This window comes from Actinomycetospora rhizophila, from assembly GCF_042657905.1.
Classification (GTDB): domain Bacteria; phylum Actinomycetota; class Actinomycetes; order Mycobacteriales; family Pseudonocardiaceae; genus Actinomycetospora; species Actinomycetospora rhizophila.
This window is the reverse complement of sequence record NZ_JBHSKG010000007.1, coordinates 218783-276325: the sequence shown is the minus strand read 5'-3', so window position 1 is coordinate 276325 and position 57543 is coordinate 218783. Positions and strand designations below refer to the sequence as shown.

The 57543-nt window shown below is 75.1% G+C and carries 48 protein-coding genes (2 of these 48 only partly in view); 29 read left to right on the top strand and 19 right to left on the bottom strand.

Going from position 1 to position 57543, the window contains the following annotated elements:
* The 8 genes from ACFPK1_RS15995 to ACFPK1_RS15960 all read left to right on the top strand — a co-directional run.
* Positions 1–352, top strand: the 3' portion of a protein-coding gene (locus tag ACFPK1_RS15995) for a hypothetical protein (RefSeq protein WP_378021920.1). 200 nt of this gene lie to the left of the window's left edge; the window shows 352 of its 552 coding nt (coding positions 201–552); the start codon falls outside the window, past its left edge; the stop codon is at positions 350–352.
* Positions 353–421: 69 nt separating this feature from the next.
* Positions 422–754, top strand: coding sequence for a putative quinol monooxygenase (locus ACFPK1_RS15990; protein WP_378021919.1), 333 nt, complete (start codon positions 422–424; stop codon positions 752–754).
* 35 nt (positions 755–789) lie between these two features.
* The gene (locus ACFPK1_RS15985) at positions 790–1899 is read left to right on the top strand and encodes a DUF3500 domain-containing protein (protein WP_378021918.1); all 1110 of its coding nucleotides are present in this window, start codon (positions 790–792) and stop codon (positions 1897–1899) included.
* Positions 1896–3290, top strand: a complete 1395-nt coding sequence (locus ACFPK1_RS15980; RefSeq protein WP_378021917.1) for a carboxylesterase family protein — start codon at positions 1896–1898, stop codon at positions 3288–3290. Before ACFPK1_RS15985 ends, ACFPK1_RS15980 begins: the two co-directional genes overlap by 4 nt.
* 26 nt (positions 3291–3316) lie before the next feature.
* Positions 3317–3598, top strand: coding sequence for an antitoxin (locus ACFPK1_RS15975; RefSeq protein ID WP_378021916.1), 282 nt, complete (start codon positions 3317–3319; stop codon positions 3596–3598).
* A 230-nt stretch (positions 3599–3828) separates the two neighbouring features.
* The gene (locus tag ACFPK1_RS15970) at positions 3829–4662 is read left to right on the top strand and encodes an SDR family NAD(P)-dependent oxidoreductase (protein ID WP_378021915.1); all 834 of its coding nucleotides are present in this window, start codon (positions 3829–3831) and stop codon (positions 4660–4662) included.
* 36 nt (positions 4663–4698) lie between these two features.
* On the top strand, positions 4699–5091 hold the full coding sequence (locus ACFPK1_RS15965) for a DUF3224 domain-containing protein (protein ID WP_378021914.1): 393 nt from the start codon (positions 4699–4701) through the stop codon (positions 5089–5091).
* Positions 5091–5573 carry an OsmC family protein gene (locus ACFPK1_RS15960; protein ID WP_378021913.1) on the top strand — a complete coding sequence of 161 codons (483 nt, stop codon included), beginning with the start codon at positions 5091–5093 and terminating at the stop codon, positions 5571–5573. Before ACFPK1_RS15965 ends, ACFPK1_RS15960 begins: the two co-directional genes overlap by 1 nt.
* Positions 5574–5618: 45 nt before the next feature.
* On the opposite strand, the gene ACFPK1_RS15955 is transcribed toward ACFPK1_RS15960, so the two are convergent.
* Complete coding sequence (locus ACFPK1_RS15955) at positions 5619–9149, bottom strand: indolepyruvate ferredoxin oxidoreductase family protein (RefSeq protein ID WP_378021912.1); 3531 nt, start codon at positions 9147–9149, stop codon at positions 5619–5621.
* 187 nt (positions 9150–9336) lie between these two features.
* Between ACFPK1_RS15955 and ACFPK1_RS15950 the strand changes: the two genes are divergently transcribed.
* From ACFPK1_RS15950 to ACFPK1_RS15940, 3 genes are read left to right on the top strand one after another with little or no spacing between them, the layout of a single operon-like run.
* Entirely contained in the window at positions 9337–9816 is a 480-nt protein-coding gene (locus tag ACFPK1_RS15950; protein WP_378021911.1) for an Lrp/AsnC family transcriptional regulator, read from the top strand.
* A 33-nt stretch (positions 9817–9849) separates the two neighbouring features.
* Positions 9850–10659 (top strand): arylamine N-acetyltransferase family protein, encoded by an 810-nt coding sequence (locus ACFPK1_RS15945; protein ID WP_378021910.1) that lies wholly within the window; start codon positions 9850–9852, stop codon positions 10657–10659.
* Complete coding sequence (locus tag ACFPK1_RS15940) at positions 10649–11449, top strand: thioesterase family protein (protein WP_378021909.1); 801 nt, start codon at positions 10649–10651, stop codon at positions 11447–11449. Before ACFPK1_RS15945 ends, ACFPK1_RS15940 begins: the two co-directional genes overlap by 11 nt.
* Here the strand turns inward: ACFPK1_RS15940 and ACFPK1_RS15935 are convergent.
* Positions 11446–12024 carry a TetR/AcrR family transcriptional regulator gene (locus tag ACFPK1_RS15935; protein WP_378021908.1) on the bottom strand — a complete coding sequence of 193 codons (579 nt, stop codon included), beginning with the start codon at positions 12022–12024 and terminating at the stop codon, positions 11446–11448. The genes ACFPK1_RS15940 and ACFPK1_RS15935 overlap by 4 nt on opposite strands.
* Before the next feature lie 116 nt (positions 12025–12140).
* Here ACFPK1_RS15935 and ACFPK1_RS15930 point away from each other — a divergent pair, with 116 nt between their 5' ends.
* Entirely contained in the window at positions 12141–12929 is a 789-nt protein-coding gene (locus tag ACFPK1_RS15930; protein WP_378021907.1) for an SDR family oxidoreductase, read from the top strand.
* Here ACFPK1_RS15930 and ACFPK1_RS15925 read toward each other — a convergent pair.
* Positions 12926–14023 (bottom strand): SPL family radical SAM protein, encoded by a 1098-nt coding sequence (locus tag ACFPK1_RS15925; RefSeq protein WP_378021906.1) that lies wholly within the window; start codon positions 14021–14023, stop codon positions 12926–12928. The genes ACFPK1_RS15930 and ACFPK1_RS15925 overlap by 4 nt on opposite strands.
* Positions 14024–14154: 131 nt before the next feature.
* On the opposite strand from ACFPK1_RS15925, the gene ACFPK1_RS15920 reads away from it, so the two are divergent.
* A complete protein-coding gene (locus tag ACFPK1_RS15920) occupies positions 14155–14367 on the top strand; it encodes a hypothetical protein (protein WP_378021905.1) in 213 nt (70 codons plus the stop codon).
* Here the strand turns inward: ACFPK1_RS15920 and ACFPK1_RS15915 are convergent.
* Positions 14355–14864, bottom strand: a complete 510-nt coding sequence (locus tag ACFPK1_RS15915) for a methyltransferase (RefSeq protein ID WP_378021904.1) — start codon at positions 14862–14864, stop codon at positions 14355–14357. The genes ACFPK1_RS15920 and ACFPK1_RS15915 overlap by 13 nt on opposite strands.
* A gap of 79 nt (positions 14865–14943) precedes the next feature.
* Here ACFPK1_RS15915 and ACFPK1_RS15910 point away from each other — a divergent pair, with 79 nt between their 5' ends.
* Both ACFPK1_RS15910 and ACFPK1_RS15905 read left to right on the top strand, forming a co-directional pair.
* Positions 14944–15915 carry a phosphotriesterase family protein gene (locus ACFPK1_RS15910; protein WP_378021903.1) on the top strand — a complete coding sequence of 324 codons (972 nt, stop codon included), beginning with the start codon at positions 14944–14946 and terminating at the stop codon, positions 15913–15915.
* A complete protein-coding gene (locus ACFPK1_RS15905; RefSeq protein WP_378021902.1) occupies positions 15912–17432 on the top strand; it encodes a class I adenylate-forming enzyme family protein in 1521 nt (506 codons plus the stop codon). The genes ACFPK1_RS15910 and ACFPK1_RS15905 overlap by 4 nt, the downstream gene beginning before the upstream one ends.
* A 53-nt stretch (positions 17433–17485) precedes the next feature.
* Here the strand turns inward: ACFPK1_RS15905 and ACFPK1_RS15900 are convergent, their stop codons facing one another.
* From ACFPK1_RS15900 to ACFPK1_RS15880, 5 genes are all read right to left on the bottom strand, one after another.
* Positions 17486–18973 carry a DICT sensory domain-containing protein gene (locus ACFPK1_RS15900; protein WP_378021901.1) on the bottom strand — a complete coding sequence of 496 codons (1488 nt, stop codon included), beginning with the start codon at positions 18971–18973 and terminating at the stop codon, positions 17486–17488.
* 268 nt (positions 18974–19241) lie between these two features.
* A complete protein-coding gene (locus tag ACFPK1_RS15895; protein WP_378021900.1) occupies positions 19242–19883 on the bottom strand; it encodes a LutC/YkgG family protein in 642 nt (213 codons plus the stop codon).
* Complete coding sequence (locus ACFPK1_RS15890; protein ID WP_378021899.1) at positions 19870–21339, bottom strand: LutB/LldF family L-lactate oxidation iron-sulfur protein; 1470 nt, start codon at positions 21337–21339, stop codon at positions 19870–19872. Before ACFPK1_RS15890 ends, ACFPK1_RS15895 begins: the two co-directional genes overlap by 14 nt.
* Positions 21336–22109 (bottom strand): (Fe-S)-binding protein, encoded by a 774-nt coding sequence (locus tag ACFPK1_RS15885; RefSeq protein WP_378021898.1) that lies wholly within the window; start codon positions 22107–22109, stop codon positions 21336–21338. Before ACFPK1_RS15885 ends, ACFPK1_RS15890 begins: the two co-directional genes overlap by 4 nt.
* A gap of 67 nt (positions 22110–22176) precedes the next feature.
* On the bottom strand, positions 22177–24339 hold the full coding sequence (locus ACFPK1_RS15880; protein ID WP_378021897.1) for a protein kinase domain-containing protein: 2163 nt from the start codon (positions 24337–24339) through the stop codon (positions 22177–22179).
* Positions 24340–24678: 339 nt separating this feature from the next.
* Between ACFPK1_RS15880 and ACFPK1_RS15875 the strand changes: the two genes are divergently transcribed.
* Positions 24679–27351 carry a helix-turn-helix transcriptional regulator gene (locus ACFPK1_RS15875; RefSeq protein ID WP_378021896.1) on the top strand — a complete coding sequence of 891 codons (2673 nt, stop codon included), beginning with the start codon at positions 24679–24681 and terminating at the stop codon, positions 27349–27351.
* A 10-nt stretch (positions 27352–27361) separates the two neighbouring features.
* Here ACFPK1_RS15875 and ACFPK1_RS15870 read toward each other — a convergent pair whose 3' ends face one another.
* The 6 genes from ACFPK1_RS15870 to ACFPK1_RS15845 form a co-directional block, all read right to left on the bottom strand.
* Entirely contained in the window at positions 27362–29164 is a 1803-nt protein-coding gene (locus tag ACFPK1_RS15870; protein WP_378021895.1) for an Hsp70 family protein, read from the bottom strand.
* An 89-nt stretch (positions 29165–29253) separates the two neighbouring features.
* Positions 29254–30150, bottom strand: a complete 897-nt coding sequence (locus ACFPK1_RS15865; protein WP_378021894.1) for a hypothetical protein — start codon at positions 30148–30150, stop codon at positions 29254–29256.
* Between the two features lie 93 nt (positions 30151–30243).
* Complete coding sequence (locus tag ACFPK1_RS15860; protein ID WP_378021893.1) at positions 30244–31812, bottom strand: dynamin family protein; 1569 nt, start codon at positions 31810–31812, stop codon at positions 30244–30246.
* Between the two features lie 98 nt (positions 31813–31910).
* A complete protein-coding gene (locus ACFPK1_RS15855) occupies positions 31911–33818 on the bottom strand; it encodes a dynamin family protein (RefSeq protein ID WP_378021892.1) in 1908 nt (635 codons plus the stop codon).
* A gap of 162 nt (positions 33819–33980) precedes the next feature.
* Complete coding sequence (locus ACFPK1_RS15850; RefSeq protein WP_378021891.1) at positions 33981–35441, bottom strand: hypothetical protein; 1461 nt, start codon at positions 35439–35441, stop codon at positions 33981–33983.
* A gap of 241 nt (positions 35442–35682) precedes the next feature.
* Positions 35683–36822, bottom strand: a complete 1140-nt coding sequence (locus tag ACFPK1_RS15845) for a lysylphosphatidylglycerol synthase transmembrane domain-containing protein (protein ID WP_378021890.1) — start codon at positions 36820–36822, stop codon at positions 35683–35685.
* 194 nt (positions 36823–37016) lie between these two features.
* On the opposite strand from ACFPK1_RS15845, the gene ACFPK1_RS15840 reads away from it, so the two are divergent.
* Genes ACFPK1_RS15840 through ACFPK1_RS15830 form a run of 3 tightly spaced genes read left to right on the top strand, consistent with a single transcriptional unit; the run spans position 37017 to position 40483 of the window.
* Positions 37017–38078: a hypothetical protein gene (locus ACFPK1_RS15840; protein ID WP_378021889.1), complete on the top strand. Its 1062-nt coding sequence runs from the start codon at positions 37017–37019 to the stop codon at positions 38076–38078.
* Positions 38079–38095: 17 nt separating this feature from the next.
* Positions 38096–38983 (top strand): hydroxymethylglutaryl-CoA lyase, encoded by an 888-nt coding sequence (locus ACFPK1_RS15835; RefSeq protein ID WP_378021888.1) that lies wholly within the window; start codon positions 38096–38098, stop codon positions 38981–38983.
* Between the two features lie 27 nt (positions 38984–39010).
* Entirely contained in the window at positions 39011–40483 is a 1473-nt protein-coding gene (locus ACFPK1_RS15830) for an aldehyde dehydrogenase (RefSeq protein WP_378021887.1), read from the top strand.
* A 46-nt stretch (positions 40484–40529) separates the two neighbouring features.
* On the opposite strand, the gene ACFPK1_RS15825 is transcribed toward ACFPK1_RS15830, so the two are convergent.
* Positions 40530–41015 (bottom strand): Lrp/AsnC family transcriptional regulator, encoded by a 486-nt coding sequence (locus ACFPK1_RS15825; protein WP_378021886.1) that lies wholly within the window; start codon positions 41013–41015, stop codon positions 40530–40532.
* A gap of 127 nt (positions 41016–41142) precedes the next feature.
* Here ACFPK1_RS15825 and ACFPK1_RS15820 point away from each other — a divergent pair, with 127 nt between their 5' ends.
* Both ACFPK1_RS15820 and ACFPK1_RS15815 read left to right on the top strand, forming a co-directional pair.
* Positions 41143–43479 (top strand): transketolase-like TK C-terminal-containing protein, encoded by a 2337-nt coding sequence (locus ACFPK1_RS15820; protein ID WP_378021885.1) that lies wholly within the window; start codon positions 41143–41145, stop codon positions 43477–43479.
* 150 nt (positions 43480–43629) lie between these two features.
* Positions 43630–45069 (top strand): lipase maturation factor family protein, encoded by a 1440-nt coding sequence (locus tag ACFPK1_RS15815; protein WP_378021884.1) that lies wholly within the window; start codon positions 43630–43632, stop codon positions 45067–45069.
* Here the strand turns inward: ACFPK1_RS15815 and ACFPK1_RS15810 are convergent.
* Positions 45024–46676, bottom strand: coding sequence for a phytoene desaturase family protein (locus ACFPK1_RS15810; RefSeq protein WP_378021883.1), 1653 nt, complete (start codon positions 46674–46676; stop codon positions 45024–45026). The genes ACFPK1_RS15815 and ACFPK1_RS15810 overlap by 46 nt on opposite strands.
* Positions 46677–46823: 147 nt before the next feature.
* Between ACFPK1_RS15810 and ACFPK1_RS15805 the strand changes: the two genes are divergently transcribed.
* Together ACFPK1_RS15805 and ACFPK1_RS15800 are read left to right on the top strand one after the other, a co-directional pair.
* Positions 46824–48110 carry an aminotransferase family protein gene (locus tag ACFPK1_RS15805; RefSeq protein WP_378021882.1) on the top strand — a complete coding sequence of 429 codons (1287 nt, stop codon included), beginning with the start codon at positions 46824–46826 and terminating at the stop codon, positions 48108–48110.
* Positions 48111–48121: 11 nt separating this feature from the next.
* The gene (locus tag ACFPK1_RS15800) at positions 48122–48886 is read left to right on the top strand and encodes a LamB/YcsF family protein (RefSeq protein ID WP_378021881.1); all 765 of its coding nucleotides are present in this window, start codon (positions 48122–48124) and stop codon (positions 48884–48886) included.
* Positions 48887–48892: 6 nt separating this feature from the next.
* Here ACFPK1_RS15800 and ACFPK1_RS15795 read toward each other — a convergent pair whose 3' ends face one another.
* Complete coding sequence (locus ACFPK1_RS15795) at positions 48893–49663, bottom strand: AfsR/SARP family transcriptional regulator (RefSeq protein WP_378021880.1); 771 nt, start codon at positions 49661–49663, stop codon at positions 48893–48895.
* A 155-nt stretch (positions 49664–49818) separates the two neighbouring features.
* Between ACFPK1_RS15795 and ACFPK1_RS15790 the strand changes: the two genes are divergently transcribed.
* From ACFPK1_RS15790 to ACFPK1_RS15765, 6 genes are all read left to right on the top strand, one after another.
* Positions 49819–50025 (top strand): hypothetical protein, encoded by a 207-nt coding sequence (locus ACFPK1_RS15790; protein ID WP_378021879.1) that lies wholly within the window; start codon positions 49819–49821, stop codon positions 50023–50025.
* Between the two features lie 71 nt (positions 50026–50096).
* Entirely contained in the window at positions 50097–52328 is a 2232-nt protein-coding gene (locus ACFPK1_RS15785) for a hypothetical protein (protein ID WP_378021878.1), read from the top strand.
* Entirely contained in the window at positions 52321–53574 is a 1254-nt protein-coding gene (locus ACFPK1_RS15780; RefSeq protein ID WP_378021877.1) for a hypothetical protein, read from the top strand. Before ACFPK1_RS15785 ends, ACFPK1_RS15780 begins: the two co-directional genes overlap by 8 nt.
* Positions 53575–53600: 26 nt before the next feature.
* Positions 53601–54122 carry a hypothetical protein gene (locus tag ACFPK1_RS15775; protein WP_378021876.1) on the top strand — a complete coding sequence of 174 codons (522 nt, stop codon included), beginning with the start codon at positions 53601–53603 and terminating at the stop codon, positions 54120–54122.
* A 12-nt stretch (positions 54123–54134) separates the two neighbouring features.
* Positions 54135–55460: a hypothetical protein gene (locus ACFPK1_RS15770; protein ID WP_378021875.1), complete on the top strand. Its 1326-nt coding sequence runs from the start codon at positions 54135–54137 to the stop codon at positions 55458–55460.
* Positions 55461–55479: 19 nt separating this feature from the next.
* Positions 55480–57225: a DUF2272 domain-containing protein gene (locus ACFPK1_RS15765; protein WP_378021874.1), complete on the top strand. Its 1746-nt coding sequence runs from the start codon at positions 55480–55482 to the stop codon at positions 57223–57225.
* Between the two features lie 24 nt (positions 57226–57249).
* Here the strand turns inward: ACFPK1_RS15765 and ACFPK1_RS15760 are convergent, their stop codons facing one another.
* Positions 57250–57543: the 3' end of an LLM class flavin-dependent oxidoreductase gene (locus ACFPK1_RS15760; protein WP_378021873.1), read on the bottom strand. 681 nt of this gene lie beyond the right edge of the window; only the last 294 of its 975 coding nucleotides appear in the window; its start codon lies beyond the right edge, outside the window; its stop codon occupies positions 57250–57252.

Genomic DNA, 57543 nt, shown 5'->3' with positions numbered 1-57543 from the left:
CGCCTCGCGGACGCTGACCAACACCCCGCCGCCGCCGGCGGCACCGCCGTCGGCGGGGCCGCCGGGACCGCCGCCCGGTCCGCCCCGGCAGGGCGGGCCGACGGCGTCGGGCCTGCGGGGGTCGTCCCGCGGCCAGGAGGCCGAGGCGCCCGTCGGCGACCCCGGGGACGCAGCGGGCGGGGACACGGACCAGCAGTCCGGCGACGACGGCGAGTCCGTCGTCGTCGAGGCGGAGCCCGAGGACGCGGGAGGCGCCGCGGAGCGTCAACGCTCGTCGATGTCGATCTCCGACGAGGAGGACGGCACCGGGTCGCGGACCGACGAGGACGACCCGCCCCGCCGCGACGCGTGACGCGGGCGACACCGGGGTAGGAGGCTGTCGACGCTCGCCCGGACAGCAGCACAGCCCAGGAGGCCCCGCGTGCCGACCCCCACGCCCACCGAGAACGACCGCAACCTGCTCACCGTCGTCGCCAGGATGACCGCCCTACCGGGCAAGGAGCAGGAGCTGCGCGCCGAGCTCGAGCAGCTCGTCGAGCCGACGCTCGCCGAGGACGGCGTCGTCAACTACGACCTGCACGTCGCGGTGGACGACCCGGCGACGTTCGTGTTCTACGAGAACTGGCAGAGCCCCGGGCACCTCGAGGCGCACCTGGCCAACAGCCACCTGGTGGAGTTCGCCGGCAAGCTCGACGAGTACCTCGTCGGCGGCGCCGACGGGCTGGTGATCACCCAGCTGCAGCGCATCAAGTGACCTCCCCCGCCACACCCCGCACGGTCGCCTCGGCCATGGCCGAGGCGGCCGTCGCGTGGATCGACACCCTCGACGACGAGCAGCGCGCCACCGGCGTGTGGGCCTGGCCGGGCTCGAAGGCCGCCGACGCGGAGCGCGTGCTCTGGTACTACACGCCCACCGACCACGGCGGGCTGACGCTCCACCAGCAGCGGCCCCACCAGCAGCGCGCGGCGATGCGGCTGCTGTCCACCGGGCTCTCCGAGGCCGGCTACGTCTCGGCGTCGATCATCATGGGCCTGGAGAACGTCCTCGACCGCACCGAGGGCTTCACCGCCGGCTTCGAGCGCGACCGCGGCCGCGACCCCGGCATGTACTACCTGCGCGTCTTCGGCGACCCGGGCAGCGGCGCGCCCTGGTCGTGGCGCTTCGGCGGGCACCACGTCTCGGTCAACCACCTCGTCGTCGACGGCGAGGCCGTGGCCGGCAGCCCGTGCTTCCTGGGCGCCGACCCGATGGCCTCGCCGCTGCTCGGCGACCGCGAGCTGCGCCCGCTCGGCGGCGTCGAGGACACCGCCCGCGAGCTGCTGGCTGCCCTCGACGCCGAGCAGCGCTCGCGCGCCGTGCTCACCACCACCGCCGCCCCGGACATCATCAGCGGCAACCGGGTCCAGCCCCGCCCCGGCGACCGGCTGATCCCCCTGCCCGACCTGTGGCGCGGGCACTTCGAGCAGGAGCTCGAGGACCGCATGTGGGCGATGCACGACGGGCTCGAGGCCCAGCTCGGCGTCACCGAGGCCGACCACGCGGCGACCGAGCTCACCGCCGCGCCGCGCGGCATCGCCGGGGCCGACCTGGGCGCGGGGCAGAAGTCGATCCTGCGCGCGCTGCTCGACACCTACGTCGGCCGGATGCCGCCGGGGCTGGTCGAGCGCGAGCGGGCCCGGTTCGACGGTGACGCGCTCGACGCCGTGCACTTCGCGTGGGCCGGCGGCGTGCAGCGCGGCGACCCGCACTACTACCGGCTGCAGGGCCCGCGCCTGCTCGCGGAGTGGGACAACACCCAGCGCAACGTCAACCACGCCCACTCGGTGTGGCGCGACCCGGGGCACGACTTCGGCCTCGACCTGCTCGGCGAGCACCTCGTCGAGCACCACCTCGGGTGAGGACGGCCGCAGGACCCACCGTCACCCTCCCCGGCGGCACCCTGCGGGGACGTCGGGACGGGGACGTCGTCGTCTTCCGCGGCATCCGCTACGCCTCGGCCCCGCGCTTCGCGCCGCCCGCCCCGCCGCCGGCCTGGGAGGGCGTGCGCGACGCCGTCGAGCCCGGCCCGATCAGCCCGCAGCTGCCGGCGCGGGTCGCGGCGGTCACCGGCCCGTCCTCGGACGACGACGCGGTGCAGGACGAGGACTGCCTGCGGGTCGACGTCCGGGCGCCCGCGGCCGCGCTCACCGACGGGGTGCCGCGCCCGGTGCTCGTGTGGCTGCACGGCGGTGCCTACGTCATCGGGTCGGCGTCGACGTCCTGGTACGACACGTCGCGCCTGGTCGCCGAGGGCGACGTCGTCACGGTCAGCGTCGGTTACCGGCTCGGGGTGCTGGGCTGGCTCACCGCGCCCGGGGTGTCCGAGGGCAACCTCGGCCTGCTCGACGCGCTCGCCGCCCTGCGCTGGGTGCGCGACCACGTCGGGGTCTTCGGCGGCGATCCCGGCCAGGTCACGGTGATGGGCCAGTCGGCCGGCGCGCACGCGATCGCCTGCCTGCTGACCGTGCCCGAGGCGCGCCCGCTGTTCCGGCGGGCGATCCTGCAGAGCGGTCAGCTCGGCCTCGGGCTCTCGTCGCCGCAGCGGGCGGCACGGGTCGCGGGGTACGTCACCGAGGGGCTCGCCGGCGCCGACCCGGCGCGCGCCGGGGTGGACGTGCTGCTCGCGGCCCAGCGCCACGCGATGATCCGCGCCGCCGGCCCGGGTGGGCTCGACTCCTCGCCCGCGTTCGCGCCGGTCGACGGCGTCGCGCCGCTGGCCCCGGGCGCGACGTGGGCGCAGGCCGCGGAGGCCGGCCACGACCTGCTCGTCGGCACGACGGCGGACGAGGCTGAGACGTTCATGGTGATCAGCCCCGCCCTGCGGCGGATCCGGCAGCTGCCCCTGCTCGGGCGGGCGGCGGGCCTGGGCTCGGCGCTGGCGACACGGCGGGTGTTCACGGCGCCCGCCCTGCGCGTCGCGGACGACACGGCGCGGGCCGGCACCCGGGTGTTCAGCTACCGCTTCGACTGGCGCGCGCCCGCGTCCGGGCTCGGCGCGTGCCACTGCATCGAGCTGCCGTTCCTGTTCGGCGCCCGCGCGGCGTGGGAGGACGCCCCGATGCTGGCCGGCGCCGACTGGGACGCCGACGTCGAACCGCTCGGCGCCGTGGTGCGCGCCGCGTGGCTGCGGTTCGTGCGCACCGGGGACCCGTCGACCGCGGCGCTGCCGTGGCCCCCGCACACCCCGGGGCGGGGGCCGACGACCGTGCTGGACACGTCCGCTGTCCGGAACGGGCACACTCGATGGTGAAGGACCGTTCCCCCGAGGAGGAACCGATGCCCCTGATGCGCAGGGTTGCGGCGCTCGGCGCCGCCGTCGCCGCCGCGCGGCGGTACGCGAAGCAGAACCCCGAGAAGGTCAACCGCTACGCCGACCAGGCGGCGGCCTTGGTCAACAGCCGCACCGGCGGCAAGTACCAGAAGCAGGTCGACTCCGCGGTCCGCCAGGTCCGCAAGCAGACCAGCGTGCCCGGCCGCACCGTGCCCTTCCCCGAGCCGCAGTACTACGGGCCGCAGTCGGCGACGCGCTACCCGAGCCAGCGCACCGACCGGCAGTAGCCGGAGGCGCGGGAGAGGCCGGGCAGCGCGACGAAGGAGCGCTGTCGGGCCTTCTCCTCGTCGCCGTGGCGACGGAGGCGCGGGAAAGGCCGGGCAGCGCGACGAAGGAGCGCTGTCGGGCCTTCTCCTCGTCGCCGTGGTGACGGAGGTGAGTCCCGCGCCGGCAGCGGGCACAGACACCCCATGGGACCCAACCACCCGCTGCCGGCGCGACACCACGGACCGACCCGTTGACCGGACCGAACCCGGCCACCGTCCTCGTCACCGGCGCCACCGACGGCCTCGGCCGCGGCCTCGCCCAGGACCTCGCCCGCCGCGGGCTGACGGTCCTGCTGCACGGGCGTGACGACGAGCGCGGCAAGGCCGCCCTCGAGGAGATCCGGCAGGCGACCGGCAACGACGCCCTGGGGTGGTACCGGGCCGACCTCGCCGAGCTCGCGCAGGTCCGCGACCTCGCCGACCGCGTGGCCGCCGACCACCCGCGTCTCGACGTGCTCGTCAACAACGCGGGCATCGGGTACGACGTGCCCGGCGGCGGCGTGCGCCAGGAGAGCGCCGACGGCCACGAGCTGCGCTTCGCCGTCAACTTCCTCGCCGGCCACCTGCTCGCCCACCGCCTGCTCGGGCCGCTGCGGGCGGCCGGGGCCTCGAGCGCCCAGGGACCGGCGCGGATCGTCATGGTGTCGTCGGCGGGCCAGGCGGCCCTCGACTTCGACGACCTGATGCTGCGCCGCGACTACTCGGGCTGGCGGGCCTACTGCCAGAGCAAGCTCGCGCAGATCCTCGACGCGTTCGACCTCGCCGACGAGCTCGACCCGGCCGTGGTCACCGCGACCGCGCTGCACCCGGCGACCTACATGCCCACGAAGATCGTGCCGTCGCCGATCAGCACGATCGCCGAGGGCGTGGAGGCGACGGCGCGGCTCGCGGTCGACCCGGAGCTCGCCGGCGTCACGGGGCGGTACTACAACGGCCTGCAGGAGGCCGAGCCGGAGCCGCAGGCGCTCGACCCGCTCGCCCGGCGGCGTCTGCGGTCGATCGCCGACGAGCTGACCCGACCCTGACAGCACGTGTCAGCCTCCGCCCGGGAGGATGATCGGGTGACCCACCTCGAGAGCTCGTTCTCCATCGACGTCTGGGAGCCCGCCGAGGGTGATGCCCTCGCCGAGCCCGAGGGCCGGGGGCCCGCGACGGGCCGAGCCCTCATCCGCAAGACCTACTCCGGGCCGCTCGCCGGCACCGCGGTCGCCGAGCTGCTGACCACCCAGGGCGAGGGCGGCGCGGCCTACCTCGCGCAGGAGCGGGTGGTCGGCGAGATCGACGGCCGCGCCGGCAGCTTCGTCCTGCAGCACGGCGCGGCCGGCGGCGACGGCCAGGAGATGCGCCAGTGGGCGTTCGTCGTCGCGGGCTCCGGGACGGGCGGGCTCACCGGGCTCGCGGGCACCGGCATCATCGCCCACGAGCTGCTCACCCTGGACTACGAGCTGCCCTGATGGCCTTCGGCACCGACCCCGACGGCACCCACCGCTACCGCGCGACCGCCACCTGGTCGGGCTCGACCGGCGCCGGCTACGACGGGTTCACGCGCGCCCACCGGATCACCGCGCCGCCGGCGCAGGCCGCGCTGGAGCTCTCGAACGACCCGTCGCTGGGCGGGGACGCGAGCCGCCTGGATCCCGAGCAGCTGGTGCTCGCCGCGGCGTCGTCGTGCCAGCTGCTGTCGTTCCTCGCGATCGCCGCCCGCGCGCGCATCGACGTCACCGGCTACCGCGACGACGCCGAGGCGACGATGTCGCACGACGAGGGCCCGGCACGGATCGCGGCGATCGTGCTCCGCCCGCGGATCACCGTGGCGCCGGGCCCCGGCGTCCCGCGCGTGGAGCGCCTCGTGCACCTGGCCCACCAGGAGTGCTACGTCGCGAACAGCCTCGCCACCCCGGTCACCGTCGAGCCGACCGTCACCTTCTCCATGTGAGCGAACTTCGGGGCTATAGCCCCGAAGTTCGCTCACGTGGGCCGGTCAGCCGAGCAGCTCCGTCAGGCGGGCGCGGTAGCGGGCGACGTTGCCGAGCTTGATGTCCTCGTAGCCGCGCACCATGTCGGGCAGGCCGGCGATCTCGGCGGCGCGCGCGGTGTCGTCCATCGCCAGCAGCTCCGGCACCAGCGCCCGGTACTCGGCCACCAGCTCCCGCTCGACGCGGCGCACCTCGGCGACGCCGAACGGGTCGAGGCGCGTGCCCCGCAGGCGGCGCATCGCGCGCAGCGTGCGGTAGCCCGGCCGGAACCAGCGACCCAGCGTGATCTTGCGCTGCATGCCCACGGCCCGCAGCACCGGCGGGTGCAGCTTCCACGCGTACCGCGCCCCGTCGCCGAACTGCGCCCGGACCGACGCCTCGAGCGCCGGGTCGAGCGACAGCCGCGCGACCTCGTACTCGTCCTTGTAGGCCATCAGCTTGTACAGCCCGGTCGCGATCGCCTCGGCGAGCCGCGGATCGGCGTCGACGCAGCCCCGCACAACCTCGGCGTACGACCGCGCGTAGGACGCGTCCTGGTACGCGACGAGCTCGGGCACACGGATGCCCACGAGGCGCTCCAGCTCGCTCCCGGACGGTGCCCCGATCGACGCGACGATCTCCGCGGCCTCGGCGGCCCCGCGCGCGGTGAGCCCCGGGACCCCGGTGTCCGGGCCCGTGCCGGTGACCAGCCCGACGACCAGCGCGAACGCCTCGGGGTCGGCGACCGACTGGCGACCGCGACGGAACGCCTGCAGGTTCTTCTCGACCGCGGCGCCGTTGAGGGTGAACGCCTCCTCGACCGCCGCCGCCGGCAGCGGCAGCGCCCCGGCCTGGTACGCGGCGCCGAGCAGGATCGTCAGCGCGAACTGGTCGTCGCCGAACAGCGCGTCGGCCAGCGCCCGGGCGTCGACGACGACCCCGACGTCACGCCGGACCCGCTCGGTGATGCGCGCGAGCACCGCGTCGGGGTCGGGGAACGAGACGGTCGGGTCGACGACCATGGACCCCGTCGGCACCTTGGCCGACGAGATCGCCGCGACCGTGCGCCACGACGCGCAGGTCGCCAGGTTCGCCGGCTCGGCGGCGACGAGCAGGTCGGCGCCGAGGTAGAGGTCGCACTCGCCCTCGGCGGCCCGGCCGGCGACCTCGCTCGCGTCCCGGCTGATCTTGATGTCGGAGATGACCGCGCCGCCCTTCTGGGCCAGCCCGGTCTGGTCGAGGCCGCGCACGTGGCGCCCGGCGACCAGCGCGGCGGTGGCGAGCACCTGCGACACGGTGGTGACGCCGGTGCCGCCGATGCCTGCGAGCCGGACGGTGAACTCCGCGTCGTCGACCACCAGCGGCGGGTTCGGCAGCGCTCCGCCCTCGAGCGGCTCGAGCCCGCGCGGCGCGGCGGCCGCGCCCGGCTCCACGGTCAGGAACGCCGGGCAGTCGCCGTCGAGGCAGGAGTAGTCCTTGTTGCAGGACGCCTGGTGTATGCGGGTCTTGCGGCCGAACTCGGTGTCGACCGGGGTCACCGACAGGCAGTTCGAGGTCTGCCCGCAGTCGCCGCAGCCCTCGCAGACCCGCTCGTTGATCATCACGCGGGTGCTCGGGTCGGGCAGCAGGCCGCGCTTGCGCTTGCGGCGCTTCTGCGCGGCGCACTCCTGGTCGTGGATCAGCACGGTGACCCCGGGGGTGTCGGCGAGGACCCGCTGGGCCTCCTCGTAGCGCGCGCGGTCCCAGACCTCGACGCCCTTCGCGAGCCGGGCGCCCTTGTACCGCGACCGGTCCTCGGTGGTGACGATGATCCGCGTGACGCCCTCGGCGGCCAGCGAGCGCGTCAGCGCCGGCATCGGCAGGGCGCCCACGGCGTCCTGGCCGCCGGTCATCGCCGCCGCGCCGTTGTGCAGCAGGCGGAACGTCATGTGCGCGCCGGCGGCGACCGCCGCGCGCACCGCGAGCGAGCCGGAGTGGTGGAAGGTGCCGTCGCCCATGTTCTGGACGAAGTGGTCCGCCTCCACGAACGGCGCCATGCCGAACCAGTGCGCGCCCTCGCCGCCCATCTGGCTCAGGCCGGTGACCTCGCCGACCTGCTCCTCGGGCATCAGCAGCACCATCGTGTGGCAGCCGATGCCGGCGCCGACGAGCGAGCCGTCGGGGATGGCGGTGGTCGAGGTGTTGTGGGGGCAGCCCGAGCAGTAGAACGGCGTGCGCTTCGCGCCGGCGACGGGGGTCAGCGACAGGTCGATGCGGCTGCGGCGGGCCTTCTCGTCGCGCCAGGCCCGCACGCTCGGGACGTCGCCGTGGTCGAGCAGCCGCTCGCCGAGGCGGCGGGCGACGACGTCGGGGTCGAGGTCGCCGGCCTCTCCGAACATCGCGGCGCCGGTCGGTCCGCGCTTGCCGAACACTCGCGGCGCGTCCGCCCGGCCGTAGAGCAGCTCCTTGATCTGGGTCTCGAGGAAGGCCCGCTTCTCCTCGACGACGACGATCTCGTCGAGCCCCTCGGCGAACTCCTCGACGATCCCGGGCTCCAGCGGCCAGGGCATGCCGACCCGCAGCAGGCGCACGCCGTGGCGCTCGAGGGCCGCGTCGTCCAGGCCGAGGGTGGTCAGCGCCTGGCGCAGGTCGAGCCAGCTCTTGCCGGCCGCGACGACGCCGAGCCCCGCGGGCCCGTGGCCGACGATCCGGTTCAGGCGGTTCGCGGCGGCGTAGCGCTGCGCGAGGACGAGCCGGGCGCGGTAGAGGTCGCGCTCGATGGGGCCGAGCGCGGGCTGCAGCAGGGTGGCCGACGGGGTGTGCGACCAGGGCTTCCCGTCGATCGTCGTGTCCGGCACGACGGGGCGCAGGCGGTCGGGGTCGACGTCGACGGTGCCCGAGCCGTCGGCGACCGCGGTGACCATCTTCAGCGCCGTCCAGAGCCCGCTCACCCGCGAGAGCGCGACGGCGTGGCGCCCGAGGTCGAGGACGTCCTGGGAGTCGGCCGGGTAGAGCACCGGGACCGCCATGTCGGCGAGCGCGGCCTCCGAGGCGCAGGGCACGCTCGACGACTTCGCCGCCGGGTCGTCACCGACGAACGCCACCGCCCCGCCCCGGGGGTGGGTGCCGGTCAGGTTGGCGTGGCGCAGCGCGTCGGTGGCGCGGTCGAGGCCGGGGGCCTTGCCGTACCAGTAGCCGACGACCCCGTCGCGGGTCAGGCCGCCGGTCGCGGCGGCGAGCTGGGTGCCCTCCACCGCGGTCAGCGCGATCTCCTCGTTGAGCCCCGCGGCGAAGACGACGTCGTGCTCGGCGAGCAGGTCGCGGTGGCGGGCGAGCTCGAGGTCGTAGCCGGCGAGCGGGGAGCCCTCGTAGCCCGAGATGTAGCCGCCGGTCCGCAGCCCGTCGGCGAGGTCGGCGCGGTGCTGGTCGAGGGGCAGGCGCACGAGCGCCTGGACGCCGGTGAGGTGGATGCGCCCGCGGGTCATCGCGTAGCGGTCGCGCAGGGACACCGGACGGCGCGGCTCGTCGTCACCGGACGGCGGGACGTCGAAGGCGGGCGGGCGGACGTCGACGGTCATGGCGGACCTCCTGGGTGGTCCGGCGCACGGGGCGCGGGGTGGGCACCGAGAGCCGGGCCACACGTTGTGGCGGTGACCCAGAAGGTAGGGACCTACTCGCCAGTGGTCTATCGTCGTGTTCATTGACTGGGCCATTGGTCCAGTCCCGGTGCCCTCCGACTGATCCGCTTCGGCCATTGGACGAGCCATGGACCTCGACGACCTCGACCGCGCCCTCCTGCTGGCCCTGCTCGAGCGCCCCCGGGTCGGGCTGCGCGAGCACGCGCGGGCGCTGGGGATCGCGCGCGGCACGGCGCAGGCCCGGTTCCTGCGGCTGCAGGAGCGCGGGGTGATCGTCGGGTTCGAGCCGCAGGTCGACCCCGAGGCGCTGGGCTACGACGTGCACGCCTTCGTCACCCTGCACATCACCCAGGGCCGGCTCGACACCGTGGCCGAGCACCTCGCGACGATCCCGGAGGTCGTGGAGGCGCACACCATCACCGGCGACGGCGACCTGTGGGCCCGAGTGGTCGCCCGGACCAACGCCCACCTCGAGCACGTGGTCCAGGGGATCATCGGCACCCCCGGGGTGGAGCGCACCCGTACGGAGATCGCGCTGACCGAGCGGGTGGCCCACCGCGTCCTGCCGCTCGTGCGCGCCCTGCCCCGCGGGCGCCGGGGGTCTTGACCTCGACCACCCTCGAGGCCGCACGGTGGGTCCATGAGCATCGAGGTGCAGGCCGTGGCGGGCGGGGCGCTGTCGGACGCCGAGGTCGGCGAGTACCTGGACCGGATCGGCCTCTCCGGGCGGCCGGCGCTCGCCGAGCTCACCCGCGCCCACGTCGAGGCGATCCCGTTCGAGAACGTCGACGTCGTGCTCGGCCGGCACCGCGGGATCGGGCTCGACGCCGTCGTCGACAAGCTCGTCCGCCGGCGCCGGGGTGGCTACTGCTACGAGCACGCGCGGCTGTTCGCGGCCGTCCTGGAGCGCCTCGGGTACCCGGTGCGCACCGTGATGGCGCGGGTCCAGGCCGACCGCGGCGGGCCGCGCACCCACCGGGCGCTGATCGTCGACGACCAGCTCGTCGACGTCGGGTTCGGGGCGGGGATGCTCGTCCCGATGCCGCTGCGCGACGGCGCCGTCGTCGACCAGGCCGGCTGGGAGCACCGCCTCGAGCGCGAGCCCGACGGGCAGTGGACGCTCGTGCGCCCCACCCGGGCGGGCGAGGAGCGCGCGTACCTGCTGGACCCGCGGCCCTCGCAGCCCGCCGACGACGAGGTCGCGCACCACTACACGCCGACCCACCCGTCGTCGCCGTTCACCGGCCAGCTGGTGGTCATGCGCCTCGCGCCGGGGGTCAGCCGCCGCCTCGTCCGCCACACGCTGACCACCGAGCACGCCGACGGGCGGGTGGAGGAGGTCCCCGTCGACGACGTCGTGGACGTGCTGGCCTCGCTCGACGTCGACCTGGCGCGGGACGAGGCCGCGGCGCTGCGGGACTGGTGGTCTACTCAGGACCGTGATCGGTGAGCTCGCGCTCGACAGCACCGCCGAGCAGGTCGGCGACGGCGTCCACGAGATCGTCCTGTCCGACCGCTGGGGCCTGCTCGACGGGCGGCTGAACGGCGGCTACCAGCTCAGCGTCGCGCTGCGCGCCCTCGCGGCCGAGCTCCCGCTGCCCGACCCGGTGGTCGCGTCCGCGTCCTACCTGCACCCGGCGTGGCCCGGACCGGCGCGGGTGGTGACCGAGGTCGTGCGGGCCGGCCGGCGACTGGCCACGGGGACGGCGCGGCTCGTGCAGGCCGGCCCGGACGGCACCGAGCGCGACGTGCTGCGCCTGGAGGCGACGTTCGCGGACCTCGCCGCCTCCCCCGCCGACGCCGTCGACCGCACCGCGCCCCCGGAGCTGCCGCCGTTCGAGGCGTGCCGGACCTTCGGCGGAGCGGACGCGCCGGACACCGCGACGGTCGGGCAGCGGATGCGCTACGGCGTGCCCGCGCTGCCCGGCTGGGTGCGCGGGGAGCCGTCGGGCGACCCGCACGCCGAGTTCTGGTTCGCCTTCGCCGACGGGTCGGACGCGACCCTGATCGACCTCGCGTTCGTGGTCGACGGCGCGGCGCCGGTGGTGCTCGAGCTGGGCCGCGGGTCGAGCACCGCGCAGCTCACGGTGCACCTGCGCGAGCACCCCGCCCCCGGGCCGCTGGTCTGCCGCACGGTGACCAACCACCTCGCCCACGGGCTGCACGACGAGGACGTCGAGGTGTGGGACTCGCGCGGCGTCCTCGTCGCCCAGTCGCGCCAGCTGGCGCTGCTGCTCTAGATCCCGGTGCCGCCGAGCGCGCGCAGGACGGTCGTCACGAGCAGCTCCGCCCGGGCCGCGACCTCGTCCCGGCCGGCCGGCAGCACGGGCGAGTCCGCGGGCAGGTCGTTGACCTCGTGGAGCAGGGCCAGGTAGACCCGGCGCCCCCAGGTCGGGTCGGCGGCGGCGATCGCGCCGGCGTCGCGCAGCCGGACGAAGAGCCGGTCGAGACCCTCGAGGACCTCCGGGGTCACCGAGGCGGAGAGCTGCACGGCGAACCGGTGGGCGATCTTCAGCGTGAAGACGGTCTCGGTCATGCGCAGCATCGCGGCCACCGGCGGCGCCGTGTCCGTGTGCGCGTCGGCGAGACCCTGCACATAGCGCGCGGCGAGCTGCGCGGCCAGGGCGTCCAGCAGCGCGGTGCGCGAGGAGAACCGGCGGTGCACGGTGGCGCGCGCGAGGCCCGCCGCGTCGGCGATGCGTTCCAGGGACGCCGACTCGTCGGTGGCGAGCACGTTCTCGGCCGCCTCCAGGATCCGTGCCGTGCTGCGCTCGGCGTCGGCCCGCACCCGGCGGGGCGCCGCGTCCTCGTCCATGCCCCTCCCCTGTCGCCGACACCCTACCGCCGACAACTGCGACATCGGTGGCGCAGCTCGTCGTTCATGTGCAACATTAGTGTCGCACTTAGCGGGTCGACGAACAGGAGCACGACATGGACCTCCAGCTGCGCGGCAAGCGCGTCCTGGTCACCGGCGCGAGCCGGGGACTGGGGCTCGAGATCGTCCGGGCGTTCCTCGCGGAGGGGGCCTCCGTCGTCGCGACCGCCCGCCGCAGCACCGCGGAGATCGAGGCGACCGGAGCGGTGTTCGTGCCCGCCGACCTCGCCACCCCCGACGGTCCCCGCCGGGTCGTGGAGGCGGCACTGGCGGCGGACCCGCGGCTCGACGTGCTGGTCAACAACGCCGGGGGCGGCGACATGCCGGCCGACGGCTTCGCCGACGTCTTCGACGGCGAGGACGACGACTGGGCCTCGATCTTCGCCCTCAACCTCGACGCGGCGCGGCGGACCACCCGCGCCGCCCTGCCCGCGCTCACCGCGGCCCGCGGTGCCGTGGTCACCATCAGCTCCGACAGCGCGCGACGCGTCGGCGCGGAGCCCCTGCCCTACCGCGTCGCCAAGGCCGCGCTCAACGCGTTCTCGCGCGGCCTCGCCGAGAAGGTCGGGCCCACGGGGGTCCGCGTCAACACCGTGTCCCCGGCCGGCATCCGCACGCCGTTGCTCACCGGGCCCGACACCTTCGTGGCCCGCCTGGCCGCGGACATGGGCGTCGACCAGGACACGTTGCTCGCCGCGCTGCCGAAGCAGGGCGGCATGCTCACCGAGCAGCTCATCGAGCCCGACGAGGTCGCCCGCGTGGTCCTGCTGCTGGCGTCCCCGACCGTGCCGAGCGTCATCGGCGCGAACTGGGGTGTGGACGCCGGCAGCGTGAAGGCGGCCTAGGTCCAGTACAGGACGCGGGCGGCGGGGAGGCGCTCGGCGAGCTCGGCGGTCACGTGGGCGCGCAGGTCGGCCATGACGTCGTCGGGGTAGACGTGCTTCACCGCGCCGAACCTGCCGCGCTTGGTCCGGCGCTGCTCGGGGTCCATCTCGAGCCGGGTGCGCGGGTACCAGGTCTCGAGGGTCTCCTTGCTGCCCGGCGTGAAGCGGTGGGTGATGCACTCGGCGGTGAGGTCGAGGTCGTCGATGCCCTCGAGCGCCGTGGCGACCCGCCCCAGGAGGTCGCTGTAGGCCGTCCGCCAGTCCCCCACCGGCATGATCGGCGCGATCGTCAGCCCCACCGGCCAGCCGGCCCGCGCCATCGTCGCCAGCGCCTCGATGCGCGACGCCACGGGGTCGGTGCCGCCCTCGAACCGGCCGGTGACCGCCTCGGGGCCGACCGAGAACCGCAGCCGGGTGCGCCCCGCGTGCGGCAGGTCGAGCAGTCCCGCGACGTCGGCGAACTTCGTGGTCGCCCGCAGCTGGACCGGCCCGGCGAACTCGTGGGTGCCGACGTGGCGGATCGCGGCGGACAGGCTGCCCGTGACGTGCTCGATGCCCAGCGGGTCGGTGTAGCAGGACGCCTCGAAGGTCGTGCCCTCGTCGACCCGGGCGGCGTCGGTCGAGGTGATCGTGCCGTGCCCGACGTACGCGTCGAGGCCGCCGAGGATCTCCTCGAGGTCGCCGAACACGCGGGTCACCGGCGGGCCGGTCAGCGAGCCGGCGAGGTAGCAGTACTGGCAGTGCGCCGGGCAGCCGCGCGCGAGGTCGACGCGCCAGTCCGCGCTCGGCGGGATCGGGTCGAGCTTGCGCGCCGACGCCGGGCTCGTGACGACCGCGAGGGTCGATTTGGCGCGGGTGTAGGTCTCGCGCTCGCTCTCGCCGCGCAGGCCGGTGATGCGGTCGCCGCGCAGCAGCGCGACGTCGTCGACGCCGGCCGCCTCGCAGCGGCGCAGGATCTCCGCGGTGTGGGGGTGCTCCTGGGCGGAGCGGGTGACGAGGACGTGCTGCGGGGTCCAGAGACGGGGGCGCGGCCGAGCCGCCAGGGGTGTCGTCATCGCGTCCGGATCAACACCGTGGCCGCCCGGCGACTTCCGCCCGGACGGGGTGATTGGGCCGATCGAGCGCGGGATACTCACCGACGTCCGGCGTGTCGTCGGTCACACCCATCGAGGTTCGGGAGGCTCCCGTGTCCGCTCCGCCCACCGGCCCCGACCTGCGCCCGGCCGCGCTCGACGACGCCGCTCTCGACGAGCTCCACCGCCTCGAGGAGCGCCTGGGCACGCCCGTCGTCGCCTACGAGGCGGCCAGCCCCTACGCCGAGCTCAGCGCCGAGCAGCTCGCCGAGATCCAGCGCACCGAGTCCGCGCTCGGCGTGCGCCTGCTGGCCTACCGCGCCTGAGCGAGCGCGGCGCGGACGTGCAGCAACCGCACCCCGCGCCGCTCCGGGGTCGTGATCTCCGGGACGAACCCGCCCGCCGTGAGGTGGTCGCGGAGCCGGTCGACGACGTCCGTGCGCGGTGCCGCGCCCCCGTCGGAGCCGTACACGAGGTGCAGCACGCCGTCGGGCCACAGGGCGTCCGCGAGCACGGCGAGCTCCGCGCGCGCCGGGCCGGTCCAGAACGCGTTGACGTTGATCGCGAGGGCGACGTCCGCCGGCTCCGCCCGGTGGAGCGCGAGCGGGGTCGTGTGCACCGCGAACGCCCGGCCGGCAAGCCGGGCCGCGGTGGCCGCGGTGGCCGTCGCCGAGCGGTCGAGGCCCGTGTACCGGCCCCGGGGCAGGCGGTCGAGGAGCAGCGCGGCGGCCACGCCGCGCCCGCACCCCACCTCGAGCACGCGCGCGTCGGGGGCGGGGTCGACGAGCTCGACCGCGGCCACGAGCCGGGGCGGGACCGTCATGGGCTGATCCAACATCGACCGCACCGCCACCCCATAGAGTGGTCCGGGTCACAGGCTGCCGAGCAGGGGAGGTCCGGGCATGCCCACGGTGGAGACGGTGCGGGGGCCGGTGGACGTCGGCGATCTCGGGACGACGCTGATGCACGAGCACGTGTTCGTGCTCAGCCCGGACATCATGCAGAACTACGGCGACGAGTACTGGGACGAGGAGGTCCGGGTCGCCGACGCGATCGAGAAGCTGCGCCGGCTGCGCGAGCTCGGCGTCACCACGATCGTCGACCCCACCGTGGTCGGGCTCGGCCGCTACATCCCGCGCGTCGCGCGGATCAACGCCGAGGTCGACCTCAACATCGTCGTCGCCACCGGGCTCTACACCTTCGACGAGATCCCGCACTTCCTGCACTACCGGGGCCCGGACACCGTCCTCGGCGGCGACGAGCCGATGACCGAGATGTTCCTGCGCGACATCCGCGAGGGCATCGGCGGCACGGGGATCAAGGCGGCGTTCCTCAAGGGCGTCGTCGAGGAGCGAGGGCTCACGCACGACCAGACCCGCATCCAGCACGCGATCGCGGCCACCCACGTCGAGACGGGCGTGCCGATCACCGTGCACACGAACGCCGCGCACCAGACCGGGCGGCTCGCGCTGGACCTCTACGAGAAGGCCGGCGTCGACCTCACCAAGGTCGTCATCGGGCACGCCGGCGACAGCAACGACCTCGACTACCTGCGCGAGATCGCCGACCGCGGCGCCACCATCGGCGCCGACCGCTTCGGCATCGACGTGTTCAACCCGACCGACCAGCGGGTCGCGACCATCGCCGCGCTCTGCGCCCAGGGGTACGCCGAGAAGATCGTGCTCGCGCACGACGCCTCCTGCTACATCGACTTCTTCTCCGGCGCGAGCCAGGCGACGAAGGAGCAGATGCTGCCGAACTGGCACTACGAGCACATCCACCGCGACGTGCTGCCGGCGCTGCGCGAGCAGGGCGTCACCGACGACCAGATCACGACCATGCTCGTGGACAACCCGCGGCGGTACTTCTCGTGAGCCCCACCCCGCTCGGCCGGGGGCCGGCGCCGTTCGACACCTCCGGCATCACCCGCGGCGCCGACGGCGTCGCGCGCTACGACCACCTGGCGCCGTCGGTCGTGGCGATGGTGCGCGCGTCGGTGGAGCGCCACCCGGACGTCGAGGCACTGGTCGAGGTCGGGGGCGAGCGGGTCACGTACGCGCAGCTCTGGGAGCGCGCCGCGCGGGTGGCCGGCGGGCTCGTCCTGCAGGGCGTGGGTCGCGGCGACCGGGTGGCCTCGCTGCTGCCCGCCGGCCTGGACTGGGTGGTCGGGTTCCTCGGCACCCTGCTCGCCGGCGCCGTGGCGGTGCCCGTGAACACCCGGTTCGCCGCGCCCGAGGTGTCATACGTCCTCGAGGACAGCGCCGCGGCCGCCGTGCTGCGGCCCGGCACGCCGCTGCCCGACGGGCACCCCGAGGCCCTCGACGACCTCGTCCCCGGCGACCTGGCCGCGATCTTCTACACGAGCGGCACCACCGGGCGACCCAAGGGCGCGCGGACCACCCACGGCAACTTCCTGTCCAACGTCGAGACCGCGATCCGGGTGATCGGGATCGACCGCGCCGTCGGGCCGTCGCTGCGCAACCTCGTCTCGGTGCCGCTGTTCCACGTCACCGGGTGCAACTCCCAGCTGCTCGTGCAGCTCGGGCTGGGTGGCACGACGGTGGTGCTGCCGGTGTTCGACGGCCAGGCGTTCGTGAAGACGATCGTCGAGGAGCGCATCGACACGCTGGTCAGCGTCCCGGCGATCTACGGGCTGACGCTGGCGCGCGACGACCTCGGCGTCGACCTCTCGCACGTGCAGCGGATCTCCTACGGCGGCGCCCCGATCGCGCCCGCCCTGGTGCGGCGCCTCATGGAGCGGATGCCGCAGGCCCGGCTCGGCAACGGGTTCGGGCTCACCGAGACCTCGTCGATCGCCACGTTCCTGCCCCACGAGTGGGCGGCCGAGCACGCCGACTCGGTGGGGTTCGCGGCGCCGGTCGTCGACCTGGCGCTCGCCGACGTCGACGACGCCGGGGTCGGCGAGCTGCTGATCCGCGGCCCGAACGTCGTCGACGGCTACTGGGCGGCACCCGAGGCGACGGCGCGCACGTTCGTCGACGGCTGGCTGCACAGCGGCGACCTCGCGCGCGTCGACGACGGGATCGTGCGGATCGTCGACCGCGCCAAGGACGTCATCAACCGGGGCGGGGAGAACGTGTACTCGGTGGAGGTCGAGAACGCGCTCGCCGGCGCGCCCGGGGTGGCGGACGCGGCGGTCGTCGGGGTCCCGGACGACGTCATGGGCGAGAAGGTCGGGGCGGTGCTCGTCGGGTCGGCGATCGACGTCGGGGAGGTGCTGTCGTACCTCGACACCCAGATCGCCGACTTCAAGGTCCCGCAGTACGTCGTGGTCTCCGCCGACCCGCTGCCCCGCAACCCCGGCGGCAAGCTGCTCAAACGGACCCTGCGCGACGGCACCGACTGGGGCGCGCCGGTCCGGGGCCGCTGAGTATGTGAGCACTTTCCGGGCCCATAGGCCCGGAAAGTGCTCACATGGGGGGGCTAGGAGCGGGGCTGCGGGACCTCGGCGGCGGCGACGCCGTGCGACCCGGGGAGCAGGTCGTCGGGGTGCTGGTCCTCGGGGCCGAACCAGGGGTGATCGACCGGGCGCTCGCCGGGGCGGCCGGCCGCCGGCTCCGGGGCGCTCGGCGACTCCGGGCGCCCCGGGGCCGGCAGGACCCGTCCGGCGCGTGTCGAGACGACGGCGATGCGCTCGCCGGTCACCGTCCGGCCCGCGTCGATCGCCCCCGGCGCGTCGGCGGGCAGGCGGGTCAGGGCCACCCGCAGGTCCTCGACGGGCAGCGGGCGGGTGTGCGTGACGATCGTGGCCACGGACGCGGTCAGCGGGACGTGCGGGTAGCCGTCGGAGGACAGCTCGAGCTGCTCGGCGACCTCGTCGCCCAGCCCCGCGAGGTGACGCGGCGACGCGCCGGGGACGACGACGAGGAACTCGCGCCGGCTCAGCCGCACGGCCGCGTCCACGGGCCCGAGCGGCTGGCACAGCGCGGCCGCCACCTTGCGCGCGGCGTGGTACTCGGCGCGGGGGTCGTCGAACGCCCCGTCGAGGCCGGCCACGTCGACGAGCGCCAGGCCGACCGGCAGCTCCGTGGTCCCGCCGGGCGACGACCAGCGCTCGAGGAAGTCCGGGGTCGGCAGGCCGCTGGACGGGTCGGTCGCGGCGGAGCGGTGCGCGTCCGCGGCGCGGTGGGCGTCCTCGAGCTGCTCGCGCAGGGCGCGGCTGCCCGCCTGCGCGGTCTGCATCCGCGTGATCATGTGCGCGAGCGACGCCGTCGCCCACGCCTCACCCGGCGTGCCCCCGCTGCCCGCGACCTCCTCGCCGCTCGCCATCACCTCGCCGAGCAGGGCGTCGAGGCGCCGCAGGAGCGGGTCGGGGATCCGCGTGCCCAGGGCGAGGCGCAGCCGGGCGAGCTCCGCCCCGGCCTGGGCGCGGGCGTAGCCCCAGCGCCCGCAGAACTGCCGGCCGGCCTCGGCGGTGTGCTCGTGCGCGTCGTAGGCGTGCTGGTCGGTGGCGACGAGGAACGCGCCGGTCCCCGGGCCGACCGCGACGACCGTCCACTCGTCGGCGAGCTTCTCGTCCGGGTCGAGGAGCACCGTGTGCACCCCGCGCGGCGGGTCGTGCTCCTCGCCGCGGACGAACCCGACGACCACCTCGGCGCCGGCCTCCGCGAGGCGCTCGTAGACGACCCGCTCGCGCTCGAAGAACTCGAGGCGCTGGAAGAGCGCGATCACCACGGTCGGCGTGTCCGGCCCGGTCATCGGACTCGACATCACCGCCTTCTCGATCGCGTGCGAGACCGCGACGAGCAGGCGCTTGGGCACCGGCGTCGGCCGCCCGCCTGCGGCGTGCTCCCACGTGCGCCGGGGCTCCTCGTCGAGGCGGGTGCGCGTGGCGCGGGCGGTGGCCTCCGCGACGGCCTGGGACAACGGGCCCGCGACCCCGGAGGTCCCGCCGGGCCGCACCGCGGGCACGGGAGGGACGGTGGGCACGACAGCAAGGGGTGTACTGCCGTTCGGGTGACCGGTCACCGGGGTCTCCTGCGCTACGGGGCGATGCGGGTGGCCCCCCTCGTTCCCCGCCGCCGGCCGTCCGCACCACGTCCGCCCCGCGCGAGCGGCGACACGCCGTTCCCGCGCGCCGAGGAGATCCGGGTCACCCGATCGGCTCGCCACTGACCGTGTCGTTCCTCGTCACCGCCCGTACGTGAGCACTTTCCCGGCCTATAGCGCCGGAAAGTGCTCACATGGGGGCGACCAGGACCACGTCGAGGCGGCGGGGGCCGTGGACGCCCTCGACGCGGTCGAGCTCGATGTCGCTGGTCGCCGAGGGGCCCGACACGAAGGTCAGCGGCCCGTCCGGGTCCAGGCGCGCGAGGGCCTCGGGCACCGACGACACCACCGCCTCCGCGCGCACCACGCACACGTGGTGGTCGGGCACCAGGCTGATCGCCCGCCGCCCCTGGTCGACGGCCCGCGCGTCGAGCACGAACGTGCCCGTGTCCGCGATCGCCACCGCGGCGCCGGTGACCACGGCGTCGACGCGGTCGAGCTCGGCGACCGCGAGCGGCGGCTCGTCGGGACGGACGCGCGCGGTGACCTCGGCGAGCCAGCGCGCCGGCAGCCCGGGCGGGGCGACGACGGTCGTCGCGCCGGCGTCCTCGAGCACGCGCGCGATCGCCGCCGACACCGCGTCCTCGTCGGGGACGCGGTGCACCGTCGCCCGGTAGTCGGTCAGGGTCTCGGTCAGCCGCTCCACGGCCGCGGCCGACCCCGGCGGGTGCGCCCCGGTCCGGCGGTAGTCCCGCGGCACGTCGGGCGACGTCGAGCCGCCGGCGTCGCGCGCGGCCCGCAGCCGGGCCAGCACCTCGTCACGTGCGTCCACGACGCTCCCACCACTCCCGGAACGTCTCCACCGGCGGCGGGGGCATGTCCCGCGCCCCGAACCACGCCGCCGCGCCCGGCCCGGGCACCGAGCGGATGCGCCCGGAGCGCCCGAACAGCCGCCCCAGCTTCATCGCCCGCTCGAGCAGCGAGAACCGCCCGGGCGTCGCCATCGCGGCCGCCGCCGCGCGCATCGCCAGGTCCTGCGCGGTCGGGCGCCCGTGCGCCTCGACGGCCGCCGCGCGTTGCTGCACGAGCAGGTGCGGGATGTCGATGCGCACCGGGCAGGCGTCGAAGCACGCCCCGCACAGCGACGACGCGTAGGGCAGCGAGGCGTTGACGTCGTCGGGGCCGTCGATGCCCGTGAGCTGCGGCGAGAGCACCGCGCCGATCGGGCCGGGATAGATCGACCCGTACGCGTGCCCGCCCGCGCGCTCGTAGACCGGGCAGACGTTGAGGCACGCCGAGCACCGGATGCAGTGCAGCGCCTGCCGCCCGTCCGGCGAGGCCAGGACGTTCGAGCGGCCGTTGTCCATCAGCACCAGGTGGAACGTCTGCGGCCCGTCGCCCGGCGTGACCCCGCTCCACGTCGACGTGTACGGGTTCATCCGCTCGCCCGTGGAGCTGCGCGGCAGCAGCTGCAGGAACACCTCGAGGTCCGACCACGTCGGCACGATCTTCTCGACGCCCATGACGGTGATCAGGGTGTCGGGCAGCGTCAGGCACATCCGCCCGTTGCCCTCGGACTCGACCACCGAGATCGTCCCCGTGGCGGCGACCGCGAAGTTGACCCCGGAGATGCCGACCTTCGCGGACAGGAACTTGCGCCGCAGGTGCGTCCGGGCGGCCATCGCGAGCCGGCGCGGCTCGTCGGTGAGGTCGGGGTCCACGTCGGGCATCTCGCGCAGGAAGATGTCGCGGATCTCCGAGCGGTTGCGGTGGATCGCGGGGACGAGGAAGTGCGAGGGCTTGTCGTCGGAGAGCTGGACGATGAGCTCGGCGAGGTCGGTCTCGAGCGCCGCGATCCCGGCCGCGCCGAGCGCCTCGTTGAGCCCGGTCTCCTGGGTCGCCATCGACTTGACCTTGACGACCTCGTCCGCCCCGGTCGCCCGCACGAGGTCGACGACGATCCGGTTGGCCTCCTGCGCGTCCCGCGCCCAGTGCACGACGCCGCCCCGCGCGGTCACGGACGCCTCGAGCTGCTCGAGCAGCTCCGGCAGCCGCGCCATGACGTCGGCCTTGAGGCACTCGCCGGCGCGACGAAGCTCCTCCCAGTCGTCGACCTCGCCGACCACGGCGGCGCGCTTGGCGCGGATCGTGCGGGTGGCGTGGCCCAGGTTCTGGCGCAGCTGGGTGTCGGCCAGCGCCCGGTGCGCGGCGACGGGGAACGGCTCGCGGCCGCGCAGGTGCCCGTGCGGGTCCGACGCGACGGTCGGCATGCCCAGATCGGTCGTCATCGCGCCTCGCTCATGATCGCGTCGGGCACCCGGGGCGACTCCTCGGTCGAGGCCAGGATCTCCGCGAGGTGCACCGTGCGCACCCCCGAGCGCAGGCGCGAGAGCCCGCCGCCGATGTGCATGAGGCACGACGTGTCCCCCGCCGTGCACACCTCGGCGTGCGTCGACAGCACGTTCGCCATCTTGTCCGCGAGCATCGCCGTGGAGGTCTCGGCGTTCTTCACCGCGAACGTCCCGCCGAACCCGCAGCACACCTCGGCGTCGGGCAGCTCGGTCAGCGTCAGGCCCCGGACCTCGCGCAGCAGGCGCAGCGGCTTGTCGCCGACGCGCAGCATGCGCAACGAGTGGCACGTCGGGTGGTAGGTGACGCGGTGCGGGTAGTAGGCGCCGACGTCGGTGACGCGCAGGACGTCGACGAGCAGCTCGGAGAGCTCGTAGGTCCGGGCCGCGAGGTCCTCCGCGGCCCGCGCCAGCGCCTCGTCGCCCCCGCGCCGGGCGACCATCCCGTGCTGGTGGCGCACGCACCCCACGCACGATCCCGACGGCGCGACGACGACGTCGGCGGCGCCGGAGAACACGTCGACGTGGTGGCGCACCAGCGGCAGCGCGAGGTCGAGGTAGCCGGTGTTGACGTGCATCTGGCCGCAGCAGGTCTGGTCCGCGGGGAAGACGACCTCGTGCCCGAGACGCTCGAGCAGCTCGACCGTGGCCCGCGGGGCCTGCGGGAACATCGCGTCGCCCAGGCACGTGGCGACGAGGGCGATCCTCACGGGGCTCCTCGGCATCGGGGTGGTGGTGGCCCCCGAGTGTCCCCCGCGCGGTGCCGGCGCCGCTCGCTCAGCGGGCGGGGAACTCCAGCAGCCAGAACTCCGACCGTGTGGTGACCCAGGCGCGGGAGCCGTCGCGCGTGCCGGCGACCCCGAACGGCTGCTGCCCGACCGGGACGGTGCCGATGACGTCGTCCCGGCTGTTGATCACCGTCACCGTGGAGCCGGGTGCGGCCTCGCTGCCGTAGCTGGTGACGAGCACCTCGCGCCCGTCGCCGGTGACCGCGACACCGATCGGCCCGTTCAGCCCCTCGGTGATGGTCGCGGTCACGGTGTCGGAGGCCGTGTCGATGACGCTCACCGACCCCTGCGGGGCCTGCGCCGTCCCCTGGCTCGCGACGTAGGCGTGGCGCCCGTCGGGGGCGACGGCGACGCCGCGCGGGGTGTCGCCGACCCGGATCGTGCCGGTCACGGCGTTGGTGGCGGTGTCGACCACGGAGACCGTGTTGCCCACGCCGGTGAGCACGCCCTCGTTCGCGACGTAGAGCTTGCGGCCGTCCGGGGACAGCGCGACGCCGCTGGGGCCCTGGCCGACCGGAACGGTCGCGGTGACCTGCCCGGCCGCGAGGTCGACCACCGACACGGTGCTGCCGGGGGCGGCGTTGGTGCCCTCGTTCGCCACGTAGGCGACGCGCCCGTCGGGACTCAGCGCGAGCCCCGACGGCGCGGGCCCGACCTCGATCCGCGCCGTGACGCGGTTCGCCGACGTGTCGATGGTCGTGAGCACGCTGCCCGGCGCCGCGTCGGTGCCGCGCTCGCTGACGTAGACGCGTGTCCCGTCCCCGCTGACGGCCAGGTCGCCCGGGAAGGTGCCGACCGGAACCGAGCCGGTGACCTGGTCGGTCGCGGTGTCGACGACGGCGACCGACGGCGACGGCGTCGGGCTGCCGCCCAGGCCGCTGACGAACGCCCGGCGCCCGTCGGGGCTCACCTCGACCCAGCGGGGGCTCTGCAGCGGCGGGGCCACCGCCCGCGCCGTCGGGACCGCGCCCGGGGACCAGAGGTCGAAGACCCGGTCGGCCGCGTACGCGCCGCCGCCCAGGAGGAGGAGCGCGGCGAGTCCCACGGCGACCCACCGCCACGGCCGGCGCCGCCCGGCCGGCTCCTCGAGGCCGGGCGCGGGCGGGCGGCCGGGGGTCGGCGCCCCGACGCGCGTCCCCGCCCCGCCGGATCCCCCGGCTCCGTTCGGCCCGCCGGACGCCGCCGTCACCGGCCCCGTCCCGCCCGCGTCGTGCCACCCCGGGCCCGGTCCGGGGCGCGCCGGCGCGGTGCCCGGGCCGGCCGTCCCCGCCCCGAGCAGCGAGGTCGCGGCGCCCACCGGGGCGGTCCCCGTCCCCGTCCGCCCGGCGGCCTCGAGGGTGGCGTCGGCCAGCGCGCCGGGGGTGGGGAACCGGTGCGCGGGGTCCTTGGCCATGCCGATTGCGACGACGCGGTCGAAGACCGCCAGGTCCGGCCGGGCCCACGACGGGGCGGGCACCGGCTGGTGCACGTGCTGGCCCATGTGCGCCACCGGGTCCGGGCCCGGAAAGGGCCGCGCTCCGGTGAGGATCTCGTAGAACAGGCACACCAGCGCGTACACGTCGCTGCGGAACGTCGCCGGCTCCCCGGTGAACAGCTCCGGCGCCATGTACGCCGTCGTCCCCAGCACCGTGCCCGTGCTGGTCAGGTGCGCCGCGCTCGGCCCCGCGACGCGGGCGATGCCGAAGTCGACCAGGAAACAGAAGTCGCCGCCGCGCTGCCCGGTCAGCAGCACGTTCGACGGCTTCACGTCGCGGTGGACGAGCCCGGCGGCGTGGGCCGCGTCGAGCGCCTCGGCGACCTGGCTGACGATGTCGACCGCGCGCCCCGGCGGCAGGCCCCCCGGGTGCGCCCGCACGGCGGCCGCGAGGTCACCGCCGTCGACCAGCCGCATGTCCACGAACAGCCGGCCGTCGATCTCGCCGAAGTCGTGGATCGGGATCACGTGCAGCGAGGACAGCCGCGCGGTCAGCCGCGCCTCCTGCTGGAACCGCGCACGGAACGCCGGGTCGGCCGCCACCGCCCCGCCGAGCAGTTTGAGGGCGACGGGACGCTCACGGCGCGTGTCGAAGGCCTCCCAGACCTCGCCCATCGCACCGCGCCCGAGCAGACGCCGCAGCTCGTACGGGCCGAACACCTCGCCCTCGGCGCCCACCTGACCACTTCCCTCCGCCCGACGCCCCCCGGGCGACCCGCGCCGTAGGTTAACGCCGTCCCCCGGACGACGGACCGGTCACGCACCGTCCGTCGCCGAGCGGGGACCCGCTCCGGCGCACCGCCGTCCGGGTGGCGGGCCCCGGGACACCCTCCTGGACACACAGCGCACCGGGGCGGACCCTGTCCGTCACGATCCTGCTGGTCACGGGCCCGCGCTCCTATCCAGTCCCGGCGCCCCGGCGGACCGTGATCCTTGAAGTCCGCGTACGGTCCGTGAACCATACGGAGAACGAACGGGCTCGGGGGACGGGCTCGGAACGACGAGGGGTGCGGCACCATGCCGGAGGTCTGGCCGCTGGTCGGGCGCTCCGCCACGCTGTCCTCGATCGTCCATCTCGCCCAGACCCGGCAGTGCGCCGGGGTGATGCTCGTGGGTCCACCCGGAGTCGGGCGCACTCGTCTAGCGCGGGCGACCCTGGCCGCCGTCGTCACCACGGACAGTGCTCGCTGGTCGCCGATCTGGGTCATGGCGAGCCGGTCCACCCAGGACATCCCCCTCGGGGCCATGAGCCACCTGCTGCCGCGCATGGACGCGGCGCCGGACGGCGAGGCGGCCCTGACCGGTCACCTGCTGCACGAGGCGCGGCTCGCGCTGCGACCCGAGCCCGGCGCGGGCCAGCTGATCCTCGCCGTGGACGACGCCCACGTCCTCGACACCACGTCGGCGGTGCTGCTCCAGCAGCTCGCCGTGTCCGGCGACGCCTTCGTCGTGGTCACCGCGCCGACCGGTCTCAGCGTGCCGGACCCGATCTTCACCCTCTGGAAGGAAGGGCTGATCGACCGCCTCGACATCCAGGAGTTCGACCGCGTCCAGAGCGACCAGCTGGTCGCCCGGGCCCTCGGCGGGCACGTGGACGGCGCGGCGCTGCAGCGACTGTGGCGCTACTCGCTGGGCAACGCGCTGTTCCTGCGCGAGCTCGTCGACGGCGCCCGGGAGATCGGGACCCTGCGTCAGAACGGGGCGGTGTGGCGCTGGGAGGGCGAGTTCGAGCCCTCGTCACGCCTGGTGGAGATGGTCGAGGCCCGCATGGGCTCGCTGGCGGCCCCGGAGCGCGACCTGCTGCGGCTGCTGGCGTTCGGGCAGCCGCTGGGCAGCGAGGTGGCCGCCGAGCTCGTGTCGCCCTCGGTGCTCGCGACGCTGGAGCGCCGGGGGCTGGTCGAGTCGGTCCGCGAGGGGCGGCGGGTCAACGTCCGCCTCAAGCACCCGCTCTACGCCGAGATCCTGCGCCAGCAGGCGACGCCGCTGCAGGAGCGCCAGGCCTACCACCGCCTCACCCGGGCCATGGAGGCCCACGGCACCCGCCGCGGCGAGGACCGCAGCCGGCTGCTCGGGTTCCGCGTCGGCCAGGGCGAGGAGGCCGACCCGCACGAGCTGCTGGCCGCGGCCCGGGACGCGGCGTCCGCCGACTCGGGGCTCGCCGACCAGCTCTTGCGCGCCGCCGCGGAGTCCGGCGGCACCGTCGACGTGCGCCACCAGCTGGCCCGCGCCCTCGTCGCCGCCGACCGCTTCCCCGAGGCCGAGGCGGTGCTGGCCGAGGTCGCCGCGCGCCCGGAGATGGCCTCGGCGCCGCCGGCCCAGCTCGTGGCCTCGGCGCTGATCCGGGTGCCGAACGCCTACTGGGGCCTGCACGACGTCGTCGGTACCCGCGACGTCCTGCACGCGCTCGAGCGCACGATCCCCGACGGCGCCGCCCCGGACGGCGTGGCCTGGCTGCGGGCGGTCCTCGCGCTGCTCGACGGCCAGCCGCGCGCGGCGCTCGAGCGCCTCGAACCGCTCCTCGCCGGCGACCCCGACGACACCGACGACCCCGGGCGCCGCGGGGTCCACGTCGCCGCGCTCTCGGTCGCCGCGTTCGCGAGTGCTCGCGCGGGCGCGCTGGGGCGCGCCCGGGAGCTCGTCGCCCGCGGCCTGCCGATGATCGAGCGCGACGGCGACCCGAGCGGGGGCTGGCTGCGCTTCGGGTTCGTGACGGCGTCCTGGTACGCCGACCTGCAGGCGGGCGACCTCGACCGCGCCGAGCAGCTCGCCCGCGACTGCTACGCGGAGGCGCTGGCCCAGGGCCTGCGCACGCCGATGGCCATCTACGCCACGTGGCAGGGGATCGTGGCGGGCCGCCGGGGCCGGGTCCAGACCGCCGCGCGCTGGCTGCGGGAGGCGGCGGCGGCCGTGTCCGCGTCCCGCTTCTGCTTCGCGGTCCCGCTGGCCGCCGAGCTCTCGGTGGCGCTCGCCGCCTCCGGTGAGCTCATCGAGGCGCGCACCGTGCTGGCCACCGCCGACGACGTCCCCGGCGGCGGGCTGTTCGCGGGCTGGCAGACCGCGGCCCGCGTCTGGCTCCTGGGCGTCGAGGGCCGCGTGTCGGCCGCGACCGAGGCGGCGGTCGCCGCCGTCGCCGCCCACGACGACCCGGGCCACCGGCTGCAGACCCTGCACGCGGTGATCCGGCTGCGGGCCACCGGCGTGGTGGCCGACGAGCTCGAGGTCCTCGCCGCCGACCTCGACGGCGCGCTGCCCGCGACGATGGTCGCCCACTCCCGGGCCCTCAGCGCCCGCGACGGCGCCACCCTCGACGAGGTCGCCGCGCGCTTCGAGCAGCTCGGCGCGCTCCTCCTGGCCGCCGAGACGGCGGCCCAGGCCTCGGCGGTGCACCGCTCGGACGGCAGCACCGTGGCGGCGCGGGGGGCGGCCGCGCGCTCCCGCGCCTGGGCCCAGGAGTGCGAGGACGCGCGCACCCCGGCGCTCGGGCTCCTCGAGGCCTCCACCGAGCTGACGCGCCGCGAGCTGGAGATCGCCTCGCTGGCGGCCACCGGCCTCACCAGCAAGGCGATCGCCGAGCAGCTGGTCGTCTCGGTGCGCACCGTCGACAACGTGCTGCGCGCGGTCTACGCGAAGCTCGGCGTCTCCGGGCGCGGGGAGCTCTCGCAGGTCGTGGGCCTGCACGCCACCCGCTGACCGCGCCCCGTCAGGGGCAGCACCCCGTGCCGCCGTCGGTCGTGCCACTGCTCGTGCCGTCGGTCGTGCCGTCCGTGGTGCCGTCGGTGGTACCGGTCCCCGGGTTCGGGTGGTGCGGGTTGCTGGTGCGCTCCGACGTGCGCTCCCCGTTCCAGCCACCGCCGCCGCCACCACCGCCGCCGCCACCGCCGGAGCCGCTCCCGCTGGGTGCGCGCCGGGCCTGGCCGTCGCCCTGCTGGGTGCCGCCCTGGGACCCGGCGGGCTCCTCGGCCACCGGCTCGGCGGGCGGGACCACCGCGGGCGGCGGCGCCACCGACGCCGGGGGCGGGGCGACCACGGAGGCCCCCGCCGGCGTCGAGGAGTCGGCCGACGCGACCCGGTAGACGTAGGTGCCGCCGCCGGCCAGCAAGGCGATCAGCAGGGCGGCGCCGACGGCCAGGGGCACGCGTCGGCGCGTCGTCTTCTCCGGCTCGTCGGCGCCCTGCAGCGAGGGCGCCGGGATGCCCGCCACCGGGGTGCCCACCGGCATCGGCCCGCGGGCCGGCCCCGTCCGCGGGGCGCCCTGCATCATCGTCGTGGTGCGCGCGCCGGCGGCCGCCGGCACCGCCCCGGAGGGCGGGCCGGTGCGCCGCGGCGGCGGCATGTTCGCGGGGCGCTGGAAGGTCCCCGAGGACGGGCCGGTCATCGGGCCGACCACGGTGGTGGCGGCCGCGGCCGTGCGCCGCACCTGGGGACCGGTCGACCCGCCGGGGGCGCCACCCCCGTGGACGTACTCGGTGTGCGCCATCCCGGCCGCCCCGAGGACGATCGCGTGCTTCGGGTGGGCGTCGACCGCGGTCGGGCGTCCCAGCTCCGCGGACACCATCTGGCCCACGAGCGGGATGCGCGACGAGCCGCCGACCAGCAGCACGGTGGTCAGCTGCTCGGGGCGCACGCGTGCCGAGTCGAGCGCGCGCCGCAGGGACGCGATCGTCGCCGAGATCGACGGGCGCACCATGTCCTCGAACTCGCCCCGCGTCAGCCGCACCTCGGTCTGCAGCGAGGGCAGCATCACCGGGATGGTCGTCTCGGTGTCGGCGGAGAGCGCCTCCTTGGCCAGCACGCAGTCCTGGCGCAGCCGGATCACCGCGCTGGTCGCGCGCGGGTCCGACGGGTCGAGCTGGGACACCGGCCCGCCGAGCACGCGGTCGACGTGCGTGAACACCGCCTCGTCGAAGTCGATGCCGCCCAGGCCCTCGATGCCCTCCGGGGTCCCGAGCAGCTCGAACCCGTTGCCCGACGTGCGCAGCAGCGTCGCGTCGAAGGTGCCGCCGCCGAGGTCGTAGACCGCGACGGTGGCGCCGTCCTCCAGGCGCTCGTTGGTGGCGTAGTGCGCCGCGGCCGCCTCCGGCTCGGTGATCATCTGGACCTTGCGCAGGCCGGCCTGGCGCGGGATCTGGTCGAACAGCTCCCGCTTGTACGGACCCCAGTTGGCGGGGTGGGTCAGCGTCACCACGTCGGGCATCCCGCCCTCGCGCTCGCTGACCGCGCGGACGACGTCGCGCAGCTGGTGGGCCATGAGGTCGCCCGCCGCGTAGGGCGAGCCGCCGAGGATCAGCGGCATCGGGTCGCCGAAGCGCCGCTTCACCTCGCGGGCGACGCGGTCGGGCTCCGTGGCCGCGCGGCGCTCCGCGGCGTCACCGGTGAGGACGGCGCCGTCCTCGCGGATGAGGATCACCGAGGGCACGGCGGCGGCGCGATCCCCGAGGCTCGCCATCTCGACGCGACCCGCCCGGTCGACCGCAGCGGCGGTGAAGGTGGTTCCGAGATCCACGCCGAGTCCGTAGCCCACCGGGTTCTCCTTTCTCGCTCACGCTGTCGTTCGTCGGGGTGTGTGTCGGGGTGTCGGCCGCGGATCGCCGTCTACACGGCGAGGTCGCTCGCGTCGGGCGGGTCGTTACCGGCGTCGTCGCCGGCATCGGGGGTGTCGGCCTCGGGGACGGGCCCCGGATCGGGCTCGCCCGGGGCGTCCCCGGGCGGGACGAGCTCCGGGGAGCCGACGGGGTCGAGCCGGTCGTCGGCCGGCTCCACGGGATCCGCCGTCGGCCCGGTGGGTGTCGGGCTCGCCGGTCCGGCCGGCGGCGTCCACGCGGGATCGTCGACCTCGTCGGTCGGCGCGGGGTCCTCGGGCGCGGGCTCGCTGATGCCGTTGACGCTGCGGTCGTAGCTCACGGTGTCGAGCGAGAAGCTGCCGTCCGGGTTCTCGACCACGTGCACCTGGCCCCGCTCGTGGATGAGCAGGTCGGTCTCGCGGGCGGGGGGCTCGGGCACCGCGGCGTGGTGGTGCTCCTTGAAGACGTAGTCCTGGCCGGTGTCGTCGGAGATGATCAGATACTGGAAGGCGTCGACGTTGTACATCGCGTCGGCCCCCTCGTTGACCACCACGTCCTGGTACATCTCGACGGTCAGCCAGTCTTCGCCGACGCCCTGGGGGTCGAGCACGCGGAAGGACTCGGCGAGCGCCGGGGCCTCGCCGCCGGGCGGAACGTCGACGGTCGCGTGCGCCACGGGCGTCACGGCGGGGTCGCCGGGGGCCGCCGCGGCGTCGACCTGGCTGCCGACGGCGATCGCCATCCCCAGTCCCGCGCCGGCCTTGGCCGCCCGCCGGGCGACCTCGCGGATGTGCGCGGGCGCCTCCGCCCCGTTCTCCTTCGCGCTGCGCAGCCAGTCCGGGATCACGCCCCGGACGTCGCGCTTCGCGGCCTCCCAGAGATGCGCGGGCATCCCGGGCGGCACCGCGCCGGGAGCCCGCACCGTCATGCCACGAGTCTCGGGCGGGGCGGGGCGGGGGTCATGAGCAACCACTACTCGGTTTCCGGTGCGCTCCGGTGACGTCCTGCTCATGGCGATCGGTCACCAGGAGCCGAGCGCGCCGACGAGCAGGCCCTCGCACGTGCGCACGAGGACCCGGGACGCCTGCCGGACGTCGCGCGCCGACGCGGGGTGCTCGGCGCGGCGCTGCCACTGGGTGAGGGCCGCCCGCGCCACCCGCTGCATCTCGGTCGGCGGGGTGTCGGGCTCGACGCCGAGCCGCTGCCAGATCTCGACGCCACCGCCGCCCAGCAGGCGCTCCGCGGACTCCCGCTCGGTGTCGGTGAGCATGAGGGAGCCGACGCGGATGCCGTCGAGGAGGCGGACCTCGGCGAACTCGTGGGCGCCCGACGTGACGATCTCGAGGTCGTGCAGCAGGTGCTGCGCCGCGGGGACCGGGTAGCGCCGGATGGCGGACTCCACGGCGAGCAGCGCGGAGCGGGCCTTGAGCACCTCGGCGCGCCCGGCGAAGCGGCTCAGCAACGCCTCGCGCAGGGGCTGCAGGCCGCTGCGGGTGAGCAGCTCGCGGGACAGCGCGCCCGCGGTGCCGGCGACGCCGGTGTAGCGCAGGCGCACCGAGAGCCGGATGCCGAACAGGCCGAAGCGGTCGAGGAGGGCCGCGCGCCGGGCGGGTGAGAGGTCGAGGTCGGGCATCTCGCGGTTCGCGAAGCGGGCGGCGGTGAGCAGCATCTGCTCGACGTCGTCCTCGGGGGCCTCGGCCAGCATCTCGATGGCCCGGAACTCGTCCTCGCGCAGGGTCGCGGCGGTCGAGGCGAGCAGGCCCGCCACCGGCACGACGGTCTGGCACAGCGCCTGGACGCGGGGGTCGACGCGGTAGCGGTCGGCGACGCGGGCGGCGCTCTCGAGGGCCTCGGGGCGTCCGTGGCCCACCTCGTCGGCGCGGGCCAGCACCCCGATGGTGTTGATCGGCCGGCGCTCGGTCGGGTCGTCGCGGAACGTCTCGAGGAACCGGACGTCCGACGTGTGGATGTGGCGCATGAGGTAGACGACCGCGTCGGCGGCGCTCGGGCCCCCGCCCGGCTCGTTCAGCGCGGTCTCGGTCCGGCGGGAGAGCTCGGTCGACAGCGAGTCCATGCCCGGGGTGTCGATGAGCGTCATCGTCTTGAGCGAGGGCGAGGGCCAGTCGACGACCAGGCGATCGATGTCCTGTGCGCGCATCCCGCCCAGGTCGCTGTCCAGCAGACCGCCGGACGGTCCGGGCGGGAGCTGGCGGGGCGGGCCCTGCCGGGGATGCGCCATGACCCGGTAGGTGTGGCCGTCGCGGTACCAGGTGACCACCCGCGTGCACTCGCCCGCGTCGGTGGCCGCGAGCTCCTGCCCGACCAGCGCGTTGAGCAGGGTCGACTTCCCCGACTTGATCCGGCCGGCGATCGCGACCCGCAGCGGCTCCTCGAGCCGGGCGGCGGCCGCCTGCAGGCCGGGCTGCGCGGGCCCGCCCGCGTAGATGCCCAGGGCCTGCTGCACGAGGCCCCGCACGCGGGTGAGCAGCGGGGCCGGCGGCGGGGTCTGCGGCGGGAACTGCGGGGGTGCCTGCGGGAACGGGGCGGACGGCGGGAAGCCGCGCGGCGGGCCGCCGGGACCGGGTGGCATCCCGCCCGGACGTCCGGGCGGCCCGAACCGGCCCGGCTGCCCCGGACCGCCGGGCGGCGTCCCCTGCGGCCGGGGACGTGGCCGGTCACCGGGATGGTTCACGTCGCGGCCTTCGCGGCCGCGGCACCGGCCGGCACCGCGGCCGCACCCGCCGACAGGCCCGCCGCGCGGGTGCGCTCGAGGTGTGCGGAGAGGTCCTCCACCCGCGCCTTGAGGCTGGCCAGGGACTGGAGGTCGGTCTCGGCGCGGGAGCGGGCGCCCGTGTCCGACTCGCTGCTCTTCGCCGCCTCCTGCGCCGCGGCGAGCGCCTCCGTCGCCGAGCGCTGGAGCTCGGCGACCCGCTGGGACCACGAGTTGCGCAGCTCGCGCTGCACGTGCCGGATCGCGTCCCGCGAGTCCTTGCCGAAGTGCATGTTGAACTCGTCCACGAACCGGCGCACCGCGGTCTTGCCCTCGGAGCGGCGCTTCTCGAGGGCGCGCTTCTGCTCCTCCTTCCAGCCCATCCGGCCGAGCAGCAGGCCGGGGATGACGCCGACCGCCATCGGCACCGGGAGGCCGGTCATGCTCAGCAGCATGTTGAACATGAGGAAGCCGCCGTAGGACTTCTGGAACGCGGCCATCCCGGCGCCCTTGGCCTTCTTCTCCGCGAACTTGGCGTCGGTCGTGAGCCCGTCGAGCAGCTCGATCGGCGCCGCGACCTCGCGGGCGCGCACGACCTGCGACTCCGCGATGTCGAAGTGCTGCCCGACGGAGATGGCGACCTCCTTGGCCCGCTTCACGAACAGGCCGTAGTTCTCCAGCGCCTCCCCGGCCAGCCGCTGGCGCAGCCACGCCTCGAACTCCTCCCAGTTCTTCGCGGGGTCGCCCTCGTCGATCGACTTCTCGGCCTCCTGGACCACGACGCGCGTGCGCTGGCGGAGGTCGAAGTCGATGTCGGAGGAGATGTCGGCGAACCCGTCCTGGAGCACCGTCTGCCACTTCGACGAGCGGTCACGCAGGGCGTCGGCCCGCTCCTTGGCCTTCGTGAGCTCCTCGAGCAGCGCCGCCGACTGCCGGGGGTCCGCGAGGGCGGCCAGGCGGGCGCGCGCCACGACCTCCATCTGCTCGACCGAGGAGTGCACGTGCGTGATCGCCGCGTCGAGGGCGAGCCGCTCCCCGCGGGAGACCACCTCGTTCAGCTTCGCGATGAGGGCGGGGAAACCGGACTCGTTGTTGAGGTCCTTGCTCATCGTGGTGGCCGCGAGCGAGCGCACCTCCGACGACACCGCCATCGACTCGATCTCGATGCCGGCCCGCTGCAGGTGCTGGCGGTCGCGCTCGAGCATGCGGTCGGCGTGCGGGTAGAGGTCGGTCTTCGTGAGCACGAACAGCACCGTCGGGCACAGCTCCTGCACGGTGCGCAGGAACGACACCTCGCTCTCGGTGAGCTCCTGGGAGCAGTCGCTGACGAAGAGGACGGCGTGCGAGCGGGGCAGCGAGCTGATCGTGGACGCGTTCGAGACGGACCCGATGCCGCCCACCCCGGGGGTGTCCACGAGGACCAGGCCGTTGGAGAGGATCGGCCGGTCGAGGCCGACGGTGACGCGGCGGACGTTGCGGCTGTTGCCCGGGTTGCCGAACTCGGAGGCGTACTGGGCGACGTCCGAGGGGGCGATCGTCTCGTTCCACCCCGCCCCCGACGCGCCGGCGGTCGGTTCGAAGACCGCGCTCGCGGTGAGGGCCTTGGCGTAGCGCACCTCGGTCAGCACCGCGGTGGCCACGTCGTCGTCGACGGGACAGATGGGGGCGGTGAGCAACGCGTTGATCAGCGAGCTCTTGCCCTGCTTGAACTCGCCGACGACGTGCACCGTGATCGACGAGTCGCCCAGGATCTGCTTCGCGCCCCGGAGCCGCGCGACCAGGTCGTCGCGCTCGTAGGCCTGCGCGCCCTTGATCGCCATGTCGATGGTCTCGGTGGCGTGGCGCGCAGCGGCGCTCTGCTTCTTCTGCTGCTGCTGGACCGCCATGCCCTCTCCTCTCCCCCGTCCCGGGCCCCAGCCTCCGCCACCCGGGGCGTGATCGTCATGAGTAGCGACTACTCATGTCTGTCCGGTGCCACGCGCACGACGGTCCGGCACGGTCGCCTCGACCGTGCCGGACCGTCGCGGTGGTCCTCGGTGGGACGTGGATCAGCCGTCGGAGAAGTCCGAGCCGCCCCCGCTCGAGCCGCCGTCGGACCCACCGCCGTCGGAGCCACCGCTCGAGCCGCCGCCGTGGTCCCCGCCGCCGCTGGACTCGAAGCCACCGCCACCGGACTCGAAGCCGCCGCCCGAGTCGAAGTCGCTGCCGCCGCCGCTGCCGGCGCCGACGGTCTCGAGGACCGGCTGCTCCTCCTGCTGGGTCTCCTCGAAGCCGCCCGAGCCCGAGCCCGACTGGTCGTCGATCGGGTCCGGGCCGGCCGAGCCGTCGTCACCGCCGGTGCCCGGGCCGTGGAAGACCAGGTCGCCGTCGTCGGGCGACGTCTCGCCGATCGGCTCCTCGTCCACCGGCGGCTCGTCGATCGGCGGGGTGTCGTCGATGTCCGGCGGGGTCGTCTCGCCGGTGTCGGGCGGGGTCGTCTCGCCGGTGTCCGGCGGGGTCGTCTCCCCGGTGTCCGGCGGGGTCGTCTCGCCCGTGTCCGGCGGGGTCGTCTCGCCCGTGTCGGGCGGGGTCGTCTCGCCGGTGTCCGGCGGGGTCGTCTCCCCGGTGTCCGGCGGGGTCGTCTCCCCGGTGTCCGGCGGGGTCGTCTCCCCGGTGTCCGGCGGGGTCGTCTCGCCCGTGTCCGGCGGGGTCGTCTCCCCGGTGTCGGGCGGCGTGGTCTCCCCGGTGTCGGGCGGCGTGGTCTCCCCGGTGTCCGGCGGGGTCGTCTCCGGGTTCTCCGGGGGCGCCGGGTGGACGACCGGCAGGCCGTCCTCGTCGATCGGCGGGAGCGGCGGGACCACCACGGGCGGGACGGGCGCCGGGTGGGGGTGGGTCTGGTACCACTCGTCCGGGTCCGGGCAGTGCGGGGGCCGCGGGGCGTCGGGGCAGTAGTCGGGGTTGTAGCCGTCGGGCCGGTGCACCGGGTGGTAGCAGTCCGGGTTGTAGTGCGGGTGCCAGCAGTACGGGTTCTGCACCGGGTGGAAGCCCCACGGGTTGTGGACCTCGTGGTAGCAGTGCGGGTTCCACACCGGGTCGTAGTCGTAGGGGTCGCAGTAGTGGCCGGACGGGTGCAGGTGGTCGTAGAGGTAGCCGCAGTCGGGGCCGCAGTAGGTGGCGTGCGCGGGGCAGTTGTAGTCCCGGGGCAGGCAGCCCTGCTCGATGTAGGTGCCGCAGCTGTCGTAGGGCGGGCAGTCGGGCTTGATGTCGCCGCTGCCGGGCGGCCAGGGCTGGACGGGCCAGCCCGGCTCCGTCTCGTCGGGGGTGCTGCCGTCGGTGCCGTCGGTGCCGTCGGTGCCGTCCGTGCCGTCAGGGGCGCCGGGCTCGGTGCCACCGGGGGCGCCGGGCTCGGTGCCACCGGGAGCGCCGGGGGCGCCGGGGGTGGTGGTGCCGCCGGCCGGGACATCGATGTCGCTGGCCGGGTCGCCCGCCGGTTGGGTCGGGAGATTCGTGGGGCTCACGGGAGTGGTCATGGCGGTCTCGTTCCGTTCCGGGAAGGACCGGTGTGCCGGCCCGCTGTCTCGGTCTGGGCACAAGACTGCTGGGGTCGGCACTCTCCGTCATGAGCAGCGCATTACTCGATGACCACCCCGGTTGCTCGGGGATTACTCGGTCCCGCGCGACGAACGCGCACCGGGACGGGCCGAGGGCATGAGTAGCGGGCGGGGACGCGCACGTCCACTACTCGGTCGAGCCCTGACCTGCGGGTTCCGGTCAGCCGGGACCGCGGCGCAGGCGGCCGGCGGGGGTGTCGGCCGTGTCGTCGGCCTGGTCGTCTGCTCCCTCGTCCGCCGCGGCGTCGTCCCCGGCCACCACCGACGGCGTCTCCTTGGCGTGGATGACGAACCACGCGACCCAGCCCGCGACGGCGACGCCGACGAAGCTGACGAGGCGGTAGAGCAGCACCGCCGCCAGGGCGGGACGTGACGGGACCCCGCCCGCGACCAGGGCGGCCAGCAGCGCGCCGTCGACCAGACCGAGGCCGCCGGGCAGGAACGCGGCGCTCGACGCGGCGGTGGCGGCGGCGTAGGCGACGAGGACCAGCGCGAGCGTCATCCCCCGCGCGCCGACGGCGGCGCAGCAGGCCGCGAGGCACGCGATGTCGAGGATCCAGTTCGCCAGCGCGGACGTGCCGACGACGAGGCGGCCCTTGCCGCGCAGCTCGATGAACTGGAGCGCGGCGATCTGCTCGGCGAGCTCGGGGACACCGGTCTCGCGGGGCTTGCGGCGCACCCGGTTGACCAGGCGCAGCCCCCACGAGCCGGCCGTGACGAGCAGACCCGGCCGTTTGGCCACCACGATCACGCCGGCGCCCAGCGCGGCGACGCCGACGACCTGCAGCACCAGCCAGGGCAGCGAGGTCGGGCGGCCGCCGACCACGAGCGCCGAGCCGAAGGCGATCGCGGCGAGCGCCAGGCTGGCGGCGACGCCGCCGGCGACCATCGTCCACGTCGTGGCGGGTCCGGTCGCACCCCACGCCCGGCGCCGCTTGTAGGTGTAGGCCGTCGACAGCGCGGCCCCGCCGGGCACGGTGAGGTGCAGCGCGTTGGCCGCGAGCGTGGCCATCGTGACCGCGCCCAGCGAGACCCGGACCGCGGCGGCCACGAGCAGGCGGTGGTGCAGGATCGAGAAGGCGACCAGCGCGCCCGCCTCGCACGCGACGGCGACGGCGACCCACATCGGGTCGGCGCCGATCAGCGCCGCCCCGGCGTCCTTGACGGTCGGCCACACGATGACGATGCCGGTGGTGATGGCCGCGGCCACGACCAGCGCGGTACCGATCCTCAGCAACCTGCGGGTGCGCGGGGAGGCGCCCGTCAGTCCCGCCGACGCGGTGGTCACGGTCGCGCTCACCCCTTCATCATCCTCTTGCCCGGACGTCCACCGATGGGTGACCGATCACGTCGGGCCCCACGCGTGGGCGCCCGCGGTGATCGACCGACCGGTGTCCGGTCGGCGACGAGCGGTCCCACGGGTGCAGCGGTGACATGCTGCCCGATGACCTCGGCGCCCGGACCGCGCCCCCGTCCCCTCGAGGAGGAGCCCGCATGAGCCGCCGCGTGGACAGCGATCTGCTGCTGGTCGGGAGCCTGCCCGTGGACTCCACCGACGAGGGGTTCCGCCGGGGCGCGGAGCTGTTCGCCGACCGCGTCGCCGCCCTGCCCGACGGGGAGTCCGGCGCCCGCGGCGCCTGGGTCGGCTACGACCGCACGACGCTGCTCGAGCCCCATCCCGACATCACCGTGCTCGCCCCGACCGGGTCGCCGACGGGCCGGGCCCGGCATGCCTACGACACCGCGCGGCTGACCGTCCGCGACGGCGTCGAGGGCCTGCGGTTCGACGCCTGGCCGCGCGTCGCGGAGACCCTCGCGTCCTGGGAGCGGTTCGCCGCGCTGCGCGCCGAGGGCGTCATCCCGTCCCACCTGCGCTTCCAGGTCGGGCTGCCCTTCCCGTCGAGCGTGTTCACCGGCGCGTTCAAGGACGCCTACGCCCGCGACTGGGCGCTCGTCGGGCCGGCGCTCGAGGACCTGTGGGCCCGGTCGATCGACGAGCTGCTCGCGGTGATCCCGGCGGCCGACCTGGCCCTGCAGTGGGACCTCGCCTACGAGGTGATCGACATCGAGGGCGTGGTCGGGTGGACCGAGGGGGACGCCTGGGAGCGCTTCGCCGGCCCGTGGTCGCGGCTCGCCCCCCGGGTGCCCGAGGAGGTCCTCATGGGCCTGCACCTCTGCTACGGCACGTTCCCCGAGTGGCCGATGTTCGAGGCGCGCGACATGAGCCTGATCGTGCGCATGGCCAATCACGCCGTCGCCCACGCGGGGCGCCCGGTCGACTGGGTGCACCTCGCGGGCCCGCGCTACCTGCGCAGCGAGGACGACCGCTTCTTCGCCCCGCTCGCCGACCTCGACACCCCCGACTCGCGGATCTTCCTCGGGATCGTGCTGCCGATCGACGGCGAGGACGGCCTGCGGCGGCGCCGGACGACCGCGTCGCGGCACCTCGCCGACTTCGGCGTCGCGCAGTACTGCGGGATGGGCCGCCAGCGTGGCGAGGATCCCGCCGCGACGCTGCGCGAGCACGCCGCGGTGGTGGCCGCCGTCCTCGGCTAGAGGGCAGGATCGGGCCCGTGGTCGGGATCGTGGAGGTGAGCCCGCGCGACGGGCTCCAGAACGAGCGGGCGCTGCTCGAGACGGGCGCGAAGATCGAGCTGATCGAGCGGGCCACGGCGGCCGGCGCGCGGCGCATCGAGGCGGTGTCGTTCGTGCACCCGAAGCTGGTGCCGGCGATGGCCGACGCCGAGGCGGTGATGGAGGGCCTGCACCGGGCCGACGGCGTCTCCTACATCGGGCTGGTGCTCAACCGGCGTGGCTACGACCGGGCGGTGCAGGCCGGCGTCGACGAGGTCAACGTCGTCGTGCCCGCCTCCGACGGGTTCGCCAAGGCCAACCAGAACTCCTCGACCGAGGCGCTGACCGAGGTCGCCGAGGAGGTCCTCGCCGAGGCCGCGGGACGTGACCTGTTCGCCTCGCTGACGATCGCGACGTCGTTCGGGTGCCCGTTCGACGGCGAGGTCGACCCGGACCGGGTGATCGAGGTGGCCCGCCGCGGGGCGGCCGCCGGCGCGCAGGAGATCGCGATCGCCGACACCATCGGCGTCGGCGTCCCCACCCAGGTGCGGACGCTGCTCGACGGGGTGCGCGCGGTGGCCCCGGACGCGCTGATGCGCGCGCACTTCCACAACACCCGCAACACCGGCTTCGCCAACGCCGCCGCTGCGCTCGAGTGGGGCGTCGACTGGCTCGACTCCTCCAACGGCGGCATCGGCGGCTGCCCGTTCGCCCCGGCGGCCACCGGCAACATCGCCACCGAGGACCTCGTCTACCTGCTCGACCGGATGGGCCACCCGACCGGGCTCGACCTCGAGGCCCTGCTGCCCATCGCCGGGTTCCTCTCCGACCAGCTCGGCTACACCGTCCCCGCCCTGCTGCCGCGCGCCGGCACCTTTCCCGGCTGAACCCCCACGCCGACAGGAGAACCATCGATGAGCGAGCTCGAGCAGCTGTCCATGTTGATCGGCGGGAAGCCGACCGGAGCGATCTCGGGGCGGACCTTCGCCACCGAGAACCCCTACACCGGCGAGCCCTGGGCCGAGATCCCCGACGGCGGCACCGAGGACATCGACGCCGCGGTGGGGGCCGCCCGCGCCGCCCTCGACGGCGAGTGGGGCCAGATGACCGGCTTCGCCCGCGCCGCGCGGCTGCGCAAGCTGGCGGAGCTGATCGGCGAGAACGCCGAGCGGCTGGCGCGCCTGGAGGTCAACGACTCCGGCAAGCTCTACCGCGAGATGCTCGGGCAGCTCCAGGGCCTGGGCGGCTGGTACCACTACTACGCGGGGCTCGCCGACAAGATCGAGGGCGCGCAGATCCCCTCGCCGAACCCGAACTACCTCGTCTACACCCGCCGCGAGCCGGTGGGCGTGGTCGCGGCGATCACCCCGTGGAACTCGCCGCTGCTGCTGATGAGCTGGAAGGTCGCCCCGGCCCTGGCAGCGGGGTGCACGATCGTCATCAAGCCCTCGGAGCACGCGCCGGGCTCGACGCTCGGGTTCGCCGAGCTGATCAAGCAGGCCGGCATCCCCGACGGCGTGGTCAACGTCGTCACCGCCAACTCCGGCGAGGTGGGCGCGCACCTGGCCGCGCACCCGGGCGTCGACAAGGTCGCGTTCACCGGGTCGACCGCCACCGGGCGCAAGGTGGCCGCGGCCGCCGCGGAGAAGCTGCACCCCGCCACGCTGGAGCTGGGCGGGAAGTCGCCGCAGGTCGTGTTCCCCGACGCCGACCTGCAGGCCGCCGCCAACGGGCTCGTCGCCGGCGTGTTCGCGGCCACCGGGCAGACGTGCATGGCGGGCTCGCGGCTGGTGGTGCACGAGGACGTGCACGACGAGCTGGTGCGCCTGGTCGCCGAGCGCGCGTCGCAGATCAAGCTGGGCGACCCGTTCGGCGAGGACACCGAGATGGGCCCGGTGGCCAACCGGATGCAGTACGAGAAGGTCGTCGGGTACCTGTCGACGGCGCGCGAGGAGGGCGCGACGATCGAGTACGGCGGGTCGTCGGAGGAGTCGCTGGGCGGCTACTTCGTCCAGCCCACCGTGCTGTCGGTGAAGCCGACCGACACGGTGTTCCGCGAGGAGGTCTTCGGCCCCGTGCTCGCCGCGGTGACGTTCACCGACGAGGACGACGCGATCAAGCTCGCCAACGACACCCCGTACGGGCTGGCGGGCGCGGTGTGGACCAAGGACGTGCACCGCGCGCACCGGGTGGCCGCGAGGATCAAGGCCGGATCGGTGTGGATCAACGCCTACCGCGTGGTCGCGCCGAGCGTGCCCTTCGGCGGCTTCGGCGACTCGGGCATCGGGCGCGAGAACGGCGTCCACGGCATCGACGCCTACCTCGAGACCAAGGCCGTCTGGGTCGAGCTCACCGGCGGCACCCGCGACCCGTTCACGTTGGGCTGATGCTCCGCACGTGAGTGGAATGGGTCGTCATGACGACCCATGTCACTCACGTGCGCGCAGCGCATCGCGACAGGAGCGGGTCGAGGCGGAACGGGACGAGCTGGCGCATCACCAGCGCCGTGGACGTCCGCTCGACGCCCGGGACCGCGAGCAGGCTCCCGGCGATCGTGTAGAGCGCGTCGGCGTCGCGCGCCACGACCTGGACGAGCAGGTCGTCGTCGCCGGCCAGCCCCACCACCTCGACCACCTCGGGGACCCGGGCGAGCGCCTCGGTGACCTCGGCGAGCCGGCGCTGGTCGACGCGCGTGGTGACGTAGGCGCGCAGCGGGTGGCCGAGCGCCGCGGGGTCGATGCGCCGGGCGAAGTCGCCGAGCACGCCCCGGCTCTCCAGACGGGTCAGGCGTGCCTGCACGGTGTTGCGCGCGAGGCCCAGACGTTCGGCCAGCGCGACGACCGTGGCGCGCGGCTCGTCGCCGAGAGCCTGCAGCAGCCGGGCGTCGACCGGGTCGACGACGGTTTCGGGACCGTCCATCCTGCTCATCCCTGCCTCGGTCGTCGACGTCCGGGTGATCATAGTGCGTGGTCGCGTACCGGTCACTTGCGCAGTTCGACCCCATGACGAACGCTTCGAGCACCGATTGTGCGACCGGAGGCCCTCGATGACATCCACGCGTCCCGCACCCGCACCGCTGTCCGGCCAGGAGCCGGAGCGGGAGGCGCTGCAAGCGGTGGAGGACCGGGTGCTCTGGCTCGCCACCGCGATCGTCGACCACGCCAACCGCGTGCGCCCCAACCCGAGCGGGCTCAAGGTCGGCGGCCACCAGGCGTCGTCGTCGTCGATCGTCTCGATCATGACCGCGCTGTGGTTCCACACGCTGCGCCCCGAGGACCGGGTGTCGGTCAAGCCGCACGCCTCGCCGGTGCTGCACGCGATCAACCACCTGCTCGGCGAGCTCGACGCGTCGTACCTGACCTCGCTGCGCGCCGCGGGCGGCCTGCAGTCCTACCCCTCGCGCTCGAAGGACCCCGACCCCGTCGACTACTCCACCGGCTCGGTCGGCATCGGCGCCACCGCCCCGATCTGGGGCACGATCGCGCGACGCTACGTCGACGGGCTCGGCGGGACCGCCGGGTCGGGGCGGCAGTTCTCGCTGGTCGGCGACGCGGAGCTCGACGAGGGCGCGGTGTGGGAGGCCGTCCTCGACCCGATGGTGCGCGAGCTCGGCGAGGTCTGCTGGATCGTCGACTTCAACCGCCAGAGCCTCGACCGCGTCGTCCCCGACATCTCCGCCACCCGCCTGCACGGCCTGTTCAGCGCCGCGGGCTGGCAGGTCATCACCGTCAAGTACGGGCGCCTGCTCGCCGAGCTCTACGCCCGGCCCGGCGGCGAGGCGCTGCGCCGGCGCATCGACGAGATGACCAACCCCGAGTACCAGCGGCTGCTGCGCTGCACCCCGCTGCAGCTGCGCGAGCGCCTGCCCGGTGACGGGCCGGACGCCGAGGCGGTGGCGGCGCTGCTGCGCGACGTCGACGACGGCGCGGTGCACGCGGCGATCCGCAACCTCGGCGGGCACGACCTCGGCGCGCTCGCCGACGCCTACGACGCGATCGACGACACCCGCCCCACGGTGATCTTCGCCTACACGGTGAAGGGCTACGGACTCGCGACGCAGGGCCACCCGCAGAACCACTCCAGCCTGCTCACCGAGACCCAGATGCGCGCGCTGGCCACCGGGCTGGGCACCGACCTCGACGACCCGTGGGCGCCGCTGCCCGACGGCCCGGCGAAGGACCTGTGCCGGGCGACGGCGGAGCGCCTGCACCGCACGCCGGTCACCCCGGCTGCGCCGCCCGCGGTCCCCGACGACCTCGAGCGCACCCCCACCGGCACCGGCCACACCCAGCAGGCGCTGGGCCGCGCGCTGCTCGACCTCACCCGCTCGGCCCCCGAGGCCGCCCGCCGCGTCGTGACGGTCAGCCCGGACGTCACGTCGTCGACCAACCTCGGCGGCTGGCTGAACAAGGTCGGGTCGTGGTCACCGCACGAGCGGCGCGACTGGTTCGCCGACGACGCCGAGACGATCCTGCACTGGCACGAGCTGCCCAGCGGGCAGCACATCGAGCTCGGGATCGCCGAGACGAACCTCGTGGGGATGCTCGGCGAGCTCGGCGCCACCTGGTCGCGCTGGGGCGAGCCGCTGCTGCCGATCGGGGTGCTCTACGACCCGTTCGTCTCGCGCGCGCTCGAGCCCTGGGCGTTCGGCATGTACGCGGGCGGGCAGTCGATCCTCGTCGGCACGCCGTCCGGGGTGTCGCTGGCGCCCGAGGGCGGCGCCCACCAGTCGATCACCACGCCCTCCATCGGCCTGGAGCAGCCCGGCTGCGTGGCCTTCGAGCCGGCGTTCGGCGTCGAGGTCGGCTGGTGCCTGCTCGACGGGCTCGGCCGCCTCGGGCGCCCCGGCGGCTCGTCGACCTACCTGCGCCTGTCGACCGTGCCCGTCGACCAGAGCCTCGCCGCCGTCCCCGCCGACCCCGCCGCACGAGCACAGCGCCGCCGCGAGGTCGTCGCCGGCGCGTACCTGCTGCGCCGTGCGCCGGGCACCCCGCAGGTGACGATCGCGGTGATGGGCCCGCTGGTCGGCCAGGCCCTCGCCGCCGCCGACCGCCTCGGCGAGCAGGGCGTCGGCGCCGACGTCGTCGTGGTGACCAGCCCCGACCGGCTCTTCCGGGCCCTGCGCGCCCGCACCGCGGCGACCGGGCCCACCGAGCCCGCCCCGAGCTGGATCCTCGACGCCGCCTTCCCCGCCGACCGCGCGGCGAAGCTCGTGACGGTGCTCGACGGCCACCCGCACACGCTCGCGTTCCTGGCCTCGGTCCACGGCGCCCGCGCGGCACACCTGGGCGTCACCGACTTCGGCCGGTCCTCGGACCTCGCCGACTCCTGGGCCCACCACCACCTCGACGCCGACGCGATCGTGGCGGCCGCCCTGGCCTGAACGGCGCAGGGCTTCGGTGTCGGTCGGTGTCAGCGGCGTGGCGTCGCTGACGCTGAGCGTCCGTAACGCCACGCAGACGACCGGGCGAGCGTGGTCCGGTCGGCGCAACGGGTACCTGTCGGGGTCCACAGTCCCGACAGGGAGGCCCCGGTGCTCGACTGGCTCGCGGCGCCCGACCACGTCACCGCCCGCTGGGTGGTCCAGCACCTCGTCGCGCTCGTCTACGTCATCGCGTTCACGGTCGCGCTCGCCCAGTTCCGCCCGCTGCTCGGCGAGCGCGGGCTGACGCCGATCCCCCGGTTCCTGGCGCGCACGACGTTCCGGCGCCACCCGAGTGTCTTCCACCTGCGCTACTCGGACCCGCTCTTCCGCGTCGTCGCCGGCACGGGCCTCGTCCTCGCGCTGGCCGCCCTGGCCGGCGCCACCGACGTGCTGCCGCTGGGCGCGGGCATCGCGCTGTGGGGCCTGCTCTGGGTGCTCTACCTGTCGATCGTCACCGTCGGCCAGGTCTGGTACGGCTTCGGCTGGGAGTCGCTGCTGCTCGAGGCCGGGTTCCTCGTGACCTTCCTCGGGCCCGCCGACGTCGCCCCGCCCGCGCCGATCCTCTGGCTGCTGGTCTGGCTGCTCTTCCGGGTCGAGTTCGGCGCCGGCCTGATCAAGATGCGCGGCGACCCCTGCTGGCGCGACCTCACCTGCCTCGAGTACCACCACGAGACCCAGCCGCTGCCCGGCCCGACGAGCTGGTGGTTCCACCGCCTGCCCCGCCCGCTGCACCGCGTCGAGGTCCTCGCCAACCACGTCACCCAGCTCGTCGTCCCGTTCCTGCTGTTCTTCCCCCAGCCGGTCGCGTCGATCGCCGCCGCGGTCGTCGTCGTGACCCAGGGGTGGCTGGTGAGCAGCGGGAACTTCGCCTGGCTGAACTTCCTGACCATCTCGCTGGCGTTCGCGGCGGTGGACGACTCCTGGTGGCGGCTCCCGCTCCCGGTGCCCGGCCCGCTCCCGTCGTGGTTCGCCGTCGTCGTCCTCGCGGTGACGCTGCTGATGCTCGCGCTGTCGGTGTGGCCGGTGCTCAACATGGCCAGCGGCCGCCAGCTGATGAACGCCGGGATCACGCCGGTGCACCTGGGCAACAGCTACGGCGCGTTCGGGTCGGTGACCCGTGAGCGCGAGGAGGTGGTCCTCGAGGGCACCGACGACCCCGACGGTCGCGACTCACCCGACGCGGCCGTCTGGCGCGAGTACGACTTCCGCTCCAAGCCCGGCGACCCGTACCGCCGCCCGCCGCAGGTCGCGCCCTACCACCGGCGGCTGGACTGGCTGATGTGGTTCGCGCCGCTCGCACCGCGCATGGCCCGCAGCTGGCTGCCGGCGCTGCTCGACCGGCTGCTCGAGGCCGACGCGCCGACCCTGCGCCTGCTGCGCCGCGACCCGTTCGACGGCGAGCGCCCCGCGTGGGTCCGCGCGCGGCTCTTCCGCTACCGCTTCACCACCCGGGCCGAGCGCCGGGAGACCGGGGCGTGGTGGCACCGCGAGCTGATCGGCGACTACCTGCCGGCGAGGACCCTGCCGCGGGAGTCGGCGGCGCCGTAGACGAGGCGGTGCCCGGCGCGGATGCCGGCGGCGTACACGCCCCCGAACCGGCCGGCCCGCGCCAGCGCCGCGCGCGCCGCGTTCGCCCCCGGCGCGCCGTGCACCGCGCCGGCCGGGTGCGCGGTGGCGCCGGCGAGGAAGAGCCCGTCGACCGGGGTGTCGGGCCGGCCGAGCCCCGGCGTCGGACGGAAGACCAGCATCTGGTGGATCTGCGCCGTCCCGGCCATGAGCGCGCCGCGGACCAGCGACGGGTCGCGGGCCTCGAGGTCGCCGGGGCGGGAGACGGCGCGGGCGACGACGCGGTCGCCGAAGCCCGGCGCGTGCCGCTCGATCACCGCCGTCATCCGCCGCACCTGCTCGTCCAGCTCGGCTTCGCTGTGCTGCCGGCCCTGCGGGAGGTGGGTGTACGCCCAGACGGACTCGGTGCCCGGGGGCGAGCGCAGCGGGTCGGACAGCGTCATCTGCCCGAGCAGCATGAACGGGGTCGCGGGCATGCGGCCGGTGGCGAGGTCGGCGCCGAAGTCGACGAGCCCCGCCGTGTCGCCGCCGAGGTGCACGGTGCCCGCCTCCCGGGGCTCCGGCGCCGTCCAGGGGATCGGCGACGACAGCGCCCAGTCGACCTTGAGGATGGCGTCGTCGAACTGGAAGCGGGCGAGGTCGTCGACCAGCCGGGCGGGCAGGTGCTCGTGCCCGACGAGGTCGCTGAACAGCGTCGGCGCGGGCACGTCGGCGAGCACCGCCCGCCGGGCGCGCACGAGCCCGCCCGCGGCGTCGACCGCCCCGACCGCGCGGCCGCCCTCGACGAGGACGCGGGTGACGGGACGGTGGCACTCGACGGTGCCGCCGCGCTGCGCGAGCCGGGCGACGAGCGCGTCGGTGATCGCCCGCGCCCCGCCCTCCGGCACCGGGAAACCGACGTCCTGGGCGAGCATCGAGAGCAGCCAGCCGAAGGCGGTGCTCGCGGTCTGGTTCACCCCGAGGTCGGTGTGCAGGGCGTTGCCGGCGAGCAGCACGCGCGCGCCCTCGCCGCCGAACTCCTCCTCGCCGAAGCGCGTCGCCGGCAGCAGCATCCGCCGCGCCAGCCGCAGCGCGTCCGGCCCCCCGAGCGTCCGCAGCACCCGCGCCGCGTCGCGGACCGGCGGGAACGGCCCGAGGAACGCGGCGAGCAGCGGCTCGCGCAGGCGCTGCCACTCGTCGGCCAGCCGGCGCCACGCGTCGCCGTCGCCGGGCGCGAAACGGTCCACGGACGCGGCGGTGACGTCGACGTCGCGCGAGAGCAGCACGCCGCGGTCGTCGGGCAGCACGTGCGCGAGCGGGGCCGGGGCGTGGCGCCACGCCAGCCCGTGGGCGCCGAGGTCGAGGCCCTGCAGCACCGGCGACGTGATGCCCATCGGGTAGAAGGCGCTGCCGAGGTCGCTGCGCCAGCCCGGGGCGGTGATCTCCTCGGTGCGCACCGCCCCGCCCGGCGCGTCGGACGCCTCGAGCACGCGGACCGACCAGCCGCGGTCGGCCAGCAGGTTCGCCGCCACGAGGCCGTTGTGGCCGGCCCCGACGACGACGGCGTCGACGGTCTCGGCGGCGGTGGTCAGGCGGTCGGCTCCGGTCACGTCGCCCAGGGTCCCCGTCCGACGACCATCGACGCGACCCGGGAGTGCTCCGTCCACCCCTGTGTCACATCGGGCGGAGGGAGCACCAGGGGCGATCTTGCTGTCGAGGGGTGCCGTCGAGCGCGCGGAACCCGGAGAATCCGGCGCATGAGCACCCGCCTGTGGCATCCGTTCTCCGACATGGCGGCCGTGGACGGCCACGAGTTCGTCGTCGACCGGGGCGAGGGCCCCTGGATCTACGACGAGGCCGGGCAGCGGTACCTCGACGGCTCCGCGAGCCTCTGGTACTGCAACGTCGGCCACGGTCGTCGCGAGATCGCCGAGGCCGCGATCGCCCAGATGACCAAGCTCGAGGCGTACTCGTGCTTCGCCGACATCGCGAACCGTCCGGCCCTGGAGCTCGCCGACCGCCTCGCCGCCCTCGCCCCCGTCGACGACGCGAAGGTCTTCTTCGGGTCGGGTGGCGCCGACGGCATCGACACCGCCGTCAAGATCGCCCGCAGCTACTGGCAGGCGCGCGGCGAGAGCCAGCGCACCCACGTCGTCTCCCGCGAGACCGGTTACCACGGCACCCACGGCTACGGGACCTCGATCACCGGCATCCCCCCGAACCGCGAGAACTGGGGCGTGCTGGCCGGTGAGAACACGGTCGCCCCGCTGCACGACCTCGACGGCGTCGAGAAGGTCTTCGCCGAGGTGGGGCCGGAGCGGATCGCGGCGTTCGTCATCGAGCCCGTGACCGGCGCGGGCGGGGTGCACCTGCCCGTCGACGGCTACATCGAGGGCGTCGCCGAGCTGTGCAAGCGCCACGGCGTGCTGCTGGTGATCGACGCGGTGATCTGCGCCTTCGGCCGGCTCGGCACCTGGTTCGGCATCGAGCGCTTCGGCGACATCCGCCCCGACATGATCACCTTCGCCAAGGGCGTCACCAGCGGCTACCTCCCGCTCGGCGGCGTGATCGTCTCCGGCGAGGTCGCCGCACCGTGGTGGACCACCCCGGGCGAGCGCACCCTGCGCCACGGCCCGACCTACTCGGGCCACGCGACGGCCTGCGCGGCCGGCCTCGTGACCCTCGACATCTACGAGCGCGAGAACCTCATCGAGCGCGGCCGCGAGCTGGAGACGCCGCTGTTCGAGGCGCTCGCCCCGCTCGTGTCCCACCCCTACGTCCACGAGGTGCGCGCCGGGTTCGGCTTCCTCGCCGCGGTGGAGCTCGAGCAGGAGGTCCTCGACACCGTCCCGGACGCCCCGAACGCCCTGCTGCGCGGCGCCCGCAAGGCCGGCGTGCTCGTCCGCGGGCTCGGCAAGGGCGTCGCCGTGTCGCCGCCGCTGGTGGTGGGCGACGAGGAGATCGCCCTGCTCGCCGACGGCATCCGCGCCGGTCTGGACTCCCTGCCCGTCCAGTCGCCGGTGCCGTCGGCACCCGGCGCGTGAGGAGGAGAGCGATGAAGACCCGTGTGGACCTCAACGCCGACGCCGGCGAGAGCCTCGGACGCTGGAAGCTCGGCCACGACAGCGAGCTGATGCCCCACGTGACCTCGGTGAACGTCGCCTGCGGCTACCACGCGAGCGATCCGGTGACGATGCGCGACTCGGTGCGCACCGCCGTCGCCACCGGCACCGCCATCGGCTCCCACCCCGGGCTGCCCGACCTCGTCGGGTTCGGGCGCCGGCGCATGGCGCTGCGCCCCGACGAGGCCGCGCAGCTCGTGCTCTACCAGACCGGCGCCCTGCAGGCGACGGCTCGCGCGGAGGGCGCCGAGGTCGTGCACGTCAAGCCGCACGGCGCGCTGTACGGCATGGCACTGACCGACCCGGACATCACGTCCGCGATCACCGAGGCCGTGCTGCGCCTCGACCCCGAGCTGCTGATCTTCTGGCTCGCCGGGCCGACCGCGGAGCTCGCCCGCTCGCTGGGCGCGACCGTCGCCCGCGAGGGCTTCGCCGATCTCGAGTACAACGACGAGGGGCACATCATCGTCGAGCCCGAGCCGAAGGCGAAGGACCCCGACGCCGTCGCGCAGCAGGCCGTGGACCTGCTCGAGGGGCACGTGACCTCGAACTCCGGCAAGCGTCTCGACGTCGAGGTCGACACCATCTGCCTGCACGGCGACCGGCCCAACGCGGTCGAGATCGCCGAGACGCTGGTGCGGCGTCTCGACGGCCTCGGGGTCGAGCGGGTCCCGGCGGTTCAGCTGCTGCGCGGCTGACGACGGCTACGACGGTCGGGAGGTCGCCCGCGCGCCCTCCGGGGACGGGCGGGGCGAGGGGATGGCACCGTCCGCCGACGCCCGGGCGACCAGCGCCTCGGAGGGCCGGAGCCGCATCTCGGCCCACAGCAGACGTGCGTACCGCTCGACCTGGCGCCTGGCCTCGACGACGTTGCCCTGCGCCAGGTGGACCTCGATCAGGGCTGCGTGGGCCGACTCCCGCAACGGCTCGGCCGCGATCGCCGCGTAGGCCGCGTCGAGCGCCGGGACGATCCGGCCGAGACGGCACTGCCGGTGGGCCAGGGCCTCGAGGGCGTGGATGCGGACCTGCCGGATGCGCTCGCGCTCCAGCAGCAGCCAGTCCTCCTCCCAGCCGGGCAGGAGGTCCGCGACGAGGTCCGCGATGGCGGTGTCGCGGGCCTCGAGCTCGCGCTCCGCGCTCAGCAGCCGATCGGCCTGCGCGAGGCTGCGCTCGACGTCGACCTCGACGTCCTCCCCGAGGTGCACCCGCTCACGATCGGCGTCGACGAGCCCGGCGTGCGCGCGACGGATCCGCCACAGCGACGTGCGCAGGCTGGCCTGAGCACGCTGTGAGGTGCCGTCGCTCCAGAGGAGCTCGGCGAGCGGCGTACGACGCAAGGGCGACCCGGCGGTCGGACGCGAGAGCGCCAGATAGGCCAGGACGCGCTGCGCATGCGCCGGCAGCAGCACCTCCTGCTGACCGACGTCGACGCGGAAGCCGTTGAGCAGGTGAACACGGAGGGTCGTGGGAGGCATGGCAACACGGCAACTCGTCCGCATCGCGAGCCCCCCGTCCGCAACATTCGCGACTGTCTGATTATCGACCGCCCGTCTTCATGAGCGTCAATCCACCGTTGCGTCGAACGGGGTGTTGACGGCGGCGGGCACGTCCGGGCTCGACAGTGCGGACCATGCAGTCCGAGCCGTGGCGCCTCGTCGTGGTCCGTGCCTGGCGGCACGAGGCCGGTGTGGCCGCCGTTCTCCTCGTCGCCGAGTCCGGCGCGCCGGCCCCGGTGCGCCGCGTCGCCGCCGGCTCGGTCGACGAGGCGTGCCGGGCCCTCGCGGTCCTGCTGCACGAATTGACGAGTGCACCCACGGGGCCGACCACGTCGGATTGACGCCCGCGACCACACACCCGCCGCATCCTCCGCCGCGAGCACCCGGCCGGACCGGGAGGAGGAGGACGGCGATGAGCGTCACCAGCGCGGTACCGGAGCTGCAGTCCCCGTTCGCGGGCTTCGCGGGACTGGAGGTCCCGGCCGGCGGCGAGGCCCGACCGCCCGCGCCTCCGTCGGGCCCCCTCGACTCCCCGTTCGGTGCGGGCGCCCGAGAGGTCCCCGGTCACGACGAGGACCTGTCGTCCGAGCTCCTCGAGCAGCTCGACGACGAGGAGTTCACCGATGCCGTGTCGCAGCTCGTCGACGAGGCGGCCGCGGTGCACCTGCAGGGCGAGACGTCCTGGTCGGCCGGCGAGAGCACGCAGCTGGGGTTGACCAGCTGGACCGAGGCGATCGCGCAGCGCTCGGACCGGATGCTCGACGGGCTCGCGGCCCGCCTCGGCGACGAGGACCTCGCCACGATGCCCGCCCGCGACCTGGACACCCTGCTCGAGAGCTGGACGCCCGAGCCCGACGAGGTCGGACGGGTGGCCGTCGACCAGTTCCTCGGCGGCCTGCTCAAGAAGGCCGGCAACCTCGTGAAGGGCGTCGTGAAGGTCGCCAAGAAGGGGATCGCGGCCGTCTCGAAGGTGCTGCCCGTCGGCGCGCTGCTCAAGAAGCTCGCCGGCCTGGTGCGGCCCCTGCTGACCCGCGTCCTCAAGGCGGCCATCAACCGCCTGCCCGAGACGGTGCGACCCATCGCCCGACAGGTCGCGAAGAAGCTGGGCATCACCGCGGGAGAGGCCGCGAGCGCGGCCGAGGACCTCGCTGCGGAGTTCGACCACCGGGTGGCGGACCTGGCGCTCGCTCCCGACGAGGCGACGGCGGACAACCTGCTCGGCGAGGCCGCGGCCGAGGCGTCGGCCGAGGCCGGGGACCCCGTCGGGGAGCTCGACACCGCACGCCAGGAGCTGGGCCGCCGCCTCACCGAGATGCCGGCCGGGGCGTACCCGAAGCCGGAGATCCAGCAGTTCCTGCCGGCGGTGATGGCCGCCCTCCCGATCATCAAGCTCGGGATCTCGATCATCGGTCGGCAGCGGGTCGTCGACTTCATCGCGGAGCGCATCGCCGACCTCCTGCGCGCGCAGGTCGGGAGCGAGCCGGCGAAGCAGATCGCGCGCCCGATCGTCGACGTCGGCATGAGCCTCATCGGCCTCGAGGTCCCGCCCGGACAGGAGACGGCGGTGGCCGGCGAGGCCCTGGCCGCCACCGTGGAGGAGACCGCCCGGCGTGTGCTCACGCTGCCCGCCGCGATCCAGGACGATCGGCTGGCTCTCGACGCGGCGGTGCAGCAGTCGTTCGCCGAGGCGGCGGCCGCGCACCTGCCCGGGGCGTTGCTGCGGGCCGACCTGCCCGAGCGGGAGTCGGAGGATCCCGCCGGCGTCTGGGTGCTCATGCCGCGGGCGGCCGCGCCGCGGTACCGCTTCCTGCGGTACGCCCGGCCGCTCGTCGTCCGGGTGAGCCGGCCGGTGGCCCGTACGGTGCCGTGGTCCGACGGGGGCACTCTCGAGACGCACCTGCTCGACCGCGGCGTGCAGCACTGGCCCGCCGAGGCCGAGGCCTTCCTGTACGAGCTCCTCCCGGGAGGACACCTCGGCCACCTCCGGCACGACGACACGCTGCGCGCCGAGGGCGAGGCCGGCGCCGACGAGGTCGAACCGCTGACCCCCGAGCTCGCCGGGCTGTTGCTGGGCGAACCGGGTCTCGGCCGGCCCGCCTCGCGGCGCCGCACCGCGGGGCGGGCACGGCCGGCGCCGGGACGCCGGTTCGTCCGGTTGCGCCTGGCCAAGAGGCGCGCCCGCGCCGCCGCGGGGCCCCGCGTCCGGGTCGGCGTCCGCATCGACACGACGAGCACCCCACCCCGGCTGCTGGTGGCGCTGCGCCTGTCCGAGCGCCAGGCCCAGGAGGTGCTCGCGCTGCTGACCCGGCCCGAGGGCCCGGACCTGCCCAGCGCCCTGCGGATGCTCCAGCAGGTCCACCGGAAGGCCCTCGGCCCGCGCCTCGCGGAGGCACTGCTCGCGCGGCAGCTCGTCGCGGATGCGGAGGCGGGCAAGACCGCCGCGGAGGCGCTGACCACCGTCCTCGACACCGCACTCTCGGGCGCGCTGCAGAGTCAGACCACACAGTTCACGGCCGCCGTCCGCGACGCCGCTCAGGGCGTCACCGTCCGGGCGGAGTTCGCCGGTGTGACCGCGGAGAGCCTGCAGGGCACACCGTCCGCGCCCACGGTGACGGTGACCCCGGGCTGGGGTTCCGGTGGCTGAGCCCTCCGGCGACGTCGTGCGCGCCCAGCTCGCCGCGGAGCTGCGGCACTGGCGGCTCGCCGCCCACGAGCTGGGCGACCTCGAGATGGTCGCGGCGCCCGCGGCGTGGGCCGGGTTGGAGGCCTACCTCGGGACCGGCGTGCGGGCCGCGCTCACGGCGTCGGCGCGGTCGGTGGCCCGGCGCGCCGACCAGCTCGACGCGCAGCTCTCGGCGGGCGCCGCCGATCTGCCCCGCCTGCGCGGACGGGTCCTGGCGCTGCGACAGGCCTACGTCCGCGCGGAGACCGTCGTCGACTTCTTCGGCGACGCCGTCAACACCCGGACGAACCCTCGGCTCGCCGAGGTCCTGCGCGGCCTCGACCTGCTCGCCGTCGACGCCATGGAACGGGTGCTCGGTCCGCTCGGGATCCCCGTCCCACCGGTGCTGGTGTACCTCGACAAGGGCCTCGGGGCGTCGATCCTGCGGTCGGGTGTCCGGTTGTGGGACGCGTCCGTCTCGCCGGCGGCCGCCGTCAAGATCACCCGCCACAACCTGCTCCGCCCGACGTCGCTGCTCCACGAGTGCGGGCACCAGATCGCCCACCTCACAGGCTGGACCGACGAACTCGGGCGCACCCTGCACGACGTCCTCGCCCCGGCCTCCCCGGTCGCCGCCGAGACGTGGCAGGGCTGGGCCGGCGAGGTCGCGGCCGACGTCGTGGCGTTCGTGCTCACGGGCTACGCCCCCGTCCCGGCGCTCGCGGACGTCGTCGACGGCACGACGGACGCCGTGTACCGGATGCCTCCGGGCGACCCGCACCCCTTCGGTCTGCTGCGGGTCCTGTTCAACGCCGCCCTGTGCCGCTCCTGGTACGGCACCGGGCCCTGGGACGACCTCGCCCGCACCTGGATGCACCGCCACCCGCTGCACGCCGCCCCGGCCGAGGCAGCCCTGGTCACGCGGGCGTCGACGCCGCTGCTGCCGCAGATCGTCGAGGCCTGCACGGCGACGTCGATGCGCGCGTTCGGCGACCGTCCCCTCGCCGCGCTCGTCGACCCGCGGCGCGTGGCCCCCGCCGAGCTCCGACGGTTCGCCGACTCCGCCGGCCCGGCGCTCTACACCTCGACCTACCTGCAGCGCCTGGAACCGATGCGGGTCCTCGCGTGGACCGTGCTGCGCACGCTGCACGCCGACGACGCCGCCGACGTCGACCTCGAGGGGTGGCTGCGCCGACTCGGCCGCGACCGCACCCCCGCCGCCGCCTGACCACCGTGTGACGACAAGGACCCACCATGACCTCACCCAGCGCCTCGGGCGGCCAGCAGCCGACGACACCCGCGACCCCACCCGCGACCACACCGCCCGCGACGCCGGCGCTGCCGGACCTCAGCGGGATCGAGCAGGCCATCACCGCGCTGACGACCTTCCTGCGCAACGGCCGGAGCACCTCCGACCGACGACCGTTCACGCCGGAGCAACTGACGATCGAGAACGACTTCCGGGCGCTCGTCCGCGAGCTGGGCCGACCACGCAAGGAGGACCTCCCCGGGCGGTTCGAGTGGGCGACGCTCGCGTCGAAACGGCTCGAGCTCACCGCGCCGCTCCCCGCCGGGATGACGGAGATCGGGGGCTTCTCCGCGGATCGCAAGAAGATCTGGCGGATCAAGGTGAACGCGGCGACCCACGACCGGAAGGTGTTCCGGCACGAGGACATCACCCCGGTCGGGGTGGTCCGGCTCCGCGCCTTCGACGGCGGCGGTGAGCGGCTCATCGGCTATCCCGCACCCCACGCCACGTCGTCCGTCGTCCGCTGAGGAGGGACCACCATGTTCCGGACACTCGCCCGCCTGCTGGCCCCGGCCGTCACCGATCCCCCGAACGCCGACGGCCTCTACACGATCCATCCCCTGCAGCTCAGTCGCTGGCTCGAGGAGGTGTGGGCTCACGGGGGCCAGGCGAGCTGGCCGGGCTTCGGGACCAGCCCGACCGGGGTCACGGCCACGACGGTGCAGCGCGTCGCGCTGCCGACCCAGCCGGGCACCGGCCTGCTCGGCACCCTGCCCTCCGGTGTGGACGTCCCCGGGCAGTTCTCGCCGCCGCCGGCGCTCGGCATCGTCCCCGGTGTGGCCCTGCCGTGGGACCACCTCGTCTACGCCTTCCTCGTGGAGAGCACCGGGGTCGCGGAGGTCACCCGCGAGGTCGTTCGTCGCTACTCCGTGGGCGAGACCCTCGAGGCGGTCTCCGACGTCACCTACAGCTGGCTGCGGGCCACCGAGGAACTGTTCTTCCGCGACCCGCCGCTGTTCTCCGTGACGAGCACGGTGAGCACGTTGCGCCCCGACCACCGGCTCAATCGCCGCAACGCCTACTGGCGCATGTTCGGGATGGACCTGCCGCACCCGCCCTCCGGCGTCGACGGGCAGCCGTGGAAGACCGACGTCGGTCCCACCGCGAACCTCGGCTTCGGCACCGTCTGGATCGACTTCCTCCGCCAGGTCTGGGTCGCCATCGAGAACGACAGCAACGCCGTCGGCGCCAACCCGACCGACAGCTCCTACATCGCGTACCTGGCACGCACGCTTCAGGAGATGATGGCGATGCGCCGACGCGCGGGCATGCTCGCCCGCGAGGAGTTCACCTACGTCGTCACGATGAGCTGGTTCCACCTGCTCGTCGAGACCGACAATCGTGTCGTCGCGGATCTCCAGGCCGGCGTCGGCGCCGCGGGAAACGCCGCGGACCGACTCGCCCGCATCGCCCAGCGGGTGGGTATCGAGCCACCGCGCCGGGCCCGGGAGCTCTTCGAGCTGGCCGACCTGGTGTCGCCGGTACTCATGTTCATCGAGGCCGGGCGGTTCAACGACGCCGCCGACGCCGAGCTGCTCTACCGCAGCGCGTCCCCGTCCCCCGCCGTGCGCGAGACCATGAACCGGCTGATCGACCTCTGGCAGTCGGCGACCGGACAGGTGATCAAGGGTGCCGACGTGCGCACCCACGGCCCCGCGGCGCCCGCGCAGCCCCTCCGACTCCACGACACCTCCGCGCCCGTGGCACCCGCCGCGCCGGTGAGCACCGCGTCCACCAACGGAACCGGACCCCCGGTCGCCCCGGTGGCCGGGACCAACGGCGTCCGCCCACCCGCGCGTCTCTGAACCCCACCGGGAGCCGACCATGACCAGACCGCTGACGTGGGACTGGGCCGAGTCCTTCGCCGGGCCGACCGACGAGGTCCAGGCGGCGCCGGACGCAGCCTGGAGTGCGGCACCGAGCGTGTTCCGCCCCGCCGGCGAGGAGCCGGAGCAGCTGAGCGAGGAGGGCGAGTTCGAGGAGGGCGAGTCCGGCGAGGTCGAGCTCGCCGAGTGGGAGCTCGCCGCCGCGCCGGTGGAGGAGGAGGCGTTCCCGTCCGGGCTGACCCTGGCCACGGCCACCGGCGCCACGGGCAAGGGCCAGGAGCACTGGGACCCGCACGACACCGGGCTGCCGCTGCTCGCCACCGGGGCCGCGGTGCGGAGCCGGAAGCTCGCGCCGAACTTCACCGTCGGCGAGCTGGTGAGCAGCGGCGGGCGGGCGGCCGACGTCGCCCGCATCGACCCCGCGCTGGTGCGCTGCCTCCAATCGGTCCGTGATCGTGTCGGCAAACCGGTCATCGTGAGCTCGGGATACCGGTCGTGGGCGCGCAACGTCGAGCTCTACCGCGCCCGCGGCAAGACCCCCACCGCGAGCCGCCACTGCAGCGGGCAGGCGGCGGACATCAGCGTCGCCGGCATGTCGGGCCTCGATCTCGCCAAGGCGATCCTCGACGCCTGCGGACGCACCCTCGGGATCGGGATCGGCGGGACGTACGCCCACGTCGACGTCCGCAAGGAGTGGGCGCGCTGGTCGTACGCAACGGGTGACGCCGCCCGCCGGGACGTCGCCGCGATCGACGCCCACCGCGCGGGCGGCGGTGCGACGCCGGGCCGGACCTACGGGCCGCCGGCCCCGACGGCCGCGCCGACCAGTGGTTCGCTCCGGGCCCGGATCGTCGAGGTCGCGCAGCGCGAGCCCGCGCGCTGGGGGACGCGCACGGAGACCGACCCGGCGATGACGGCCGTGCTGCAGGAGTACTACCGCGCCATCCCGAGCGGGGCCGTCCCCACCGCCTTAGAGCTGCAGAGCAGCGGCTGGCAGGGCAGCCACCCGTGGAGTGCGGTGTTCATCAGCTGGGTCATGAGCCAGGCCGGGGCGGGCCCCTCCTTCTGCTACAGCACCGCGCACCGCGTGTACGTCAGCGCGGCCAAGCGCAACGCCGAGGCCGGTGACGCCGCCAACCCCTTCTGGGCCTACCCGGTCGAGAAGATCACGCCCGACCTCGGCGACCTCGTGTGTGCCGACCGGGCCGGGAGCGCGGGCTGCGGGGGCGTCACCTACGCGACGATCGACAACGGCACGGCGTGGGCGACGCACTGCGACGTCGTGACGTCGGTGGACCGCGCCGCGCGGCGCATCACGGCCGTCGGCGGGAACGTGAGCGACCGGGTGAAGGCCAAGACGTTCCAGCTCGACGCCCAGGGGTTCCTCCTCCCCCAGCAGCCGAACGAGACGTGCCGGATCTTCGCCGTCGTCAAGGTCCGGGACGGCACGGGCACCCAGCGCGAGCTCGAGGACGAGGAGCTCGAGGAGGAGTCGCTCGTCCGGGCGGTCCGGCTGAACTCCTCGTACGCCGGCGCGGTCCACTGGCCGGGACACCGTGCCGCGACCGGGCTCGCCGGCGCGGCGGGATCGCCGCCGACGAGCGCCGCCTTCGCCCGCGCGGTCGCCCGCTGGCAGCGTCGACGCGGCCTCACCCCCGACGGCGTCGTCGGGCCGGACACCGGCGACGAGGTCTCCCGGGTCCTCGGCGGCCGGGGCGTCCCGCCCGGCGACCCGCCGGGCTGAGTGCCGCCGTCGCCGGGGCGAGCGCTACGCGGGGCGGAGCGCCTCGAGGACGTGGTCGAGCTCCTCGACGGGCCGCCCCGGCGGCAGCACGATCGCCGGCTCCTCGGCGCCGGCCGCGCGCCAGCGCTCGAGGGCGGCGCGCCCCTGCGCGGCGTCGCCGTGGATCGTGAGCTCGTCGAGGAGCACGTCCGCGCTCCCGGGCACGTCGGTCGTGCGCCCCGTCGGATTGGCGGCGACGACCTCGTCGACCGCCTCGCCGAGCCCGTGTGCGCGCACCGTCGCCGGGTACAGCGGGCCCATGGAGGTCAGGTAGAAGGC

What these genes read in the sequence shown, in the direction of transcription:
- ACFPK1_RS15865 (WP_378021894.1), bottom strand. Translation starts at nt 30,150, where the DNA reads ATGACGGTGCGGGCTCCCGGCGCGGTGCCGCCCGGGATGCCCGCGCAT.
- ACFPK1_RS15935 (WP_378021908.1), bottom strand. Translation starts at nt 12,024, where the DNA reads ATGGACGAGGACGCGGCGCCCCGCCGGGTGCGGGCCGACGCCGAGCGC.
- ACFPK1_RS15850 (WP_378021891.1), bottom strand. Translation starts at nt 35,441, where the DNA reads ATGACCACTCCCGTGAGCCCCACGAATCTCCCGACCCAACCGGCGGGC.
- ACFPK1_RS15930 (WP_378021907.1), top strand. Translation starts at nt 12,141, where the DNA reads ATGGACCTCCAGCTGCGCGGCAAGCGCGTCCTGGTCACCGGCGCGAGC.
- ACFPK1_RS15950 (WP_378021911.1), top strand. Translation starts at nt 9,337, where the DNA reads ATGGACCTCGACGACCTCGACCGCGCCCTCCTGCTGGCCCTGCTCGAG.
- ACFPK1_RS15945 (WP_378021910.1), top strand. Translation starts at nt 9,850, where the DNA reads ATGAGCATCGAGGTGCAGGCCGTGGCGGGCGGGGCGCTGTCGGACGCC.
- ACFPK1_RS15825 (WP_378021886.1), bottom strand. Translation starts at nt 41,015, where the DNA reads ATGGACGGTCCCGAAACCGTCGTCGACCCGGTCGACGCCCGGCTGCTG.
- ACFPK1_RS15855 (WP_378021892.1), bottom strand. Translation starts at nt 33,818, where the DNA reads ATGGCGGTCCAGCAGCAGCAGAAGAAGCAGAGCGCCGCTGCGCGCCAC.
- ACFPK1_RS15925 (WP_378021906.1), bottom strand. Translation starts at nt 14,023, where the DNA reads ATGACGACACCCCTGGCGGCTCGGCCGCGCCCCCGTCTCTGGACCCCG.
- ACFPK1_RS15875 (WP_378021896.1), top strand. Translation starts at nt 24,679, where the DNA reads ATGCCGGAGGTCTGGCCGCTGGTCGGGCGCTCCGCCACGCTGTCCTCG.
- ACFPK1_RS15805 (WP_378021882.1), top strand. Translation starts at nt 46,824, where the DNA reads ATGAGCACCCGCCTGTGGCATCCGTTCTCCGACATGGCGGCCGTGGAC.
- ACFPK1_RS15910 (WP_378021903.1), top strand. Translation starts at nt 14,944, where the DNA reads ATGCCCACGGTGGAGACGGTGCGGGGGCCGGTGGACGTCGGCGATCTC.
- ACFPK1_RS15790 (WP_378021879.1), top strand. Translation starts at nt 49,819, where the DNA reads ATGCAGTCCGAGCCGTGGCGCCTCGTCGTGGTCCGTGCCTGGCGGCAC.
- ACFPK1_RS15860 (WP_378021893.1), bottom strand. Translation starts at nt 31,812, where the DNA reads ATGCCACCCGGTCCCGGCGGCCCGCCGCGCGGCTTCCCGCCGTCCGCC.
- ACFPK1_RS15770 (WP_378021875.1), top strand. Translation starts at nt 54,135, where the DNA reads ATGTTCCGGACACTCGCCCGCCTGCTGGCCCCGGCCGTCACCGATCCC.
- ACFPK1_RS15915 (WP_378021904.1), bottom strand. Translation starts at nt 14,864, where the DNA reads ATGACGGTCCCGCCCCGGCTCGTGGCCGCGGTCGAGCTCGTCGACCCC.
- ACFPK1_RS15820 (WP_378021885.1), top strand. Translation starts at nt 41,143, where the DNA reads ATGACATCCACGCGTCCCGCACCCGCACCGCTGTCCGGCCAGGAGCCG.
- ACFPK1_RS15775 (WP_378021876.1), top strand. Translation starts at nt 53,601, where the DNA reads ATGACCTCACCCAGCGCCTCGGGCGGCCAGCAGCCGACGACACCCGCG.
- ACFPK1_RS15795 (WP_378021880.1), bottom strand. Translation starts at nt 49,663, where the DNA reads ATGCCTCCCACGACCCTCCGTGTTCACCTGCTCAACGGCTTCCGCGTC.
- ACFPK1_RS15830 (WP_378021887.1), top strand. Translation starts at nt 39,011, where the DNA reads ATGAGCGAGCTCGAGCAGCTGTCCATGTTGATCGGCGGGAAGCCGACC.
- ACFPK1_RS15785 (WP_378021878.1), top strand. Translation starts at nt 50,097, where the DNA reads ATGAGCGTCACCAGCGCGGTACCGGAGCTGCAGTCCCCGTTCGCGGGC.
- ACFPK1_RS15960 (WP_378021913.1), top strand. Translation starts at nt 5,091, where the DNA reads ATGGCCTTCGGCACCGACCCCGACGGCACCCACCGCTACCGCGCGACC.
- ACFPK1_RS15840 (WP_378021889.1), top strand. Translation starts at nt 37,017, where the DNA reads ATGAGCCGCCGCGTGGACAGCGATCTGCTGCTGGTCGGGAGCCTGCCC.
- ACFPK1_RS15890 (WP_378021899.1), bottom strand. Translation starts at nt 21,339, where the DNA reads ATGACGACCGATCTGGGCATGCCGACCGTCGCGTCGGACCCGCACGGG.
- ACFPK1_RS15975 (WP_378021916.1), top strand. Translation starts at nt 3,317, where the DNA reads ATGCCCCTGATGCGCAGGGTTGCGGCGCTCGGCGCCGCCGTCGCCGCC.
- ACFPK1_RS15955 (WP_378021912.1), bottom strand. Translation starts at nt 9,149, where the DNA reads ATGACCGTCGACGTCCGCCCGCCCGCCTTCGACGTCCCGCCGTCCGGT.
- ACFPK1_RS15765 (WP_378021874.1), top strand. Translation starts at nt 55,480, where the DNA reads ATGACCAGACCGCTGACGTGGGACTGGGCCGAGTCCTTCGCCGGGCCG.
- ACFPK1_RS15800 (WP_378021881.1), top strand. Translation starts at nt 48,122, where the DNA reads ATGAAGACCCGTGTGGACCTCAACGCCGACGCCGGCGAGAGCCTCGGA.
- ACFPK1_RS15985 (WP_378021918.1), top strand. Translation starts at nt 790, where the DNA reads ATGGCCGAGGCGGCCGTCGCGTGGATCGACACCCTCGACGACGAGCAG.